The sequence below is a fragment of the Curtobacterium sp. Leaf183 genome, from assembly GCF_001424385.1.
Lineage (GTDB): Bacteria > Actinomycetota > Actinomycetes > Actinomycetales > Microbacteriaceae > Curtobacterium.
Window position 1 is genome coordinate 894687 of the sequence record NZ_LMPO01000008.1, and the last position, 55634, is coordinate 950320.

Sequence of the window (55634 nt, forward strand, 5' to 3'; positions counted from 1 at the left end):
CCACCGCTCGGCGTCACCGTGCTGACCGACGTGACCTCGCCGCTGCTGGGGCCGTCGGGCGCCGCCGCGGTCTTCGGACCGCAGAAGGGCGTGACCCCGGACCGCGTCGCCGTCCACGAGGACCGCCTGGCGCGGTGGGCCGCACGGTTCCCGGATGTCGACCCCGACCTCCCCGGTGCCGGCGCCGCGGGCGGGGCGGGGTTCGGACTGCTGGTGTGGGGCGCGACGCTCGCGGGTGGCGCATCGGCCGTCGCCGGGGTGCTCGGGCTGCCGGACGCGATCGCGGACGCCGACGTCGTGGTCACGGGCGAGGGCCGCTACGACGGACAGTCGGCGGCAGGGAAGGTGCCCTCGGTCGTGCTCGCCATGGCTGCCGATCGGCCGACGATGCTCGTCGCCGGCGAGGTCGACGCCCCGGTGGACGCCTTCGCCGCGGCGGCCTCGTTGACGGTCATCGCGACGCAGACGACGGGCGAGCCCGGGGACGCCATGACCGATCCGCTGCGGTTCGTGCGGATCGCGGGGCGACGGTTGTCGGCCCGCGTCGAACACAGCCGCTGAGCGTAGGCTCAGACGCATGGCACGTACCTGGATCCGCCGACCGCACGTGCCCGTCCTGATCGGGGCGGCGGTGCTGCTGGTGGCGGGCGTCGTCCTGCTGATCAGTCCGCTGGACGGCCTGTTCGGCGCTCTGGCGTGGGTGCTGATCGTCGCGGCGATCGCGCTCGGGGTGTTGACGCTGTTCTTCTCCCGCGCTCCGAAGAGCTAGCGCAGAGCCGCGCGGGCTCCGACTCGATCGTCAGAGGACGGGCTCGCCGAGGAAGTCAGCGTACGTGGGCTCGTCGACGTCCATGAAGTGGACGAGCCGGGCTTCGACGAGTGCGGTGATCTCGGCCGGCGAGCGCAGGCCGCGGCGGTGCCATTCGTGGGCGGGCAGGAGTGCTGTGGCGGTCATGGGACAGCCCTTCATGAGCGGTGAAGCCCCTTGCTGACCGTGTCGTTCCGCTGTGCCATGGATCCGCAGGACGCGGACGGCATCGTGGCGACGGATTCGGTGTCGACCCGGTGTGGTCTCAACGGTACGACCGACCGGAGACACCACCAAAGCGGGTGCGCGAATGGGACCGAGACACGGGCACCCCACTCCGGGGTGCCCTGATGGAGCCCCCCACACGAGGGAGCGCTCCAGGAAGATGGACGAGGGTCGGATCCGACCCCACCCGCATCCCCACGAGGAGACCATTGCGAACCGTCAACGCGTACGCGGCCCCGTCTGCCACCGAGCCGCTCGTCAAGACCACCATCACCCGTCGTGACGTCGGCCCGGACGACGTCATGATCGACATCGCCTACGCCGGCATCTGCCACTCGGACATCCACACCGTCCGCGGCGAGTGGGGCCCCATCGAGTACCCGCAGGTCGTCGGCCACGAGATCGTCGGCCACGTCACCGAGGTCGGCGCGAACGTGACCAAGCACCAGGTCGGCGACCGTGTCGGCGTCGGCTGCATGGTGAACTCCTGCGGCGAGTGCGAGCAGTGCCTCGCCGGCCAGGAGCAGTACTGCCTCAAGGGCAACATCGGCACCTACGCGAGTGTCGACGTGGACGGCTCGACCACGCAGGGCGGCTACTCCCAGGCCGTCGTCGTGGACCAGGACTTCGTCCTGCGCGTCCCCGAGTCGCTCGACATCGAGAAGGTCGCGCCGCTGCTCTGCGCCGGCATCACGACCTACTCGCCGCTGCACCACTGGAAGGCCGGCCCCGGCACGAAGGTCGCCGTGATCGGCATGGGCGGCCTGGGACACATGGCCGTCAAGATCGCCGTCGCGCTCGGCGCCGAGGTCACCGTCCTGTCGCAGACCACGTCGAAGGAAGCCGACTCGCTGCGCTACGGCGCGAAGGCCCACTACGCCACCAAGGACGCCGACACCTTCGAGCAGCTCGCCAACTCGTTCGAGCTCATCATCAACACGGTGTCGGCGAAGCTCGACATGCAGGCCTACCTCGGTCTGCTCAAGGTCGACGGCACGCTCGTCAACGTGGGCGCCCCACCCGAGCCCCTCGACGTGCCGGCGTTCGCGCTGATCCCGCGCCGCCTGAGCTGGGCCGGTTCGGCCATCGGCGGCATCGCCGAGACCCAGGAGATGCTCGACTTCTGCGCCGAGCACGACATCCTGCCGGAGACCGAGCTCATCAGCGCCGACCAGGTCAACGAGGCCTACGAGCGCGTGCTGTCCTCCGACGTGCGCTACCGCTTCGTAATCGACGCCGCGACGCTCGCGTAGCGACCGCTCCGCGTCGCTCCCGCGACGGACACGGGAGGCCCGGTGCCAGCTGGCACCGGGCCTCCCGTTCGTCCGTGGTCGTCAGGGGAAGCCGCGGAACGTGACCGCGGGAGCCACGTCCCGCCACCCCGCCGACCGGTACAGCGCGCGGCCCTGCTCCGACGCGAGCAGCAGCCCGATGTCCGCGCCCTGGGAGACGGACCACGCGGTGAGCCCGTCGACGACCCGCCGCCCGAGGCCCCGTCGTCGGAACGCCGGGTCCGTCTCGATCTTGTCGAACACCGCGTCGCGCCCCACGACGGCGACCTGTCCCCGCGCGGCGACCGCCCCGTCGAGCACCACGCGGACGTGCGCGACGTCACCCGCCGGGGACGGTTCCACGAGCAGGTCCGACGGCAGCGGGACGGACGCGAGCCGGGCCTCCATGACGGTCTCGACGCGGGCGACGCGGTCCAGCCGGGCGAACGCGGCGAGCGCCTGCGGCTCGATCCCACCCACGACGGTCAGCCAGCTGGTGAAGCGCGGCTCGACCACGCGCGCGAGCCGGACGGCCTCGGTCGGCGTGGGCTCCGCGACGACGAACTCCTCGTGCCGTGTCTCGGCGCCGACGACGACGCGCCAGCCCTCGCCGTCCCGCTGGACGGGCATGCTCCGGGACCGCGCCCACCCCGTCACCCACCGCTCCACGAAGGCCTGATGCACGCCTCTGACGCTAGCCGACCTCGTCGCCGCTCGGCAGGGCGCCGCACCAGTCGACGTCCTCGCCGGCGAGCGACGCCTCGAGCGCGCCGCTTTTCGCGTCGACCACGCTGACCAGCGAGGCGCCGCTCGACTTCGTCTCGAGGGCGACGAACTGACCGTTCGGGGACGGGCAGACGGCCGTCAGGGTCGCGTCGTCCGGGATCGAGACGGGCAGCCGGGAGGCCCTGGTGCCGTCGACGCGCACGATGCGGCTGGCGATGGTGCCGTCGGAGCGGACCGAGCCCACCGTGCGCAGGTACGTCTCGTCCGTCAGCTGGGCGATGCGACCGAGGTACGCCGCGTCGGTGCTGCCCGCCGGCGCGGTGATCGCCGTCCGCTTGCCGTCCGTCAGGTCGACTCGCTGGATGCCGGTCCCCGACTCGACCACGGCCGTGGTGCCCGTGCCGACGAAGCCGTGCAGGTAGGTCGCGGAGCCGAGCCGAACGGCGTCGACCCGTCCGCTCATGTCGACGAGGAACAGCTCGTCGTTGCCCGTCCGCACCAGAGCGCTCTCGGTGCGTGGGACGTACGCCCACTGGGTCACGGTCATCGGCACGGCACCCGTGGTCGGCTTGCCGTCGGCCGCGATCGGCTGCGGCAGGTGCGTCCCCGTCATGTCGACGACGTACAGCCCGACATCGCGGGACTGCCCGGTCGCGGTGTCGGCGTACTGGAACCCGAACGAGGCGCCGTCGTCCGACGCGTGCAGCGCCGACGCCGACCCGCGGCTGCTCGGCATCGTGAGGTGCTCGACGGGGGCGTCCCGGTCCTCGACGCCGTTCCGCAGCGGCACGATGTCGATCCGCGAGTCGCCGACCGCGCTGTCCCGCATGACCACCAGGGCGCGGCTGAGCCGGACGTACCCGGTGATGCCCTCGCCGCGGTACACCGTCGTCGCACCCGACGCGTCGAGCGACCGCCGCACGATCCGGTCGTCCCCGCCGTCGGACGCCGGGACCAGCGCGAGGACGTCGGTGCTGCCCGTGCGGATCGTGGCGCGGAGGTCCGCCGTCGCGGCCTGTCCGGGTGCCCGCGCATCGGTCACCGTCACCGTGTAGTCGCGGTCGTACTCGAGCGGCCCGGAGAACTCGACCGCGACCGTGTTGCCGCTCGACGTCACGGTGTGCGCGGCGGCCGGGCTCACCCGCACGTCGCTCGCGGTGACGCGCTGCAGGGCCTGGTTCGCCGTGATGATCACCCGCTGGGCCGGACGCGACACGATGCCGGACGCGTCGTACGACACCGCCCTGAGCCGCGGGCCCTGCTGCGACCCGACGACCGCGGCGAGCGCGGCCACGACGACGAGCACCAGGACCACGGCGACGAAGCGGCGGCGGAACCGGGTGGCGACGGGACGACGCTCAGTACTCATAGGGGTCGTCCGGCTGCGCGATGGTCGTGACCGAGGCGGCACGGATGACGATCCGGACGTCGGAGGACTGGTCCGGGTTGGCCGCCAGGGCACCGGTGACCCTGACCCACCGGTTCTCCGCCGGGACGGTGCCGTCGGTCGACACCCCGAGCCCGACGGGCTGTGCGTCGACGGCGCAGCAGCTGATGACGAACCGAGTCAGGGTGAACGAGTCCCCCTGGCCCGGCACCACGAACCCCGTCAGCTCCACCCGCTTGCCGACCAGCGAGCTGGTGTCGGTCGTCTGCCGGATGACCGCCGCCCAGTCCTTGACGCCGTAGCCCGACGTGTCAACGGACCCGCTGCCCAGGAGCGACACCGGGGTGTCCGAGCCCGTCGCGTTCGACAGCGTGGCGGAGTCGACGCTCCGCTGCTGCGCCGTGCGGGCGGAGAGCGTCGTCGGCGGCAGGACGAGCATGGCCGCGGTGACGCCGATCGTGGCCAGCGCCGCGAGGCCGCCGAGCAAGGCCCGAGCCGCGCGGGAGGCCCCTGCGGCCCGGGTCGGCGATGCGTCGTCCGGTCCGGCGTAGTCGTGGGTGTGGCCCGCCCCCCGCGCCACGACGAGCAGTCCTGCAACGGACGCCGGGACCGCGACGACGGCGAGCACCACCGTGAACAGCGAGTATCGCGGGTTGATGTACAGGTCGAGGTGCCCGGAGACGGCGAGCCAGAGCGTGCAGAGCGCGACGGCCAGCACGGACCCGAGGCCGAGCAGCGCCGGTCCGCGCCGGGTGTGCTCGGTGTCGGACGGGTGTCCCGTGTCGGACGGGTGTCCGGTGTCGGACGGGTCTCCCGTGTCGGACGGGTGTCCCGTGTCGGACGGGTGTCCGGTGTCAGACGAGGACATTCATCACCAACCCCACGGCAGCGGCGAACAGGACGCAGACGACGCTCAGCAGCACCAGGAAGCGCGTGCGGAAGGTCGTCCGGAGGAGCGCGATCATCTTCACGTCGATGATCGGCCCGATGATGAGGAACGCCGTGATCGCCCCGGGCAGGAACGTCGAGGCGAACGACAGCGCGAAGAACGCGTCGACGTTCGAGCACAGCGACACCGTCATCGCCAGGAGCATCATCGCCAGGACGGAGAGCACGGGGTTGCTGCCGATCGCGACGAGGGTGCTGCGCGGCACCGCGACCTGGATCGCCGCCGCGAGCCCCGCGCCGACGAACAGGGCGGGCATCATCGTCGCGGTCTCGCCGCCGAACTGCGCCGCGCTCTCCCGCCAACGGTTCCGCGGTGCGACGGCGCCGACGGCAGCGCGGCACCGGGCCTCGAACGCGGGGAGCAGCAGGTCGGCCGGGCGACGGTGCGCCGCCACGATCCACCCGACCAGGTTCGCCACGACGAACCCGCCGACGATGCGGACGGGCAGGATCCAGCCGGACCAGCCGAAGGCCTGGGCGGTGCTGACGATGACGAGCGGGTTGAGGATCGGCGCCGCGACCAGGAACGTGACGGCCTCGGCGGGGGTGAACCCGCGGAGCATCAGGCCGCGGGCGAGCGGGACGTTGCCGCACTCGCACACCGGGAACAGCATGCCGATCAGCGAGATCACTGCGCGTCGCGGCATCGGCCTGCTCGGCAGGACGCGCTCGAGCGCCCCCTGCGGGACCCAGACCTCGACGACGATCGACAGCACGATGCCGAGCACCACGAACGGCAGGGACTCGACGACGACGCTGATCGCCAGGGTCAGGAAGTCCTGCACCACGTCGGGGAGCCCGGCGTTCCCGACGGACGGGGTGACGAGCCGGATGCCGAGCAGCACGACGACGGCGAGCAGCACGAGCCCGGGGCCGGTCAGGGTCCGGCTGCGCTGCTGCTGCGGCGGCGTGGTGGTGGTGCGCGTCGTCACCGGGACAGGATAGGTGGCGTCAGTGTCCGGCGAGCGCGGCGACGTGCCGGTCGAGCAGGTCGATCGCCCACCCCGTGTCAGCACCGGGCGGCAGCCGGACGACCTGCATCGCGAGGCCGTCGACCAGCGCGTGGAGCCGGCAGGCCTCGTACTCCATGTCGGCGCTCGCCACCCCCACCGCGCGGAGGACCCGACCGCACAGGTCCTGCATGTCCGCGACGACCCGGTCGTGGAACGGCCGGAGCTCGGTGTCCGTCAGAGCCGCGGTGCCGAGTGCCAGGTACACGTCGAGCTCGATGCGGCGTTCTTCGTCGAGGGGCAGCAGCTCGACGAGCACCGCGTGCGCGTAGTCGACGCCGGCGAGGCCGGTGGGCAGGGCGTCCACCCGGGCGGCGGTGCCGTCGAAGACGAGCGTCAGGGCGTGCTCGCGGACGCTGGCCTGGGTCGGGAAGGTGTAGCGGACCGTGCTCGGCGCGAGCCCGGCCTCCGCCGCGACGTTCCGGACGCTCAGCGCACCGAGCCCGTCCCGCGCGAGCACCCGACAGGCCGCCTCGGACACGGTCCTGCGGCGTTCGTCGACGTCCATGCTGCGAGCCACCCGATCATTGTGGCACGACTGTGCGACATCGTGCTAGAACTGGTCTGGTCGTTGTCGCACAGTCGTGCGGGAACGCTCGTGATCGAAGGAGGAACGTCATGGCCTGGGTCGTCCTGGTCCTGTCCGGCGTGCTGGAAGCGGTGTGGGCCACCGCACTCGGCGCGTCGAACGGCTTCAAGAAGGTGGTGCCGTCGATCGTCTTCGTCGCCGGCATGGCGCTGAGCATGGTCGGCCTGGCGTTCGCGATGACCGCAATCCCGGTCGGCACCGCCTACGCGGTGTGGGTCGGGATCGGCGCCTCGCTGACGGTCCTCGTCGCCGTGGTCCGTCGACAAGAGGCGGCGTCCGTCGCCCGCATCGGCCTCGTGCTCGGGCTCGTCGCCTGTGTCATCGGCCTCAAGGTGGTGAGCTGAGGTGCCCTGGATCGTGCTGTTCGTCAGCGCCACGCTCGAGACGGTGTGGGCGACCGCCCTCGGCGCGAGCGACGGGTTCACAGAACTCGGCCCGACCCTGCTCTTCGCCGTCACGATCGCGATCAGCCTGGTGGCGTTCGCGTACGTCCTCAAGCACATCCCGATCAGCACCGCCTACGCCGTGTGGACAGGCACGGGCGCAGCGCTGACAGTGCTGTGGGGGATGGCGACCGGGGCGGAACCGGTCACGGTGCTCCGCCTGGTCTTCATCGCGGGGATCGTCGGGTGTGTGGTCGGGCTGAAGCTGCTGCCGGCGCGCCCGCCGGCGCCCCGCGCCTGACCCCCCTCCCCCAATCCCAGCCCCACCCGGTCGAATCGCGCGTAGAAGGTCGAATCGCGCGTGGGTAGGCGGTTCTTCCGACCACCCGTGCGCGATTCCGCTTCCCATGTCGCGCGGTGTGGGTGACAACCGACGCGACGGGAGGCCCGGTGCCAGCTGGCACCGGGCCTCCCGTCGCGTCACGGTCGTCGGATCAGACCGACGCTCCGGTGAACTCGTCGACGGCGGCGACGTGGTCGCTGCCGACCGCACCCGCTGCGCGGGCGGCGGCGACCCGTTCGGCGTGGCTCGGCGGGTTGCTCGGCACGTGGGCCGGACGGCCCTCCTCGTTGATCTTGCGGAGCTCGGGGACGATGTCCTCGGCCAGGATGTCGATCTGCTCGAGGACCGTCTTGAGCGGCAGACCGGCGTGGTCGACCAGGAACAGCTGGCGCTGGTAGTGCCCGACGTGGTCCTTCATCGTGGCGTACCGGTCGATGACCTCCTGCGGGGAGCCGACCGTCAGCGGGGTCTGCGCGGTGAAGTCCTCCATGGTCGGGCCGTGGCCGTAGACCGGGGCGTTGTCGAAGTACGGGCGGAATTCGTCCTTCGCGGCCTGGGAGTTCTTCCGTGCGAAGAACTGCCCGCCGAGCCCGACGATCGCCTGGTCGGCGCTGCCGTGGCCGTGGTGCTCGTACCGCTGGCGGTACAGGGACACCATCTGCTCGGTGTGCTGGATCGGCCAGAAGATGTTGTTGTGCAGGAACCCGTCGCCGTAGTAGGCGGCCTGTTCCGCGATCTCCGGCGTGCGGATGGACCCGTGCCAGACGAAGGGCGCGACACCGTCGAGCGGGCGCGGCGTCGACGTGAAGCCCTGCAGCGGGGTGCGGAAGCGGCCCTGCCAGTCGACGACCTCGTTCTCCCAGAGCTGGCGGACGAGCGCGTAGTTCTCGATCGCCAGGTTGACGCCCTGGCGGATGTCCTGCCCGAACCACGGGTAGACCGGGCCGGTGTTGCCGCGGCCCATCATGACGTCCATGCGGCCGTCGGAGATGACCTGGAGCATCGCGTACTCCTCGGCGATGCGCACCGGGTCGTTCGTCGTGATGAGCGTCGTGCTGGTCGACAGCGTGATGTGCTTCGTCCGACCGGCCAGGTACCCGAGCATCGTCGTCGGGCTCGAGGCCACGAACGGCGGGTTGTGGTGCTCACCGGTCGCGAAGACGTCGAGGCCGGCCTGGTCGGCGTGCTCGGCGATCGTCAGGATGTCACGGACGCGTCGGGTGTCGTCCGGCGTGGTGCCTGTCGTGGGGTCGGTCGTGACGTCGCTGACCGTGAAGATCCCGAACTGCATGGTGGTCGCCTCCTGCGCCTGTGTCCCGCGCGTCTGCACCGGACTGCGTTCTATGCGTTTGCATCGAACTGACGAGTACAACGTAGCGCACGTCGTGGCATTCCCGCCAGCGCGACGACCGGGTCTGACCCTCGGTTTGGTGACACCGGGGGGCAGTCTGCCGCGCCGCCGTGCGGGTACCGTCGTGAGGACGCCCTCACCAGGCGTGCCGATCAGGACCAGGACCCCACGGAGGTGTCAGCGTGACCACCATCACCTCGACCGCACGGCTCGTCGACGACGAGTGGGTGCTCCGCTGCCGTGACTACCCCGCCATCGAGCACCACGGTTCGTGGCTCGACGAGGTCGTCGTGCAGCACCGGGCCATGGTCCGCGAGTTCGTCGGCGTCGACCCCTGCATCGAGTACCAGCTCGGGGACACCGACATGACCGCTCGGATGGGTCAGGTGCGCCAGGCGGCCGCACGGGCGCGCGAGCTGCGCGACGCGGCTCGGATGGTCGACGACTCGGTCGCGGCTGAGCGGGACCGTCTCGTCCAGGAGCTGTCGGACCTGCGGGTGGCGCCGTCCGAGATCGCCGTGGTGCTCGGGGTGCCCGTGCGCTCCGTGCGGCACGACGCGGGAGCGGACGAGGAGGCGCGCATCGCGCGTCGGATCCTGCGGTCGTTGCACGCGGTCTGACGCGGCGCGGTGGCGCTGCGCTGCTCGATGGTGCTGCGGTGCTCGATGGTGCCGCCCCGCGGTCAGACCGGCGTCGGGACGCCCCGCGTGTCGGTCGTCGCGGCAGCGTGGTGCATGCCGTCGGCCAGCCACACCAGGGTGACCACCAGCAGGACACTCATCGAGGACGCCATGCGACCTGCGACGAGCAGCGCGTCGTGGTCGTGGGCCGCACCGCTCGCGAGCGCGACGACGACGGCTGCGACGCCCACCGCCGCCGTCACGCCGGTGGAGACCACCAGGACCGCCGTGACCAGTCGACGCGGACCACGGCGCCCGTCACGGTCACCGCGCTCCCCGCGGTCGACCAACGGCCCGACCGCCCGGACGATGCCGAGCCAGAACAGCGCGACCGCGCAGCCCCCGACGATGTCGCTCACCCGGTGCCACCCGTAGACGACGGTCTGGTTCGCGACGAACACGGCGTAGGCGGCGCCGACCAGGAGCACGAGCGGCCGGAACCGCCTGGGTGTGACCATGAGGACCGCGAACAACGACGCCAGCGCGATCGTGGCGTGGCCGGACGGGAACGAGTTGGGCGTCGTGGACTGGGCGATCTCCGGGCGCACGGCGATACGCTTGACGAGGGTCGACGTGCCCGCGGACGCGAGCACCACGACCCCCGCCGCCAGCCCCACGGCGAGCCGCCTCCGGGCGAGCGCCACAGCGGCGATCACGATGACGAGCAGCAGGATCACCGGGACCGAGATGACGTTCAGGGCGGTGTCCGACCCGAACAGGTCGGTCTCACGGACACCCCCGAGCGCGGAGTCCTCGACCCGCTGACCGACGGGCGTCAGCACGGCGACCGCGTAGACGAGAGGCACGATCACGAACCCCACACCGGCCAGCACCCCCCACCGCAGCCGTCGAGACACACTCGGGCCGCGGGCGTCCTCGCGCGAGGGCGGCGCACTGCGATCGGGCGTGCGGGTCACGGGGATCGTCCTCCTCGGCGTTGTCGTCGCGGGACTCGTCGTGCGCCTGGTGACGGCGCTTCGATTGGGTCGGTCGGGGCGGGACACGATACCGTTGGACGGCCGGTCGGACGCTGGGAACCAGGGTGCGCGGGGCCTCGTCGCACCGGGCGCCGGTCCGTCGCCCGCGGCTCGGACGCAGGGCTCCTCCGCCCGGACGGCACCGGCGACAGCACGGCCGGAGCGCACGACCGCATCGTCGGTGCTGGTGGCACCAGAACAGGAGACCCAAGTGGCAGTCAAGGAACCGAGCATCATCGCCTCGCCGAACCGGGCGCTCGCGCTGACCGTCGGCACCCTGCTCGCCGTCTGGGGCGTCCTGGGCTTCTTCTTCGCCGGCGAGAACGGCAACCACTTCTTCGGTGACAGCGGCGGGCTGCTCTGGGACGCGTTCCTCGTGAACCCCGCGCTGGTGCTGATCTGGACGCTGCTCGCAGCCGCCCTGTTCATCGTCGGACTCGGCAACACGATCGGCTCGCGGAACGTCAACCTGGTCGTGGGTGTCGTCCTCGTCGTCATGGCCGTGTACGGCTTCGTGTTCATGAACACCTCGGCGAACGTCTTCGCGATGAACACCGCGGACAACGTCTTCAACGCGATCGTCGGCGTCGTGCTCCTGCTCACCGCGCTCGGGGCCGACAAGCAGAACATCGCCGCACTGCGGGCCGCGCGCGCCTGACCGCACTGCACGTCCTCGATGCCCGTCTGCCGCACCGGCAGGCGGGCGTCGCTGTTCGTGGGCAGCGTCGGAGTCAGGCCCCGGCCGCCGGCCCGTCGGGCTTCGGCGCCTCGAGCTGGGTCGCGACGACCCGGGGCGCCTCGGACATGAAGCGCCGGACGTCCAGGTCCACGATGATGTCGGACGGACGGAGCGGCCGCGTCAGGAACAGCCCGTCGAGCGAGGTGAGCCGCGACAGCGCCACGTACGTCTGCCCGGCGCTGAACACCCGGTTGCCGAGGTCGATGACGGCGCGGTCGTAGGTGCTGCCCTGGGACTTGTGGATCGTCACGGCCCAGGCCAGACGCAGCGGGAACTGCTGGAACTCCCCCACGGTGTCCTTCTTGAGCTCCTTCTTGTCGGCGTCGTAGGAGTACTTGAACTTCTCCCACACCGACGGCTGGACCTCGAAGGACTCTCCGTCGACGTCGACCCACACGGTGTCGCGGATGGTCTGCACGATCCCGAGGGTGCCGTTCACCCAGCGCTGGTCGGGGTCGTTGCGGAGGAACATCACGTGGGCACCCGGCTTGAGCTCGAGTGCCTCGTCGGCGGGGAAGTTCCGGCCACCGAAGTCGCCGTTCACGTCGGCACGCGCGGTCTTGACCTTGCCCGGCAGCAGCTCGAGCGCCGCGCTGTTGATCCGCGCCACGGTGTCGTTCCGGGTCGCCAGGGTGATGGCGTCGTCCGGCGCGGGCCGGGCGCCGGCCTCGTTCAGGCGGTCGGCGATGTCCGCGGTGACCCGGCCGTGCCGCACGGCGGTGAGCATCGCGGCGAAGGCGTCGTCCCGCTGCCGGTGCACGGTCGCGAGTTCGATGATGTTGAGCTCGGCCTCGAGCCAGACCTTGGCGTCGAAGAACCAGAGCGAGCGGTAGTGGTCGGTGAAGTAGGCGCGCTCGTCGCCGTCGCCCGGCACGGGCGGCAGCTGGTACGGGTCACCGAACATGACCACCTGCACGCCACCGAAGGCCTCGAACTGCCGCCCGCGGGCCTTGCGCAGCGAACGGTCCATCGCGTCGAGCAGGTCGGCGTTGACCATCGAGACCTCGTCGATGACCAGGGTGTCCATCGTGTTGAGGAGCTTGCGGGTGTCGGGGCCCTGGCGGAGTTCGGCGTCGGCGATGAGCCCGATCGGCAGGCGGAACAGCGAGTGGATCGTCTGGCCGCCGACGTTGAGCGCCGCCACACCCGTCGGCGCACAGATCACGACCTGCTTGTCGGTGTTCCACGCCAGGTGGTTGAGGAGCGTCGACTTGCCGGTCCCCGCACGCCCCGTGATGAAGACGTGGTCACGTGTGGACTCGACGTACTCGAAGACGGCGCGCTGCTCGGCGCTCAGCTCGACGCTCACCGCGCACCCCGTTCAGCGCTGATCGGCGACACCGCGTGGTCTCGACGCAGCCGGAGCACGCCGACCACGACCGTCACGAGCACCAGCAGGACGCCGGACACGACGAGCACGGTCCCCGCCCGGGCCTGGTCCACCAGCGGGTCCGGGCCCCACGTGCGCCCCATCGCGCCGAACCAGGACGCCTGCAGCAGCCCGAGCGGCCCCTGCATCGCGATGCCGAGCGACACCATGCCCGCGGCCACCACCGCCGCGCCGGCGGTCCGGACCGCGAGGGCCACGCGCGACGCCGAGTGCGCTCCGGCCGCCACGGGCGTCAGGAGCGTCGGGAGTGCGAGGAGCCCCACCAGCAGGAAGACGAGGTCGATCACGGTGCGCCCGATCGAGTCGCTCGCCGACCACCGGACCACCTGCGTGCCGTAGAAGCCCCACCAGATCGCGGCGAGCAGCACGAGCGCCGGGAACGGCTGCACGAGGTACCGCACGGCGGCGTTGTCGACGAGGATGCCGGTCCACTCGCGGACACCGGTGCTGTCGTCGGTCCGCGGCCGGACGGCGGCGCGGATGAGCTGCACGGGAGCGGCGGCCCAGATGAGTGCGGGAACGACGACCCCGAGCAGCACGTGCGCACCGACGTTGGCGGAGACGAGGAAGCGGTCGTAGTCGTGCAACGAGCCGGAGGTCGCGACGACCAGGCACAGGACCGCAACCGCGGCCGCGACGGTGCGACGAAGCGGCCACGGGGTGCCGCGGCGCCGCAGCCGGACGACCCCGGCGGCGTAGGTCGCCACGAGCAGCACGGCGACCATGAGCCAGAACAGGTCGAGGTTCCAGTGCGTCGCCCACCCCCACGGCCCCGGCGCGGCGGGCAGGGGGTCGTCGGTGAGGATCTCGGCCGGGGACGGGTCGCTCGTCTTGCTCAACGCGATCTGGTCGACCGGGGTGGCCGTCCGACCCAGGGCCGCGGCGAACCCGGATGCGATCCCCATCACCGCGAGCTCGACGACGACGAGCGTCCAGAACGGCCGAGCGCGCCGCGGGGTCGCTGTCAGGGCGATGATCGTACGCCGACGCTGCACTGCTCCGAGGACACCGAGCGCGATGATCGCTCCGGTCTTCACGAGCACGAGTGCACCGTACGGTGTGGCCAGGTTCGAGAACGCGCCCACACGGATCTGCGCCGACGCGACCCCGGAGACGGCGACCAGCACGAAGCAGCCGAGCGCCACGCTGGAGTACCGGCCGACGACGAGTGCGAGCCGGTCCCCGGGCACGACACCGCGGACGAGGGTCAGCATCACGATCCCGCCGATCCACACGGCGGCACCGACCAGGTGCAGCCCGAGCGCGGTGACGGCGGCGTCGTGGCTGGCGGTGCCGGCGGCGTGCCCCTGCTGCGCGAGCGGCACGAGGCCGATCATCGAGACGCCGGCCGTCAGGGCGACCATGCCCCGGGACCGGACGGCGAAGCACAGGACGGTGACGGCCGCGGCGACGAGCACCGTCACGAGCCAGGCGAGACCGAGGTCGGTGCCGGTGAGGAAGACCCCCATGGACTGCCCGAACTGGTCGTCGAGGCTGATCCGCGACCCGGCGACGCTGAGGAAGGTGAAGAACGTGGTGACGGCGGACGCGACCGTCCAGACACCCGCCGATGCCGCGGCGACGTCGATGGCCCGGTTCCACTCGGGAGCGGTGCGGGAGAGCCCGATGGTGGCCAGCGCCAGCCCGCCGATGGTCGCGGCGGCGGACAGGTCGACGAGGACCCGTGCGATGGGGAGCCCGAAGCGCACGGCAGAGCCGGGATCGGCGATCAGCGCGGCGTCGGCCCCGCCGCCGATCACCAGCGCGACCAGGAGCGACACGAACGCGACGACGACCAGCACGGCTGGCCCCGCGATGCGTGCGATCCGGTTCACCCGTCAAGCCTAGGCGGTGCCCGACGGCGCACGGGACGAGGGGGGACGACCTGTGGAGGACGGCGGCGGGGACGACCTCCCGCCGCCGGGAACGACGAAGGGGACGGCCGAAGCCGTCCCCTCCGTGCGCTGCGACGGTCTTACTTGACCGCGGCCTTGAGCTTCGAGCCGGCGCTGACCTTGACCGAGTCGCTCGCGGCGATCTCGATGGCGTCACCGGTCTGGGGGTTGCGGCCCGTGCGAGCGGCACGGTGCGTCTTCTCGAAGGCGATCCAACCGGGGATCGTGACCTTCGTGCCGTCGGCGACGGAGCCCGAGACGACGCTGAAGAGGGCGTCGACGACGCCGTTGACGGTGGCCTGGCTCTGGCCGGACTCGGCGGCGACGGCAGCGACGAGCTCGGTGCGGTTCAGTGACTTGTCAGCCATTGGATGTCCTCCTCGGACTTCTTGCGTATCGGTCGGACGCACACGGCGCCCGGTGCCCTGAGCGGTTGCCCCGGGGCTTCGGACCAGCGGGCCGAGGGCCCGGCGGAACCGGAGTTGAACCTATCAGCCGGTCCGGTCCCTGACGGCCGACTCGCCCGGATTTCCGGGGTTGTCGCGGGATCAGAGTGGCTCGTGTGACCAATGTGACGAAGATGTCCCCCGAACCGAGCGGGAACCGCCAGTCGGGACGTCGGGCGGGGACGACGAACGCCCCGTCACCGATGCGGTGACGGGGCGTTCGAGGAGTGCGTGCTTACCAGGAGCTCTTCGTGATGCCCGGCAGCTCGCCACGGTGCGCCATGTCGCGGAAGCGGACACGGCTGATGCCGAACTCACCGAGGTGGCCACGGGGGCGGCCGTCGATGGCGTCGCGGTTGCGGTAGCGGATCGGCGAGGCGTCGCGGGGGAGCTTCTGCAGCCCCACGCGAGCGGCCTCACGCGACTCGTCCGTGCCGTTCGGGTCCACGAGGGCCTTCTTCAGCTCGAGACGACGGTCGGCGTAGCGCGCGATGATGACCGCACGCTGGTTGTTCTTCGCGATCTTGCTCTTCTTCGCCATGCTTAGCGCTCCTCACGGAAGTCGACGTGCTTGCGGACCACCGGGTCGTACTTCTTCAGCACGAGACGGTCCGGGTTGTTGCGACGGTTCTTCTTGGTCACGTAGGTGAACCCGGTGCCCGCCGTGGAGCGGAGCTTGATGATCGGACGAACGTCCTGACCCTTCTTGGCCATCAGATCTTCTCCCCGCGGGCAAGGACGTCCTTGACGACGGACTCGATGCCGCGTGCGTCGATGACCTTGATGCCCTTCGCGCTGAGCGTGAGCGTGACGTTACGACGAAGCGAGGGCACGTAGTACGTCTTCTTCTGCACGTTCGGGTCGAAGCGACGCTTCGTCCGGCGGTGCGAGTGCGAGATGTTGTGTCCGAAGCCGGGGGTGGCTCCGGTCACCTGGCACACTGCTGCCATGGTTTCCTCCTGATGATTACCGTGCGGCCGATCGGCCGCACCCAAGGTCACTTGCCTGGCACACACGCGCGTGGCCACGATGGTCCGGAGACCGAGGAGACGGTGCGAGGGGGTTGTGTGTGCCGCCCCGCCCGCCTGCGAGAGGCGGATCCGCGCGACCGCGGCGTTCGCGACGGTCGGAGGGCTGAACAACGGGCCCGTGCGAGCACGGACCAGCCGCCAACGATACTGGATGGCCGGGCGTGTCGCAAACCCGGCCGGGAGGCCCGGCTCGGCCCCGCCCCGCTGGCGCGGCCCCGGGAGCGCGGGCGCCTAGGCCTCGGCGCGGGCGGCCGTGCACGACGCGCACTCGCCGAAGATGTCCACGACGTGGCTGGCGTTCGTGAAACCGTGCTCGGCGGCGACCTGCTGGGCCCACCGCTCGACGGGGTCCGCCTGGATCTCGACGGTCCGACCGCAGACCCGGCAGATCAGGTGGTGGTGGTGCTTGTCGGTCGTACAGGCGCGGTAGAGCGACTCACCGTCCTGCTGGAGGGAGTCGGCATCGCCCTCGGTGGCCAGGTCGGCCAGCGCGCGGTACACCGTGGCGAGACCGATCGTCGAACCGCCGTCACGCAGGTGCGCGTGCAGCGCCTGGGCGCTGACGAAACCCTCGGTGGAGTCGAGCGCGCCGCGGACCGCTTCGCGCTGCCAGGTGTTCCGCTTGGCCTTGGGGACGGCTGACCCCTGCGCTGCGACTGGCTTCTGCACGGCGGCGGGCTTCTGCACGGCGTTCAAGCGCTGACCTCCTGGGGTGCTGACGAGTGTTCGCGGACGGCGACGCGGCCACGTCCACGACGTTCCTTGTGTGCCCCGACGATCCGGCAGACCACCCAGATGGCGAACGAGATCGTCGTGACGTACGGACTGATCGGCAGCCCGCCACCGAGGGCCAACAGGATGCCCCCGACGACCGACACCACGGCGAACACGGTCGACAGCACGGGGACGAGCACGGGGTGCACGGTCAGGCGGAGCGCGGCGGCCGCCGGGGTGACCAGCAGCGAGAGGACGAGCAGGGCGCCCACGATCTGCACCGACACGGCCGTGGCGAGTCCGAGCGCGAGCATGAAGACCAGGGCGAGCGTCCGCACGGGGACGCCGGCGGCGGCGGCGACGTCCGGGTCGACCGACGCGAACATGAGCGGGCGCCAGATGACGACCAGGATCGCGACGACGACGGCACTGATCACGATGAGCGACGTCAGCTGCGGGTTGTCCACCGAGACGATCTGCCCGGTCAGCAACCCGAACTTGTTCGCCGCCCGGCCCTTGTACAGCGCCAGGCAGAGGATGCCGAGCCCGAGTCCGAACGGCATGAGCACGGCGATGATCGAGTTGCGGTCGCGCGCCCGCGAGCCGAGCAGCCCGATCAGCAGCGCCGCGACGACAGAGCCGACCAGCGAGCCGGTCACGACGTTCACCCCGAGCAGCAGCGACGCGCTGGCGCCCGCGAACGAGAGCTCGCTGATGCCGTGCACCGCGAAGGGCATGTTCCGCGCGACGACGAACGGACCGATGAGCCCGCCGACGACCCCGAGCACGGCACCCGCCCAGATCGAGTTCTGCACGAGCGCCACGAGCTCGCCGTAGTCCTGGAACGAGAAGACGGTCGACCAGACGTCCATCAGACCCGCCCTTCGTCCGGAGCGGTACCGTGCGGGTCGACCTCGCCGTGGTGGTGCTCGTGCGCTTCGTTCGACCCGACGATGACGATGCGTCCCATCGTGCGGACGACGTCGACCGGGGTGCCGTACAGGTCCGACAGCACGTCGGCGCGCAGGATGTCGTCGGGCGACCCGATCCGGAAGCGCCCGCCCGCGATGTACAGGACCCGGTCGACGACGTCGAGGATCGGGTTCACGTCGTGCGTGACGAAGAGCACCGCAGCACCCTGCTGTCGGCGCTGGCGGTCGATGAGCTCGGTGACGCCGCGCTGGTGCCGCAGGTCGAGCGAGATGAGGGGTTCGTCGCAGAGCAGCAGGGCGGGGTCGGCGGCGATGGCCTGCCCGACGCGGGTGCGCTGCTGCTCACCGCCGGAGAGCTCGGCCACGGGGGCGTCCGCGAACGCGGTGGCTCCGACCTCGTCGATGATCCGGTCGATGCGCTCCCGCTCGGCCTTCCGCTCGGGCCGGATCCCCCAGCGGTGCCCGGTCACGCCCTGGGCGATCATGTCGCGGGCACGGAGCGGGGTACCGGAGTCCATCAGCCGCTGCTGCGGGATGTACCCGATCCGGCGGTGGCCACGACGCACCGGGCGCCCGAGGAACGACATCGAACCGCTCGTCAGCCGCTGCTGCCCGAGCACGGTCTTCAGCAGCGAGGTCTTGCCCGCGCCGTTCGGTCCGAGCACCGCGACGAACTCCCCCGGCGCGACGTCGAGGTCGAGGCCGTCCCAGAGTCGGCGCGCGCCGTACGCCAGCCCCGCGCCCCGGAGCGCGAGCACGGCGGGACCGCCGCTGCGCGGGGCAGCGGCGGTGCGCGTCTGGTCCTGGACCGCGGTCACTTCGCCAGTGCCGCCGTCACCGCGTCGATGTTCGCCTGCTGCCACGAGACGTAATCCTCCCCCTTCGGGAGCGTCTCCGTGACACCGACCACCGGGATGCCCGCCTTGTCCGCGGCCTTCTTGACCTGTTCGGTCTCGGGGCTCGAGGTCTGCTCGTTGTAGGCCAGCAGCTTGACGGTGCGGTCGCTGAACAGCTTCAGGGTGTCGTTGAGCGCGGCCGGTGGGACGTCGTCGCCCTCCTCGATCGCCTCGGAGAAGGCCTCGGGCGTGACGTTGTCGAGCCCCATCGCGTCGAACAGGTACCCGGGGACGGGCTCGGTGTAGGCCACCTTCTCGCCCTGGTCGGACTGCTTCGCGGCGGCGGTCTGCGACTCGAGGTCCTGCAGCTTGGTCGTCAGGGTCTTCGCGTTCGCCGCGAAGGTCCCCTTGTCGGCACTGTCGAGCGAGCCGAGCCGGTCGGCCACGTCGGCGACGAGCTTGACCATCGTCGGGTAACTGTAGAAGACGTGCTCGTTGAACTCGGCGTCGCCTCCCTCGTCGAGCCCGGAGAGCTTGACCACGTTGATCGTGGCCGCCTTCGTGTCCGCCGACTTCGCCAGCGTCGTCATGAAGTCGTCGTAGCCGCCGCCGTTCTCGATGAGCAGGTCGGCCTTCGACACGGCGAGCTGGGTCTGCGCGCTCGACTCGAACGAGTGCGGGTCCTGCGAGGGGTCGTCGAGGATGCTCGTCACGCTGACGTGGTCGCCGCCGATCGTCTTCACGAGCGAGCCGTACACGTTCGTCGACGCGACGACACGGACGGTGCCGTCACCGCTGGCGTCGGACGACGCGGGCGACGTGGCGCAGCCCGTCAGGGCGAGCGCGGCGGCGCCGGCGACGAGGGGCAGGGCGAGGAGGCGGCGGTTCTGCATGTCGAGAACGCTAGCCCTAGTTGATAACGATTGTCAAAACCAAGCCGACGGGAGGCAGACGGAAGGCCCGGTGCCAGCTGGCACCGGGCCTCCCGTCCGTCTGGTGGTCGCGACTAGGCCTTGGTGGCCGCGTCGATCGTGTTCTCGGCGATCGTGTCCTCCTCGCGGCCCGGGGTCCGCAGGTTCCACTTCTTGATGACGAAGCTGAAGAGGAAGTAGTAGACCACCGCGTAGCCGAGGCCGATCGGGATGAGCCAGATCGCCCCGTCCGCCTTGCCGAAGTTGAGCACGTAGTCGATCGCGCCGGCCGAGAACGAGAAGCCGTCGCGGATGCCGAGCGCGTTGACCAGCGCCAGCGACGTGCCGGTCAGGAGCGCGTGGATCACGTAGAGCGGGAACGCCACGAACATGAACGAGTACTCGAGCGGCTCGGTGATGCCGGTCACGAACGAGGTGAGCGCGGCGGAGAGCATGATGCCGCCGACGAGCTTGCGGTTGTGCGGCTTGGCGTTGCGCCAGATCGCGAGCGCACCGGCCGGCAGAGCGAACATCATGATCGGGAAGAAGCCGGCCTGGAAGATGCCCGCGGTCGGGTCCCCCGCCAGGAAGCGGGCGATGTCACCGTGGTAGGTCACGCCACCCGTGGTGAAGCTGCCGAGCTGGAACCACGGGAAGAAGTTGAGCAGCTGGTGCAGTCCGATCGGGATGAGCATGCGGTTGACGAACCCGAAGATCCCGCCGCCGACGACGGCGTTGTCCGACACGGCCTGGCCGGCGGCCGTCAGCGCGATGTCGAAGTAGCGGTAGACGAAGGACATCAGCACGGCGATGATCAGACCGGCGACCGCGGTGAGGATCGGGACCAGACGACGGCCCGAGAAGAACCCGAGGAAGTCGGGCATCTTCGTGCGGTGGAACTTCTGCCACAGCCCGGCAGCGACGAGACCCATCACGATGCCGCCGAGGACACCGAAGTTGATCGTCGCCTGGTCGCCGTTCGCGTCCTTCACGCCCGCCAGGACGATCGGTGACATGGCGGCGAACACCTGGTACATGACCATGTACCCGACGACCGCGGCGAGCGCCGTGGTGCCGTCGGACTTCTTCGCCCAGCCGATCGCGATGCCGACGGCGAACAGCAGCGGCAGCCAGGTGAAGACACCGTTGCCGGCGGCCGCGATGATCGTCGCGCCCTTCTCGAAGCCGGGGATGGCGCCGAGCATGTCCGACTGCCCGAGTCGGAGCAGGATGCCCGCTGCCGGCATGACCGCGATCGGCAGCAGCAGGCTCCGCCCGAGCCGCTGCGCGTTGGCGAAGAGCTTGCTCTGCTTCTTCGGCGTCTTCTTCTCCGGCACATCCGTGGTGGCAGCAGTGCTCATCGGAGGTCCTCTCGTCATCGGGTGGAGCTGTCGGGGTGAGTTGAGTCGTGCGTGCGGCGCAGGTAGCCTCGGCGGTGACGCCAGGTCCGGTCCTGTCCGGTCATGACCAGTCCGTAGTCTCTGTGACCACGGCATGCATGTCAACCTGAACGCGAACCTGTAACGAGGAGGAAACTTCATGGCCGACATCAAGGCATCCGACATCATCGCCGCACTCGGTGGCACCGAGAACATCGAAGAGGTCGAGGGCTGCATCACACGCCTCCGCGTCGAGGTGGAGGACGGCGACCTCGTCGACAAGGACGCCCTCAAGGCGGCGGGCGCCCAGGCCGTCGTCGGTGGCGGCACCGGCTGGCAGGTCATCGTCGGACCGATCGCCGACAACCTCGCGCAGGACATCCAGGACGAGCTGTGACCGCTGTCCTGACGCCCTTCGCCGGGCCCGTGATCGCACTCGCTGACGTGCCGGACCCGGTGTTCGCCGAGCAGCTCGTCGGCGCCGGGGTCGCGGTCGACCCCACGGGCGTCGAGGGCACGGTCACCGCGGTCGCCCCGGTCGACGGCACGATCGTCAAGCTGCACCCGCACGCGTTCGCGATGCAGGGGTCGGCGGGTACGGACGTGCTCGTCCATGTCGGCATCGACACCGTCAAGCTCAAGGGCGAGGGCTTCACGCTGCTGGCCGCCGAGGGCGCCGTCGTCAGCGCGGGCGACCCGGTCGTCCGGTTCACCCCGGCGACGATCTCGGCTGCGGGCTACTCGCCGGTGTGCCCCGTCGTCGTGCTCGGCTCGGCGCCGGACTCGGTCGCGCAGGACACCGTCGGCAGCACGGTCGCTGCCGGGGACGTCCTCTTCACCGTCTGACCGGCGGGCACCCACGTCGGTGCCGTCACGGTCCGACCCGCGCGGTCCGCTCTACGCGACCGCGCGGGTCGCGGTGACCTCCATCTGCACGCGGTAACGGTCCGAGCGGTACCAGCTCCGCGCGTGCTCGACGGGTCGGTCGCGCGAGTACGACACCCGGTCGAACTCCAGCAGGGGCGCGCCCGTCCTGGTGCCGAGCAGCGTGGCGACGTCGTCCGCGGCCGGTGTCGCCGCGACGGTCTGCTGCGCCCGGTCGATGGGCATGCCGTACTCGTCGGCGACGATCGAGTACACCGACCCGGACAGGTCGTGGTCGAGCAGCCCGGGGAACGCGTCGGCGACGAGCCAGGCGTCGTCGATCGACACCGGTGCCCCGTCGGCCATGCGCAGTCGCTTCAGGTGGAAGGCCGTGTCGGACTCCCCCAGGCGCAGTGCCGCGGCGGTGTCGGTCGGCGGGACGCGCTCTTCGCGCAGGAGGACGACGGTGGTGGGCACGTGGCCCATCGCCCGCATCTCCTCGGTGAACGACGCCAGGTGCAGTGTCGACTGCACGGGCCGGTGCGCCACGAAGGTGCCCTTGCCGCGGACGCGCTCGAGGTAGCCCTCGTTGACGAGCTGGCCGAGTGCTTCGCGCACGGTGATGCGCGAGACGCCGTACTCGGCGATGAGCTGGCGCTCGGACGGGATGGCGGCTCCGGGGGCGAGTCGGACGGTGGCCAGGTCGAGCAGGATCCGGCGGAGCTGCTGGTGTTTCGGCTCCGCGCCTTCGGTGATGCGGCTCGTCATCGGTCCCTCGTGCTCCGTTGCGGTGTCGGTGGTCTGCCCGGTGGTCCTGGGCGGACATGACCAGTCCTCTCACAGTAGCGATCCCTGGACGGGACGTCGATGTGCCGTGGAGAACCCGTGCCAGGATGTCGCCCGTGATCTCCGTGGTGATCGTCGACGACGAAGCGCTGGTCCGGTACGGCTTCGAGCTGATCCTCGGGGCGGCGCCGGACATCGAGGTGGTCGCGACGACCTCCGACGTCGACGCGATCGCCACCGTCACCGAGCACCGCCCCGACGTGGTGCTGCTCGACGTGCGCATGCCCCGCATCGACGGTCTCGACCTGCTCGGGTCAATCACCGCGATGCCGGAGCCGCCCGCGGTGGCGATGCTCACGACGTTCGACGCCGCCGAGCACCTCGGCCGCGCGATGGAACTCGGGGCCGCGGGGTTCCTGCTCAAGGACACGGACCCCGAGGGCCTGGCCCAGTACGTGAGAGTCCTGGCAGCGGGCGGCGTCGTGCTCGCCTCGGAGCTCGACCGCGCCCGGCTGTTCGCCCCCTCGGTCGTGCAGTCCGAGGTCCCGCCGATGACCGACCGCGAGCGCGCCGTCCTGCAGCTCGTCGCCGACGGTGTCAGCAACCCCGAGATCGGCGCACGACTCGGGGTCAGCACCGGCACCGTGAAGGAGGACGTGCGCGCTCTGCTCGCCGCCTTCGGCGTCGCCAGCCGTGTCCAGCTCGCGCTCCGCGCAGCGGCGGCGGGGCTGCTCCGTGCCTGAGTCGCGAGTCCGCCGCGTGCTGGGAGCGACGGACAGGAGGCTCGACACCGTCGTCGACGGCGGCTTCCGCTGGATCCGTGGTCACCAGCCGCCGTGGTGGCTGGTGGACGCGTTCTTCGTCGCCGCCGCGGTCGGCGACGCCGTGCTCGACATCTCGGGTGCCACGGACTTCGAGACCGCGATGTCGCTCCTGGCCGCGGCGGCCCTGGTCCTTCGCCGCCGCCTGCCCGTGACGGCGTTCGCGCTGACCGTGCCGGGGCTGTTCGTCGGCTCGGCCGTGGTGGCGTCCGTGGTCGCGCTGTTCACGATCGGGCAGCGCACCGACCGGCGCTGGGTGATGCTGCTGGCCGCGGTGGTCGAGTTCGTCGGCTTCGGCGGGTTCGTCGGCCCGCCGCAGAACCTCGAGGACGTCATCGTCTCGATCATCTACGCGCTGATCTTCGCCCTCGGTCCGCTGTCGATCGGCCTGCTCGCCCAGACCCGGCTGCGGTTGACCGAACGGCTCGCCGAACGCGACTCCGCCCGCGCCGAGGAACGCCGGCAGGCCGCCGAGGTCGCGCTGTCCCGCGAACGGGCGTTGCTCGCGCGGGAGATGCACGACGTCGTCTCGCACCAGGTGACGCTGATCGCCGTGCAGGCGGGTGGCATGCAGATGGCCGGTCGTGACGAGGCCGAGCGCGGGTTCGCCCGCACGATCCGCCAGCTCTGCGTGGTCACCCTGCAGGAGCTGCGCGAGATGGTCCAGGTGCTCCGTGCCGCAGGAGGCACCGACCGTGAGATCGCGCCGCAGCCCGTCCTGGCCGACCTGGACCGGCTGGTCACGGCCGCCGGACTCGACACCACGACCGCGGTCGACCTGCCGGCGACCCTGGCGCAGCCGGTCCAGCGCGCCGTGTACCGCTTCGTGCAGGAGGCGCTGACGAACGTCCGGAAGCACGCACCCGGGGCAGCGGTGCACGTGTCCGGCGAGGTCGTCGGTGTTGTGGTCACCGTCCGCGTCGTCAACGGCCCCGCCGCGTCGGACCGCCTCGAGCTGCCCGGGTCCGGCCTCGGGCTCATCGGGCTCGGTGAACGGGCGTCACTGCTCGGCGGACGACTCGAGAGCGGTCCCACGCCGGACGGCGGGTTCGCCCTGTCCCTGCGGCTGCCCGTGGAGCACCTGCCGCCGACGTCCTGACCGGCACCAGCGGCTGCGCTGCCGACTCGGTCCGATGGCCGATCGGCCATCGTGGTTCAACCCGACGGTCGATGCCCGCGGGTCTCGGATCCACTTCGATGGCACTGTGCCCATCCGTCCCGCCCTCGCCCGGCTCCGTCGCCACCCCGTCGCCCTCGTCGTGGCCGGGGCGATCGTCGTCCTGGTGGTCGGGGCTCGGCTGACGCACGCCGAACCGGACTTCCCGCACCACCCGCCCGTCGCCTGCCTGGCACTCGTCGCGACGATCATCGCCGCCGCGGTCGCCGAGCGGACGATCGGCTCGATCAGGGCGGCACTGGTCGGCGTGGTCGTCCCGGCGATCGCGATGCTCGTCACGGAGCTGGCGGTCAGCGTCGGCGACGCACTGGGTGAGGCGCACGCCGAAGTGGTCCACGGACAGCCGATGCTGGCGCCGTCGGTGATCGCCGTCACGCTCTTCGCCGCGGCGTCGGCCGGCATGCCCGCCCAGCGCCGGTGGCGGGTCCGCACGGTGCTGTGGACGGTGACGCTCACCCTCCTGCTCTTCGCGGGCCACGGCTCGGACGTGACCCGCGCGCTCGCCGCCCTGCTCGGGACCGCGGCCGGCGCGCTCGTCGTGCACCGGGCCTCCCGTCCCGCGCAGCGCGACCACCTGACGGCCCGGACGGTCGTCGTGGCGACCCTCGTCGCGCTGGGCGGCGGCACGCTGGTGACGCTCGTCGTGCCGGACCCGGACGGGGTGCTCTCGCCGTTCTCGGACGCGATGAGCGACCGCGCCACCGTGCTCGTCGGAGTCCTGCTGCTCGTCGCCGCCTGGCTCGTGCACCACGGCCGTCGTGCCGGGATCGTCGTGGCGGCCGGGGTGCTCGTCGTCCTGACCGCCGTGCTCGCCGACGTGTTCCTCATCGAGCCGATGACGGACTCGGCGGTGCAGTGGCAGGGGCTCGGCCTGGACGAGGTCGAGTGGCAGGTGACCCTGCTCGGCGCCTGGGTCGTCCCCGCGTCGGTGCTGCTGGCGATCCTGGTGCTGCGCGGCCGTCTGGTCCGAGCGCCCTTCCGGGCAGCGTCCGGGCCGTCCGGACTCGTCGCGATGCTGCGCGGGGGCGACGCCGGGTCACTCGGGCACATGGGGACGTGGCGCGGGAACGCGGTCTGGTCGCACCCCGACGGACTCGGGGCCGTGGCGTACCGCGTGCGCGGCGACGTCGCCCTGACGGTCTCCGACCCGGTGTGCACCGCCGACGACCGTGCCGCCGTCATCAGTGCGTTCGCGCTGCACTGCGAGGAGAACGGCTGGGTCCCGGCGTTCACGAGCGTGCACGAGCCGGTGCGGGCGATCCTGGCGCCCGAGGGGTGGACCGCGCTGCCCGTCGGCGTCGAGGCCGTCCTCGACGTCACGACCTTCGACCTGCGGGGCAAGCGCCGCCAGGACCTGCGCACCGCCTCGAACCGCGCCGACCGCGAGGGCGTCCGCGACGAGTGGACCCGGTTCGCGCAGCTCGACGCCCGGCAGCGCGCCGAGGTCGAGGCGATCTGCACCCGCTGGGCCGCCGACCGCCGTCTGCCCGAGATGGGCTTCACCCTCGGCGGCTTCCGCGAGCTCGACGACCCCGACGTGCGACTCGCCCTGGCGGTCGACGCCTCGGACCGGGTCACCGCCGTGACGAGCTGGTTGCCGGTGTACGCGCACGGCGCCCTGACCGGCTACACGCTCGACGTGATGCGGCGCGGCGAGGACGGGATGCCCGGGGTCGTCGAGTTCCTGATCGCCCGGACCGCCCTGCGGTCGCGCGAGGCCGGGCTGACCACGCTGAGCCTGTCCGGCACGCCGCTCGCCGCCCACGACCCCGCGTCGACGGCCGTCCTCGACCGCGGCTCGCGACTGCTGGCCCGCCTGCTGGAGCCGGCGTACGGGTTCCGCTCGCTCCAGCGCTTCAAGGAGAAGTTCGGCGCACAGCACGAGCCGCTCTGGTTGGTCGTCCCGACGCCGTTGCACGTGCCACGGGTCGCCCGGGCCCTGGCCGGTGCCTACCTGCCGGGGCTGCGACCCCGGCACCTGTGGGAGCTGCGGCGTGCGCACCGTGCGGCCGCCGGGGCACGAGGCTGATGCTCGACCCGTTCCACTGGGTGATGGGGACCCGGCTGCAGGTCCCCACGAAGCTCGTGCCCGCGGACGTGCTGTTCGGCGTCACCGCGGTCGTCGTGCTGCTGCCGGCGCTCCGCACGGGGCTGCGGTCGAGCGCGGCCTGGCGACGCACGGGCGTCCGCGCCGCGGTCGCTGTCGGCGGTGCCCTGCTCGGACTGCTGGCGTGCTGGGTCGTCGGTGACCTGTTCAACGCGTTCGACGTCCACCTGACCGACGTCACACGGATGTGGGTGGCCATGGCCTTCGCCGGGCTCGCACTGGCCGTGGCGGGGCTCGTCCAGGGCGGCCGCGGACGCCGCGTGCTCGCCGGCGTGCTGGTGCCCCTGGCGTTGCTCGTCCCCGCGCTCGGCGTCAACGTCGACTACGCCGCCTACCCGACGCTCAACGCGCTCGTGCAGACCAACCCGTTCCCGGCCCTCGACCTGGGTTCCGAGTCCGGCGTGGACGCCGTCGCCGACCGACCCGCGTCCGAGCACTGGACCCCGCCCGCGACGATGCCGACGGCGGGCCACGTGGGCACCGTGCGGATCCCGGGGACGCGGTCGGGCTTCCCCGCGCGCCCGGCCGTCGTGTACCTGCCGCCGGCCGCCCTCACCGATGACCCGCCCGTGCTGCCGGTCGTCGTCTCGCTCTCCGGGCAGCCCGGTTCCCCCAGCGACATGTTCACGGCGGGCGGCATCGCCGGGGTGCTCGACGCGTACGCGGCCGCCCACCACGGGCTCGCGCCGATCGTGGTGTCCGCCGACCAGCTCGCCGTCCCCGGGCACAACACGATGTGCGTCGACTCGTCGATCGGCAAAGCGGCTACTTACATCACACAGGACGTCCCCGCGTGGGTCACCGCACACCTGCGCGTGCCGACGGACCGCCGCGGCTGGGGGCTCGTCGGGTTCTCGCAGGGCGCGACGTGCGCGACGCAGTTCCTGTCGGGGTACCCGGACCGCTTCGGCGCCGCCCTCGCCGTGTCGAGCGAGCTGCACCCGGTCGACCGCTCCCCGCAGAACAGCGCCGACGAGGCCTTCGGCGGGTCCCTCGCCCGCTGGCGCGCCGCCGCCCCGTCAGCGCTGATGGCCGCGAACGGCCCCTACCCGGACACCCGGCTGTGGCTGACCGCTGGGTCGACGGACCACGAGTTCACCGAGTCGGCGAAGCGGATCGGCGCGGCCGCACGGCGTGCGGGCATCCACACCGCCGTCGCGTCGGCGCCCGGGAGCGGACACGACTGGAACACCGTGCAGTGGTCGCTCGCGAACGAGCTGCCCCACGAGGCCGACGCGCTGCTCGGCGCGCCCGGGGTGGTGCAACCGTGAACGACGCACCGGGGGTGCTGGTCGTCCGCATGGCGGTGCTCGGGGCGGCGGTGCTGGTGCTGGTGGGCGTGCTGTCGTTCAGCCCGGGCGGAATGTGCGTCGTCGCCGCGGTGGTGCTCGGGCTGGCGACGGTCGCGGCCGGGGTGCTCGGCGCGCTGGCGGCTGGGCGGCGCTGAGCCCTCAGGCGTTCGCGACGAGCCAGGCGTGCTGCTGATCGGTGAGCACGCGGTCCGCCCAGACCTGTCGCTCGACGTCGTCGGGGGTGGGTGCGGCGGTCGTGCCCTGCCAGACGAGCGCGAGTCCGGCGTTCGCCAGGACCCGTGCCGACGCCGGGTTGTTCGTCAGCACCCGGCCGGTCACGGGCACACCAGGGGCGGTGTCGTGCGCTGCCGTCATCGCCGCCCGCGCGACGGCCGTGGCGTGACCGTGGCCCCACGCGGACGGTGCGAGGCGGTACCCGAGGTTCCAGACGCCGCCGGCGGTCATGTCGACGCCACCGACCCCGAGCACGACCCCGCTCTGCAGGTCGCGGATCGTCCACGACCCGAGCCCGTGCCGGACGCGGCCGCCGATCTTGCGCTGCACCAGGTCGACCGTCTGCGCACGGCTGGCGTGCCGACCGCTCGGCAGGTGGGTCCAGGTGCGGGCGTCGGCGTAGACGACGTGCAGGGCGTCGATGTCGGTGGGGGTGACGGGCGTCAGCAGGAGGCGATCCGTTCGGATCTCCTGTGGGGTGGTCAGGAGCTGGTGGACCATGCCCCGATCATCGCCCCCGCCACCGACATCCGCGTGAACACCACGCCAACGACCGGCAGGTTCGCGTGTCAGTCGAGCAGGAGCGCCGGCTCCTCGATGACCGAGGCCACGTCGTGCACGAAGCGGGAGGCGACGTCGCCGTCCACCACGCGGTGGTCGAACGAGGCGCCGATCGTCGTGACCATCCGCGAGCGGACCTCGCCCTCGACGACCCACGGCTTCGGCTTGATGGTGCCCATCGCGACGATGGCGACCTGGCCCGGGTTGAGGATGGGCGTCCCGGTGTCCATGCCGAACACGCCGATGTTCGTCACGGTGATCGTGCCGTCGGCCATCTCGGCGGGGCTGGTCTTGCCGTCGCGGGCGGTGAGGGTCATCGCCTCGAGCGCCTTGGCCAGCTCGAAGAGCGACATGTCCTGGGCGTCCTTGATGTTCGGCACGATGAGCCCACGCGGGGTCGCCGCGGCGATGCCGAGGTTCACGAAGTGGTGGACGATGATCTCGCGGTCGGTCCACGACGAGTTCACCGAGCGGTTGCGGCGGACGGCCCAGATGACGGCCTTCGCCATGATGAGCAGCGGCGACACCTTGACCCCCGCGAACGTCGGCGAGGACTTGAGCCGCTTGACGAACTCCATCGTGCGCGTGGCGTCGACGTCCACGAACAGCGACACGTGCGGCGCGGTGAACGCCGACGTGGTCATCGCCGTCGCGATCGCCTTGCGGACGCCCTTGACCGGGATGGTCTCCTGGCGGACGTCGCCCCACTCGGGCGTCTCGAGGTTGCGGAACACCGTGGCCTGTGTCGCGTGCCGGATGACGTCGTCGCGCGTGACCTCGCCGGCGAGCCCGGTCGGCACGACGATCGCGATGTCGACGTCGAGGTCCTTCGCCAGCTTGCGGATCGGCGGCTTCGCCATCACCGGCGGCGCCGTCGGGCGCGCGGGGCGCTGGCCCTGCGCCGCGACGGCCTCGGCGGTGGTCGCCTCGCCGTCGTCGGTCAGGACCAGGTCGGCCTCCCGACTGGAGGCCCGGCTCGCCTGCGCGGCGGCGGCGGCGGCCCGGCGGGCGCCCGGCTTGCGGCGCGAGGGTGCGCTGGTCGCGGAGCCGTAGCCGACCAGGACGGCGCCGGAGGACTCGTCCGTGCCGACGACGGACGCACCGTCAGCTGCGGGGAGCGAGGCCGGCATGCGGGACTCGGTCGGCGCGGGAGTGGCAGCCGGCGACGGTGCGGCGGAACGGGTGGGCGTCGCCGCCGCCGGGGCGGGAACGGTCACGCGAGCGGGGGCCGCGACGGGCGGAGCGGAAGCAACCGGGGCGGGAGCGACCGCGGCGGAGGCGACCGGGGCGGAGGCGACCGGGGCACTGGGCGCGACCACGGGCGAGACCGGGGCAGCGTCGGCGACGGAGGCCGGGCCTCCCGGGTGGTCGGTCGTGGACGCGACGGACGCGCCGGACTCGACCCGGATGATCGGACGACCGACCTCGACCGTGTCGCCCTCGGCGACGAGCAGTCCCGTGACCGTGCCCGCGAACGGGGACGGCAGTTCCACCAGGGACTTGGCGGTCTCGATCTCGACCAGGACCTGGTCGACGGTGACCTCGTCCCCGATCGCGACGCGCCACTGGACGATCTCGGCCTCGTTGAGGCCCTCGCCCACGTCGGGCAGGGGGAATTCGGCGACAGCCACGTCGGCTCCTTCGGCGGTCGGTCGTGCGGTGGAGAGGTGGTCCGGCTGGACCGGGTCAGTAGGCGAGGGCGCGGTCCACGGCCTCGAGGACGCGGTCGGCGTCCGGCAGGTGGTGGTGCTCGAGCTTCGACTGCGGGAACGGGATGTCGAACCCGGAGACCCGCAGCGGCGGCGCCTGCATCGTGTAGAACGCCCGCTCGGCGACGGTCGCAGCGATCTCGCTGCCGACGCTGACGAACTCGGAGGCCTCCTGCGCGACGACCAGACGTCCGGTCTTGCGCACCGACGCGAGCAGGGGTTCCCAGTCGATCGGCGAGATCGAGCGGAGGTCGACGACCTCGCAGCTGGTGCCCTCGGCCTCGGCGATGTCGGCCGCCTGCATCAGGGTCGCGACCATCGCGCCGTGCCCGACCAGCGTGACCTCGGTGCCGGTCCTGGCGACGCGGGTGGTGTGCATCGGCACGTGCCCGTCGACCAGGTCGACCTGGCCCTTGGGCCAGTACCGCGACTTCGGCTCCATGAAGACGACCGGGTCCTTCGACGCGATCGCCTCTTGGATCATCCAGTAGGCGTCGTTGGGCGTGCTCGGGCTGACGACGCGGAGCCCGGCGGTGTGTGCGAAGTACGCCTCGGGGGACTCCTGGTGGTGCTCGATCGCCCCGATGTGCCCGCCGTACGGGATGCGGATGACGACGGGCAGCGACATGTGCTGCGGGAGTCGGTTCGCCATCTTGGCCAGCTGCGAGGTGATCTGGTTGAAGGCCGGCCAGACGAACCCGTCGAACTGGATCTCGACGACGGGGCGGTACCCGCGCAGGGCCAGACCGATGGCGGTGCCGACGATGCCCGACTCGGCGAGCGGGGTGTCGCGCACGCGGTCGGGACCGAAGCGGTCCTGCAGGCCCTCGGTGATGCGGAACACACCGCCGAGCCGTCCGATGTCCTCGCCCATCAGCAGGACCTTGTCGTCGCTCGCCATCGCCGCCGCGAGTCCCGCGTTCAGCGCCTTGGCCATCGGGATGGTCGGGGTGGGGTCCTCGGGGGCCTCGCCCGCGCCGGGGTGCGACCGGAGCGTGTAGTCGAACAGCTGCTCGGTGGTGCTCATGCGTGGGTCCCTGCGTCCTGGGCGGCCTCGTACTCGTGCAGGCGGGTGCGTTGCTCGTCGATGCGCGGGTGCGGCTCGCGGTACACGTTGTCGAACATCGCGTCCATCGGCGGGGTCTGCAGCGCGGAGGTCTTCGCGCGGATGTCGGCGGCGATCTGCTCGCCCTCGGCCTCGAACTCGGCGAACTGCGCGTCGGTGGCACCGCGGCTGCGCAGGAAGGCCTCGGACCGGGTGATCGGGTCGCGGGCCACCCAACCGGCCAGCTCGTCGTCCCCGCGGTACCGGGTCGGGTCGTCCGAGCTGGTGTGGGCGCCGATGCGGTAGGTCTCGGCCTCGATGAACGCCGGGCCCTGGCCGCTGCGGGCGTGCTCGGTCGCGACGGTGCTGACCGCGTACGAGGCAAGCACGTCGTTGCCGTCCACCTTGACGCTCGGGATGCCGAAGCCGCGCGGACGGTCGACGAGCGGCGTCGGCGACTGCACCGACACCGGGACCGAGATCGCCCAGTGGTTGTTCTGCAGGAAGAACACGACGGGGGCCCGGTGCGACGCGGCGAACACGTAGGCCTCGTTCACGTCGCCCTGGCTGGTCGCGCCGTCGCCGAAGTAGACGATCGAGCACTCGTCGACGTCGGGGTCACCCGTGCCGACCTTGCCGTCGAGCGCCTGGCCCATGGCGTAGCCCGTCGCGTGCAGCGTCTGTGCGCCGATGACGAGCGTGTAGACGTGCGTGTTGCCACGGGCGTCCGGGTCCCAGTTGCCGTGGGCCTGGCCGCGGAACAGCGAGATGATCTCCATCGGCTGGACACCCCGCTGCAGGACGACGGCGTGCTCGCGGTAGGACGGGAAGAGGTGGTCCTGGGGGCGCAGGGCGAAGGCCGAACCGACCTGAGCGGCTTCCTGCCCGTGGCTCGGCGCCCAGAGTCCGAGCTGCCCCGTGCGCTGCAGGTTGCCGGCCGCGTGGTCGAAGCGTCGTGTGAGCACCATCTGGCGGTGCATCGCGAGCAGCGTCTCGTCGGGGAGGGACCGTGCGACGGCGGCGAACTCGGCGTTGTCGTCGGTCTCCACGAACCGGCCCTCGATGTCGAGGAGCTGGATGGTGGTCGTCGCGGGCGCCGCGGCGTGGAAGGACATGCGGGTCAGCGTAGCGGCCGGTCGAGGCCGGGCGTTGTGAGTCCCCCGACAAGCGAGCGCGCGGTTTCGAGGAGCTTGTCGACAGCCTCGTGCTCGCCGATGGAGACCCGGATGCCCTCGTTCCCGAAGGCCCGGACGATGATGCCGGCACGTTCGAACTGCTCAGCCGCGTGCCCCGTGTGGTCGCCCGTCGGCAGCCACACGAAGTTGCCCTGGGCATCGGGGACGTCCCAGCCCTGGGCCCGCAGCGCGGTCACGACCAGGTCGCGTCGGTCGGTCAGGTGCGTGACCCGATCGAGCAGCTCGGTCTCGCGCTCGAGGCTGGCCAGCGCGGCCGCCTGTCCCTGCGCCGTGACGCTGAGGGGGATGGCACACGCGCGGACGGCGTCGAGGACGTATGCCGGACCGAGCGCGTACCCGACGCGGAGCCCGGCCAGGCCGTACGCCTTGGAGAAGGTGCGGAGGACGACGAGGTTCGGGTACCGCTCCAGCAGCGGGACCCCGCGCACGGCGTCCGGGTCGGTCACGAACTCGGCGTAGGCCTCGTCGATCACCACGAGGACGTCCCGCGGCACCCGCGCCATGAAGGCGTCGAACTCGGCTGCGGTCACCGCGGTGCCGGTGGGGTTGTTGGGCGTGCACACGATCACCATGCGGGTGCGCTCGGTGACGGCCGCCGCCATGGCGTCGAGGTCGTGTCGGCCGTCGGCGCGGTTCGGCACCTGCACGCTGGTGGCGCCGGCAACCGTGACCACGCCGGGGTAGGCCTCGAACGACCGCCAGGCGTACACGACCTCGTCGCCGGGGCCGGACGTCGCCTTCGCCAGCTCGTGCAGGATCGCCACGCTGCCCGGCGCGACGTGGACCTCGTCGACGGTGACGCCGAAGCGGTTCGCCAGGACGGCACGCACGGCGAGCGCCGTCGCGTCCGGGTAGCGGTTGTAGGCGGTCTGCGCCTGCACCGCCTCGACCACGCCGGGGAGCGGCGGGAAGGGGTTCTCGTTGCTCGAGAGCTTGAAGGCGTCCGCCGCGGCCTGGCGTCCCTGCTTGTACGCGGGGAGGATCGCGATCTCGGGCCGGATGTGCACGGGCTGCTCTGTCACCCGTCCAGACTACCGAGCACGTCACCGGGCATCATGGACACATGCGATTCCTCGTCCGCCTCGTCATCAACGCCGTCGCGCTCTGGCTCACCACGCTCATCGTCAGCGGCGTCACCGTCACCGCGTTCGGCAACGGCGGCACCGTCGAGACCGTCCTGACGTTCCTGCTCGTGGCGTTCGTCTTCGGGCTCGTCAACGCCGTGATCGGCACCGTGATCCGGGTCGTGGCGTTCCCGGTGTACATCCTGACGCTCGGGCTGATCTCGTTCGTCGTGAACGCGATCCTGCTGCTCATCGTCGCCGGCATCTCGAGCGCGATCGGCTTCGGCCTGCAGGTCGAGTCGTTCGGCTGGGGCATCGTCGGCGCCTTCGTGCTGGCCGTCTTCGCGTGGCTGATCGGCCTGGTCGTGCGGCCCGTGCTGAACCGCCCGCGCGCCTGAGCGCTGCCGGTACGCCATGATGTGGGCATGACCACGGACGCCGACGCCCCGTCGACCTTCCGCGTCTCGTTCGTGTGCAGCGGCAACATCTGCCGTTCCCCGATGGCCGGGATCGTCTTCCAGCGCCTCGTCGACGACGCCGGGATGACCGACCGGTTCCAGGTGCAGTCCGCGGGGACGGGCGACTGGCACGTCGGCGAACCGGCGGACGAGCGGACGATCGCTGCCCTGGCGGCGCGCGGATACGATGGGTCCAGGCATCGCGCCCGTCAGTTCGACCCGGACCGGTTCCCGGACCTCGACCTGGTGGTCGCACTCGACCGCTCCCACGAACGCATCCTGCGCTCGTGGGCACCCACGATGGACGACGCCGCGAAGGTGACGCTCCTGCTGCGGTACGACGACGCCTGGCCGGAACAGGCCGACGTGCCGGACCCGTACTACGCGGACCGACACGAGTTCGACCGGGTGCTGTCCACGGTCGAGCGGGCCTGCCGCGCACTCTTCCACCAGATCGAACCGGCCGTCCGCCAGGGAGCACCATGACCCCCCTTCCCCCGCAGCCGATCAGCCCGCTCGACGGGCGGTACTACCCGGTCGTGCACACGGTGGGCGAGCACCTCTCCGAGGCCGGGCTCAACCGTGCGCGCATCACCGTCGAGGTGGAGTGGCTGGTCTTCCTGACCGACCACGCGATGTTCACCACGTCGCCGCTCAGCGTCGACGACAAGGCGGCCCTGCGTGCGGTCGTCACGGACTTCGGCCAGGCGCAGATCGCCGAGCTGGCGCAGATCGAGGCGACGACCCGGCACGACGTCAAAGCCGTCGAGTACTTCGTCCGTCGGCGGCTGTCGGAACTCGGCCTCGACGCCATCGCCGAGCTCACGCACTTCGCCTGCACCAGCGAGGACATCAACAACCTGTCCTACGCGATCACGATCAAGGACGCCACCGAGCTCGTCTGGCTGCCGGCCTTCCGAGCCGTCGTCGCCCGACTGCGCGAGGTCGCCGCCGAGCTCCGCGCCGTCCCGATGCTGTCCCACACGCACGGGCAGCCCGCGACCCCGACCACGCTCGGCAAGGAGCTCGCGGTGGTCGTCTACCGACTCGAGCGCGTGCTGGCGCAGATCGAGGGCAGCGAGTACCTCGGCAAGTTCTCCGGCGCCACCGGCACGTTCTCGGCGCACCTCGCCGCCGACCCCGAGGCCGACTGGCCCACGCTGTCCCGGACCTTCGTCGAGGGCCTCGGCCTGCGATGGAACCCGCTCACCACGCAGATCGAGTCGCACGACTGGCAGGCCGAGCTCTACGACCGGATCCGGCACGCCAACCGCATCCTGCACAACCTGGCGACCGACATGTGGACCTACATCTCGATGGGGTACTTCACGCAGATACCGATCGCCGGCGCGACGGGGTCGTCGACGATGCCGCACAAGATCAACCCGATCCGGTTCGAGAACGCCGAGGCGAACCTCGAGATCTCGTCCGCGCTGTTCTCCACGCTGTCCGAGACCCTCGTGACGAGCCGCCTGCAGCGCGACCTGACGGACTCCACCACGCAGCGCAACGTCGGCGTCGCGATGGGCCACTCGCTGCTCGCGCTCGACAACCTGCGCCGTGGGCTGAGCGAGGTCGCCGTGAACGAGCAGCGCCTCGCCGAGGACCTCGACGGCAACTGGGAGGTGCTCGGCGAGGCGATCCAGACGGTCATCCGCGCCGAGGTCACCGCGGGCCAGTCCGACATCGAGGACCCCTACGCGATGCTCAAGGAGCTCACGCGCGGCAAGCGGATCGGGCAGCAGGACCTGATCGCCTTCGTCAACGGCCTGGACATCTCGGACGGCGCCAAGGCCCGCCTGACCGCCCTGACGCCGGCGACGTACACGGGGCTGGCGGACGAGCTGGTGGACCACCTGGACGTCTGAGCCGCTGGACGTCTGAGCCGCTGGACGTCTGAGCGGCGGGGCGTCTGAGCACCGCCGAGACACCGCCGCACGCGCGAGACGCCGCCGAATTGGGCGGCGTCTCGCCATTCCGGCGGCGTCTCGCCAGTCCGGCGGTGTCTCGTCGTCCCGGTGACGACGCGACGGACAGGAGGCCCGGTGCGGCCCCGCCGCGCACCGTACCGGCTCAGGTGGTGACGTCGAGGGCCGTGGCGACCAGGGCCTCCAGGACGGTGCGGACCACGGGCCGGACCATCCGGTCCGGCCGCACGAGTGCCTCGATGCGCCGTCCGGCGCGCACGTCGGCCAGCTCCGCCAGGTGGAACCGCCCCGGCGCCCGCGTGCCCGAGGTGTAGCGCGGGACCAGCGCGATGCCGTGCCCCGCCGCCACCAGGTTCTCGATCACGGGCAGGTGGATCGTGCGGAACGCGACCTGCGGCGGCGCGTCCGTCGCGGCGGCCATCGCCGTCAGGACCCGGTCGATGGGGTAGCCCTCCGGCACGCCGATCCACGTCTCGTCGACGACCTCGTCGATCCGGACGCGCCCGCGTGCCGCCAGCCGGTGGCCCTGGGGCAGGGCGACGTCGAGCGGTTCCCGCAGCAGGGCGACCGTCTCGAGTGCGGACCGGTCCGGAGCCGGCGCGCCGTCGGGACGGTGCCCGACCACGACGTCGTGGTCGGACGCGAGCGGGGCGAACTCGTCCTCGCTGACGTCGACGTCGGACAGCACGAGCTCGATGCCGGGGTGCTCACGCATCCGGGTCAGCAGGCCGGGCAGCAGCAGCTCGGCAGCGGACGGGAAGATCGCCAGGTCGACCGCGCCGGTCGTGCCGCCGAGGTGCTCCTGCCAGGCCGCGTCGACGGTCGCGACGGCGGTGGCGACCCCGGCGGCCAGTCCGGCGAGGACCCGGCCGTCGTCGGTCAGTCGCACGCCGCGACCGACGCGTTCGACCAGTGGGACGCCGACCTGGCGCTGCAGTGTGCGGAGCTGCTGCGACACCGCGCTCGGCGTCCGGTGGGTCGCCGCGGCGACGGCGGACACCGACCCGCGTTCCTGCAGCTCGCGGAGCACCGGCAGCAGCGCGACGTCGAACCCGACCATGCAGGGACCCTACAACGACGCTGTCCGAACGTGCGCTGGTCCTTCCGCGTCGGCTGCGGGACGATCGTCGGGTGCTGCTCCGTGACCGTCTCCTCGCGCTCGTCGTCGCCGTCGTCTGGGGCCTGAACTTCCCCGCGACGGCGCTCGCGCTCGAGCACTTCCCGCCGTTCCTGCTGGCCGCCGTGCGCTTCACGCTGCTGGCGGTGCCGACGCTGCTGTTCGTCCCGCGGCCGCGGATCCCGTTCGGGCGCCTGGTGCTGGTCGGCCTGGGGCTGGGCGTGCTGCAGTTCGCGTTCCTCTACCTGAGCATGGCGTCCGGCATGCCCTCGGGGCTGGCGTCGCTCGTGCTGCAGGCGTCGGCGCCGTTCACGGTCGTGCTCGCCGCGGTGTTCCTGCGTGAGCGGCTGACCGGGCGCCAGGTCCTCGGCGTCACGGCCGCCGTCCTGGCCCTCGCCGCCATCGCGGTGCACCGTTCCCAGACCGCGGCGCTGCTGCCGGTCGTGCTGGCGCTGTGCGGTGCGCTCGGCTGGGCGATCGGCAACGTCGCGACCCGGCGGGTGGGACCGGTGAACCCGCTGCACCTGACGCTGTGGTGGTCGGTGGTGCCGCCGATCCCGATGGCCGTGCTGTCGTTCGTGGTCGAGGGTCCGACGCGCATGGGGCAGGCGCTCGGGACGGCGTTCACGCTCCGGGCGCTGCCGGCCGACCTCGGCCTGCTGTACATCGTGCTGGTGGCGTCGCTCGTCGGGTACGGCATCTGGTCGCGGCTGCTCGGCACCTACCCGTCGAGCACCGTCGCGCCGTTCTCGATGCTCGTGCCCGTCGTGGGCGTGCTGGCGTCGTGGGTGGCGTTCGGCGAGGTGCCCGACCTGGTCGAGGTGCTGGCCGGCGTGGTCGTCGTGGCCGGCGTGCTCTGGGCGTCGCGGTCGGGACGACCGGCGCCCACCGCGGCGATCCCCGAGACCGGCCCGGTGCCGGCGCTCAGCCCCGGTGCTGGCGGCGCTCCGCGATGATGTGCGCCAGTGCACCGCGCAGCAGGGGGTACCGGAACTCGTAGCCGGCCTGCATCAGGCGCGTCGGGACCACCCACCGGCTCTTGAGCACGAGCTCGGTCTCGGTCCGGATCGCGAACGACCCGAGCTCGAGCATCCACCGCCACGTCGGCAGCCCGAAGCGCCGTCCGACCGCGTCACGGATCGTCGCCATCACGGTGCGGTTGTCCGACGGGTTGGGGCTCGACAGGTTCACGGCGCCGTCGAGGTCCTCGTGGTCGCGGATGAAGCGGATCGCACCGACCACGTCGGCGATGTGGATCCAGCTGAACTTCTGCCGCCCGTGGGTGTGTCGGTCGTGGTGGTAGGTGCCCGCAGCCAGGCGCGACCGGGTCGGGAACCACGGGCCGTCGTACTGCGGGCCGCCGAGCCCCGCCTGCGCGAGCCGGAGCAGCGGCACGAGCGCGCTGCCGTCGCCGAACACGATCGCCATCCGGAGCGCGACGCGACGGGTGCCGGGCAGGTCCGCCGCGAAGAGGGCGTCCTCCCACGCGCGGGCGACCCCGACCGAGAAGCCCTCGCCGAGCTCCCCCGTCGCCTCGTCCTGCGGGCGGTCGGCGGCGTGCCGGTAGATCGTCGCGGTCGATGCGTTCAGCCACAGTGGCGGCGGGTGCTCCGACGTGCGGATCGCCTCGCCCAGCTCGAGCGTGGTGTCGACCCGGGAGCGGATGATCTCCGCCCGGTTGCGGCGGCCGTAGCGGCAGTTCACGCTCTTGCCCGCCATGTTCACGACGATCGCGGCGCCGTCCACCAGTTCGCGGACGCGGAGCGTGTTGCCCCACACCGCGTCGCCCGTGCGGCCGATCGTGACGACCTCGTAGCCCTCGTCGCGGAACGCGTCCTGCAGGGAGCGGCCGACGAAGCCGCTGGCCCCCGCGATCACCGCGCGTCCCCTGGTCGTCCCGACGCTGTCGTCGCTCATGTGTTCCCCCGTCCTGTGTCCGGTGCGATCTCGTACCGGAACGCCCCCTCGTACCGGTACAGCGTGCCGACCACCGGCGCCGAGAGCACCAGGGACACGCGCTGCCGGTCGGCTTCGTCATCGAATCGTTCTGTGAGCGTCACACGTGGACTGACGACGGCCGGCAGGCTCCACTCGCGTCCCAGCCCGTGGAACGACACACGCGTGGAGGCCAGGCGCAGGGCGCCGGCGTCCGGGCCGTCTGTGTCGACCGTGACCGCGAGCCGGGCGCTGACGCGCCCGTGGCGACCGAGGTGGTCGACCAGCCCCGCCGGCTCCGCCGTGATGGCGTCGACCATCGTGCGGTCCCCGGTGCGGAAGTGGAAGGTGCGGTGCGCGCGGACGGCGGGGTGAGCCTCCCGTCCCGCCGTGGGCCGGCCGTCGCGTCCGCCGGCGCGACCGCGTCGGACGGTGACCGGGCGGTTCTCGACCGTGAACGGCACGTCCTGCTCCCAGACCGGGAACATCACGGCGTCACGGGCGAACAGCGCCAGCACGGGCCAGAGCCACCGGCGTGGTGTGCCGACGACGGTGAAGGCACCGGCACCCCGGCCGACGTGCCCGGGTGGGACCGGGCCGAAGTACGTGCGGAGCCGCGGATGCAGCCGAGCGAGCACCTCGGCACCGATGCTCAGCTCGTAGGGCGACCGGGTCACGCTTGCGATCCTGGCACGTCGTCGGTCGCGGTCCCTACGATTGCAGGCATGGGACACGACCACGCACACGGGCACGCGGGCGCGAACGAGCGCGCGCTGCTCGTCGCGTTCTGCATCTCGGCGACGATCCTGCTCGCCGAGGTCGTCGGCGCGGTCGTCACCGGGTCGCTCGCGCTGCTGGTCGACGCCGGGCACATGGTCGTCGACACCGGCGGGATCGGCATCGGGCTCGTGGCCACACGGCTCGCCCGGCGCTCGCCCACCTCGCAGCGCACGTGGGGGTTCCAGCGGGCCGAGGTGCTCGGTGCGACGGCCCAGGCGGCGATCCTGCTCGCGGTCGGGGTGTTCGTCATCGTGTCCGCGATCCAGCGCCTGTTCGTGCCCGCCGAGATCCACGCCGGTCCACTGCTGGTGTTCGGGATCATCGGGCTCGTCGGCAACCTGCTCGCCTTCGCCGTGCTGATGCGGGCCTCGGGCGAGAACTTCACGTCGCGGGCCGCGCGGCTCGAGGTCCTCAACGACGCGCTCGGGTCCGTCGCGGTCATCGTCGCGGCCGTCGTGCTGTCGTTGACCGGGTGGGAACGTGCGGACTCGATCGCGGCCATCGTCATCGGCGGGCTCATCCTGCCCCGGGCCGTCCGGCTGCTGCGCGAGACGGCGAACGTGCTGCTCGAGTCGACGCCGCCGGGGCTCGACCTCGAGGACGTGCGCGGCCACATCCTCGAGCTCGACCACGTCATCGCCGTGCACGACCTGCACGCCACGCTCGTGGCAACCGGCGTGCCGAACCTGACCGCGCACGTGGTGGTGGACGACCACTGCTTCACGACCTCGCACGCGCCGGCCATCCTCGACGAGCTGCAGCAGTGCGTGGCCGAGCACTTCGACGTGCCGGTCGAGCACTCCACGTTCCAGCTCGAGCCCGCGTCGCACCAGCGGCACGAGCACGACGTGCACGCGTAGGGCGGCGGGCGCTCTCCCTGGTGTGGGCCACACGTGCGACACCTCCGATGTCGTACGACACCGTCACCGTCGCGCCACCGGCCCCCCGCCACCCGAACGACACCACCGATGACGTACGACATCGTCACCGTCGCGCCACCGGCCCCCCGCCACCCGAACGACACCACCGCTGTCGTACGACACCGTCACTGTCGCGCCACCGGCACCCCGCCACCCGAACGACACCACCGCTGTCGTACGACACCGTCACTGCCGCGCCACCGGCACCCCGCCACCCGAACGACACCACCGCTGTCGTACGACATCGGCACTGCCCCCGCACGCGACGCGTCCACACACACACACGCGACAACGCACCTCCGCGCACACCCAGCCCGGCACAGCCGGGGTCAGCAGTCGTCGGTGCGGGTGGGGTAGGCGGTGATGACGCGGTCGGTGGTGCGCGAGACGATGACCTTCACGAACGCGTCGGGCGTCGGCGTGGACCCGTCGTCGAACCGCATGGCCGCGGCGTAGCAGACCTTGCCGTCGCCGGCATCGCGCGGGAAGCCCGAACGCGGCGTCGTGAGCGCGGACTGCACCGCCGTGAGCATCGCGTCGTCCCAGTCACGATCGCCCTGCCCGCCCAGGACGTCCTGCCAGTCGCCGGTGTGCCGCACCCGGATGTGCTCGTACCCCTGGCTGGAGTTGCCGCACTGCATGACCACCTCGCCGAGGGCCGTCGTGTCGTAGCGCGCGACGTCCGCCCGGCTGCTGGCGTCGCACCGGTCGAGGACGTCGCTGCCGGGCAGGTCCGGCCCCCGCCGGTCGAGCACGACCACGCCGTCCGCCGTGGCCTCGGCCGTGGGCACCGACGATGCCGACGGTCCGGCGAGCACCGGGTCGTCCGCACCCTGCTGCGCGGTGAGCGCGAACCCGCCGGCCACCAGCCCGGCCGCCACGAGCGCGGCGAGTCCGGTCAGGACGGAACGGTTGCGTCGCGACGGCATGCGGCCAGTATGCCGGAGCCGGTCCGGGCCTCCCGTCCGGTCTGGAGGCCCGGTGACGTCAGACGCGCGGCCGACCGGGAGGCCCTGGTCGCCTCAGGCGCGCGCGGCCAGCCGGACCCCGGCGACGACGGCCAGGACGGAGACGAGGACCACGTACCCGATGAGGACGGGGAGCGTCGGCAGCACCAGCAGCGCCGCTCCGACGGCGACGACCGGCACGGTCAGCCCGGCGTACGCGATGAGGAAGACGGTGGCGAGGACCCCGCCGCGCTGCTCGGGCTCGGCGAGGGCACCGGCGCTGCCGATGCTGGCGCGGAAGAGCAGGCCGACGCCCGCCCCGGCGACGACCCCGCCCCCGATGAAGCCCGCGACCTGCAGTACGACCGCCGAGACCGCGAGGACCGCCAGACCGACGACGAGCAGGACCATGCCGAGACGGATCTGCGTGCGCTGCGCCAGCCGGGCGAAGACGACCTGCGACAGCGCACTCGCGGCGAAGACCCCGAAGGTCGTCGCGCCGGCCGCCAGACGGTCGGTGACGTGGAAGGTGGTGCCGAGGAACGTCGGGGCGACCGAGGTGAACAGCCCCTGCACCGCCAGCGCGGCGAACGCGCCGGTCCCCGCGGCCCAGAACGCGGCGCCCTTGCCCGCCGGCGCCTGGATGCGCTGCGGGCGGTAGGGCACGCGCTGCTCGGGGCGGCCGACCGTCTCGGGTGCGACGAGGACGACGACGAAGGCCACGACGAGCGCGACGACGAAGACCGCGTACGGCACCAGGAGCGGCTGTCCGACGAACTCGGCCAGGGCTCCCCCGACCAGGGCGCCGAGCGACAGACCCCCCAGGTTCACCACGCCGGCCGCGACGCTTGCGCCCTTCGCCGACCCCTCGTCGCCGGTTGCACGGACCCGGAGCTCGCCGAGGTGCGCCGTCGCCGTGGCGGTCAGCGTCCCGATGCCCAGCCCGGTGACGAGCCGCGCGACGATGAGGCCGCTGACGTCGTTCCACACCAGGAACAGCACGGCGGCGACGAGTTCGAGGGCGATGGACACGAGGATGAGCGGCTTGCGGCCGTGCACGTCGCTGAGGTGCCCGGCGAGCCAGAGCGACCCGACGACCCCGACCCCGTACGCCGCGAAGACGATCGTCGTGGTGAACGTGGGGAACCCGTCACGCGCCTGGTAGATCACGTAGAGCGGGGCGGGCACCGTCGCGAACGCCATCACCGCGAGGAATGCGAAGGCGACCGCCCAGAACCCGACGTCGTGGCGTCGGCGGGTGTGCGCCCGGCGTCCCCGAGGGGCTTCGACGACGGGAGCGCCGATGGACGCGTCATGGGTCTGTGTGGTCGAGGACATGCCTCGATGATCGTCCTCGTCGAGCATCGAGTCCAACGGATGCGCTTGATGATCGTCATCGAGCTGATCGATGATGAACCCATGGAGACACGGCTGCTCGAACAGTTCGTCACGGTTGCGGCCGAGGGCAGCGTCACCCGCGCCGCGGAACGGCTGTGGGCAGCGCAGTCCACGGTGTCAGCGGGGATCGCGAGTCTGGAGCGCTCGTTCGACGTGCGGCTGTTCCACCGGACGGGGCGAGCGCTGGTCCTGACGGCCGCTGGTGCGGACCTGCTGCCGCACGCACGCGCAGTGCTCGCGTCACTCGACAGGATGCGGGACCTGGCGACCTCGGACGACGCCGACCTGCGGGGGCGGGTCCGGCTCGGGATCTTCACGAGCATGGACGTCGTCGACCTGACCGGGGTGCTCCGGACCTTCCGGGAGCGGCACCCGCTCGTGACCGTCGAGCTGATGACCTCGCCGTCCGGCACGACGGGCCTGGTGCAGGACCTGGTGGCGGGGCGGCTCGACCTGGCGTACTCCGGCCTGCCGGTCGTGCCGGCGGGCATCGTCGTGGAGCCGTTGCGGGAGATGCCGTTCCGGGTCTTCCTGGCGCCCGACCACCGCCTCGCCGGGCGCGCCGCGGTGTCCCTCCGGGAACTCGCCGACGAGTCGTTCATCGACACGGCGCACGGCTTCGGCAACCGGATGATCCTCGACCAGGCGTGCGAGCGCCTCGGCGTCCGGCGACGGATCGTCGCGGAGATGAACGACATGCCCGCCGTCGTGCGGTTCGCGGCCGCGGGGCTCGGCGTCGGGGTCGTCCCGGACGCGGGTGTCGCACACGACGGGGTCGTCCTCGCGCTGTCGGACGAGGTGGAGCCGCTCCGCGTGGGGCTCGCGATGCGGGGGGACGTCGAGCCGACCCGGGCGGTCCGGGCGCTGGCGCGGGACATCGTGGCCGCGCGGCGCTGAGCCGTGCGGGCGCTGCCGCTGCCGCTGCCGCCGGCGCAGGAGCGGGCGCTGCCGCCGGCGCAGGAGCGGGCGCTGCCGCGGGCGCTGCCGCTGGCGCTGGCGCTGGCGCTGAGCGGATCGCTCAGGCGTCGAGCAGGGGTGCGACCCGGTCGACCGACCGCCGCGCGGCAGCCGACGACGACACGAACCCGACGGCGACGATCGCGGCACCGATCCCGACGACGATCCACCACATCGCGTGCGTCGCCACGGCGAAGTCCGCGCCGACGCTCGCCACGGCGCTCGCGCCCGTGACGGTACCCGCGAGCGCGACCCCGAGCGACACCCCGGTCTGACGGCTCGTCGACGCGACGGCCGCAGCGGAGCCGGCCTGCGCGCGGGGCATGCCCGACACTGCGGTGTTCGTGATCGGCGCGTTGACCATGCCGAACCCGAAGCCGAACAGGACGAAGGCCGCCACCAGCACGAGCATCGGCGTGTGCGCGTCGATCGTGGTGAGCACGAGTCCGCCACCGAGGATCCCGATGCCCGCCAACACGAGCGGCACGCGCGTGCCGACGGACGCGACGAGCCGACCGGACAGCGGCGACACGAGCATCGTCGCCAGGGCGGCCGGCAGCGTCCAGAGCCCCGCCTGGAACGGGGTCATGCCACGGACCTCTTGCAGGTACAGGGCGTTGAGGAACAGGAACGCCCCGTTCGCGCCGAAGGCCACCACCGCGGTCACGACCGAAGACGAGAACGGGATGCTCCGGAAGAACCGGACGTCGATCAGCGGTTCGTCGCGCCGGCGTTCGACGACCACGAGCAGCACGAGCGCCACGGCCGCGAGGACGAACAGCCCGAGGGTGCCGACCGACGCCCATCCGAGCCGGGGCCCCTCGATCAGCCCGCCGACGAGGGTGGCGAGGAACACGATGACGATGCCCTGGCCGAGCGGGTCGAGACGGCGCGGCTTCGATGCCCGGGACTCCGGCACGAACAGGAACGTCAGGACGATCGCCGCGATGCCGATCGGGACGTTGATCCAGAAGATGGCGCGCCACCCGACGCTGTCCGTGAGCGCGCCACCGACGAGCGGGCCGACCCCCATCGAGACGCCGACGACGGCGCCCCACACGCCGACCGCCTTGGCGCGTTCCTTCGCGTCGTCGAACGTCGCCGTGATGATCGACATCGCCACGGGGTTCATCATCGAGCCGCCGACCGCCTGCACCATCCGGAAGACCACGAGCCACCCGACGCTCGGCGCGATCGAGCACAGCAGCGACCCGATGGAGAACAGGGTCAGGCCGATCTGGAACGTCCGGCGTCGCCCGATCCGGTCCGCGGTCGAACCGGAGAGCATGAGCAGGCTGGCGAGGACGAGCGTGTAGGCGTCGATCGTCCACTGCAGCCCGGAGATGGTGCTGTGGAGCTCTCGCCCGATCGACGGCAGGGCGACGTTCACCACCGTGGCATCCATCGAGACGATGAACAGGCTCATGCAGCAGACCGCGAGGATCAGGTACCGGTGGCGGTACCGCGACGGGAGCTCGCGGGTGTCCGGGAGGGGGCTGCGGACCTCAGTGGAAGCCGTCGGAGTCTCCTTCGCCCGGGGTCTTGTGGCCGCCGAGCATGTCGTTGTCGTCCTGGTCGCTGGTGGACGCGAGCTGGAGCATGGCGAGCACGACCACCACGACGATGAACGCGACGCCGAGGAAGACCAGCGCGAGCGTGACCTCGCGCGTCGAGAACAGCACGACGAGCCCGACGAAGACCGCGACGATCGCGGAGATCCCGAGGAGCTCGACCGGGCGCAGGCGGTCACGACGGCTGGGGGTGGTCATGCGTGTGGTGCTCCGTCCGGGGACGCCGCCGGAGCGACCGTCCCCCACTTGTGCGAGAGGCCGGCGATCACGTGGAAGACCGCCGCGATGGCGAGGTAGGCGCCGAGCAGGCCCACGAGGACGACCGAGGCGTCGAGCGTGCCGGGGACCTTCTCGATGCCGCCGAGCTGCTGCGAGTAGTCCGGCGGTGTCACCAGGAACGCGATCGCCAGCAGCAGCGTGAGCCCGCCGATGGTCATCCAGTCGCGGGCGAACGGCGACCGCCCGCGGGCGCGGATGCCCTGCGTCAGTTCGAGTGCCCCGGTCAGGACCGCGAACACGACGAGCACAGCGATGAACGCCGTCAACCCGAACCCGTTGCTGGCGACGGCGACGATCCCGGCGACCACGGTGATGACCGCCTGCGCCAGGGCCGTCCGCCGCGAGCGCGGGTCGTCGCGGAGCCTGGTCGCGGAGCCGATGCCGAGGACCGCGCCCTCGACGAGGGCGAACACCCCGAACAGCAGCAGGCCGTAGCCCGCGGCGTGGTTCGAGGAGAAGGTGATGACGAGCGCGATGGCTGCGGCCGGGACGGCCCGGAGGACGGGGATCGGCCAGTACCGCGCGCGCTGGTGTGCGTCGGCGACGGAGTCGGACACGAGACCTCTTTCGGCATGCGGATCGTGGGTTCGATCCTACCGCCGCCGGTCATGTGCCCCTTCCGTGCGCGGGCCTCGTGGGCGGTCCCGGGGCTGAGGATGCTCCGACCTGGGCCGAACGGCGGCCATCCCGACCCGGGGACGCGCAGGACGGCCGCGCGGCCCGGGTCGGGAGCGCGGAGCTGGTCCGCGGCGCCGAGGTCGGGAGTCGCCGTCAGTCGACCGGGCTGTCGCCGGTGGACGCGCTCGCTCGGCGCCAGAGCACCCACCACGTGGTCAGACCGGCGGCGGCGAGTGCCGCCCCCACCGCGCCCAGGACGGCCAGTCCGTCGGCACCCGTGTACGCGAGCGCCCCGTCCCGGTGTCCTGCGCCGCTGGCTGGCCTGGCTGTCGGAGCGCTGCCACTGCCGGCGACGGGAGTCGGCGTGGTGCTCGCGCCGGGCGTCGGCGACGGACCGGGCTGGTCCGGCCCGTCCGGGTCGACGACCACGATGCCCACACCGGGCGAGGGGTCGCCGCCGTCGGGGTCGGTCGGGGAGGCTGCGGTCGCCACGTTCACCACGTCCGAGCCGTCGCCGCGGTAGTCGGGGTCGAGCACCGTGCGGAACCGGAAGGCGGCCGAACCGTCGGGTTCGAGGTCTCCGCCCGCGCGACAGGTGACGTGCTGCCCGTCGGCGCTGCAGTCGTCGTCGCTGCCGACGAAGGTGAGCGGGGCGGGCAGGTCGTCGACCACCGTGACGTCGTGGGCGAGGGCAGGACCGTGGTTCTGCGCGGTGACGGTGTACTCGAGCTCGTCGCCAGGGTGCACCTCGGTGGCGGGCGACACCGACTTGGCAGTACCGAGTTGCGCGACCGCGGTGACCGGCGCGGAGGCCACGGACACGTTGTCCGTCTCGTCGACGTCGGCCAGGTCCGGCGCGGTCGCGATGGTCGCCCGGCTCTCCAACCGACCGCTGGCACCGGGGTCGACCGTGCCCTCGACGACGACCTGTGCGGTGGCACCCCGCGCCAGCGACAGGTCCGTCGCGACGTCGCCGCTGCCCGAGGCGTCGCCACAGGTGTCCGGGGTGGCGCACTTCCAGCGCACGTCACGCAGTGCTTCCGGGACCTTGACGGCGAACGGGCTGGGGTCCGATGCGTTGGGGCCGTGGTTCGACGCCGTGACGGTGTACGTCAGGTGTTCGCCCGCCGATGCCGCCGGCAGGGTGTGCTCGACCCGCAGGTCAGCCGGCTTGCGGACCCGCAGGTGGTCGATCTCGTGCACGTCGACGGACGACCCGGTGGCCCCGGCGAACCCGAGTCGGAGCGTGGGCGGCAGCGCCGCCTGACCGTCGCCGTGCAGGGGCACGGCGTCGAGGACGGTCCGCAGGGCACCCCCCTCGGCGATGCGCACGGTCACCGCCAGCTCCCCGTCGTCCCCGGGCAGCAGGGTGACGCGGACCTTCCTGGTCGTGGTGCCCGACGTGCCGACACCGCCCGGGGCGAGGACGCCCGTGACGTACCGGTACCCCGACAGGCCGTCACCCGAGCCACGGACCACGACCGAGTCCGGCCGGGCGCCCGGACCGCTGCCGTTGATCGGCAGCGAGAAGTTGCCGTACCGGTCGAGCGCGACGGCGGCGAACCCGCCGGGGACGCCCGGGACGTCACAGGTCCCCGCGCCCTGGGTGGCCTGGCGGACACAGCTGTACCCGAGCCCTGCACCGCGTGCGCCGACGCCGGGCGCGGCCGCTCCGTCCGCCAGGTAGAGCAGCAGCCCGTCGGCCCGCAACCCAGCGCCGTCGGAGTACATCGCGTAGTCGAACTCGATCTCGAGTCCGTCGGTCGACGGGAACGTGTCGGTCGTGGCCCACGAGCCGGCCTGGCTGGGCAGGTCGTCGGTGAGCCGGAGTCGTCCGTCGAGGATGCGGGCGTCCCCGCTCAGCACCCCGCCCTGCGCGGTCGAGAAGTCCTGCTCCCATGGGAAGGCGAGGTCGGCGGCGGACGCGGGCGGTGGCGGTGCGAGGGCGGTCGGGAGCGCGGCGAGCGCCAGGCCGCCGAGCGCCACGAGGGCCCCGACGCCCCGGCGCACCGCTCGGGAGGATCCGACGGGTGGACGAGCAGCAGTGAGTGGTCTGTTCATGCACCGATCGTCGCGATCCGGGCATCCCGGCCGCCGGGGCCGGACCCGATCTGTGGACGACCGAACGCCGAGGTCGAACGGTGGAGGAAGGAGACCTACGCCACCCAGACCGTCGTCGCCCCGGGCAGCTCGCCGTCGCCGAGCGGACCCGACGCCAGCAGCACCGTCCCGGACGGCATCGGCACCGGCGCGTCGCCGAAGTTCGTGTACGAGCGCCACCCATCGTGCCGGGCGAACCCGACGACCGCCGCCGGGGTGTCCAGCCACGTCAGCGACTCCCCCTGCTGCAGCCGTCGTCGTGCGGCGAGCACCTGCCGGTACATCGACAGCGTGGAGTCGGGGTCGCCCTCGAGCGCCTCGACCGACGACGCCCCGAAGTCGACCGGCTGCGGCAGGAACGGTGCCACGTCCCCGAAGCCGAAGGACGGCCCCGACGACGTCCAGGGGATCGGCACCCGGCAGCCGTCCCGGCCCTTGACGGTGTGGCCGGACCGCAGCCACTTCGGGTCCTGCAGCTGGTCGCGCGGGATCGCCGCCGCCTCGTGCAGCCCGAGTTCCTCGCCCTGGTACACGTAGGTCGAGCCGGGCAGCGCGAGGAGCAGCATCGACGCGGCGCGCGCGCGACGCAGCCCCAGCGCACGGTCGAGCGGCGGCGTGGTGCCGTCGGTCATCAGCCACGCGTCCGTGTCCGTGCCGAGCGGCAGCCCGTAGCGCGTGGCGTGCCGGACGACGTCGTGGTTCGACAGCACCCAGGTGCTCGATGCGCCGGAGTGCGCGGACATCGCGAGGTTCTGTTCGACGAGGTCCCGGAAGACCCCGGGGTCGAACGCGGCCTCGAGCAGGTCGAAGTTGAACGCCTGCCCGAGCTCGGTCGGCCGCGCGTACAGCACACGGCGCGGTGCAGGTGTCCACGCTTCGGCGATCGCGGCCCGGGGCGGGTCGTACTCGTCGAGCACGGTGCGCCACGTGGCGAAGATCTCGTGCACCTCGTCACGGTCGTACAGCGGGTCGGAACCGTCCAGCGGCAGCTGGTGTCCGTTCGACGCCCGGTAGGGCACCGACAGGTCCTTTGCCAGGCCGTGCGCGACGTCCACTCGGAACCCGTCGACCCCGCGGTCCGACCAGAACCGCAGGGTGTCCTCGAAGTCGCTCCGCACCGAGGGGTTCGACCAGTCCAGGTCGGGCTGCTCGGGTGCGAACAGGTGCAGGTACCACTCCCCGTCGGGCACCCGTGTCCAGGCCGACCCCCCGAAGTTCGACACCCAGTCGCTCGGCGGGAGCGAGCCGTCCGGCCCCGATCCCTGGCGGAAGACGTAGCGCGCCCGCTCCGGCGAACCGGGCGCAGCGGCGAGCGCGGCACGGAACCAGGCGTGCTGGTCCGAGGTGTGGTTCGGGACGACGTCGACGATGATCCGGACGTCGTGGGCGTGTGCGGTCCGGACCAGCTGGTCGAAGTCGTCGAGGGTACCGAGCCGCGGGTCGACGTCGCGGTAGTCGGCCACGTCGTAGCCGCCGTCGGCGAGCGGCGAGGGGAAGAACGGCGAGAGCCAGATCGCGTCGACGCCGAGCGACGCCAGGTACGGCACGCCGCTGGTGATGCCCTCGACGTCACCGAGCCCGTCGGCGTTCGAGTCGGCGAAGCTGCGCGGGTAGACCTGGTAGACGACGGCCTGCCGCCACCAGTTCGGGTCGGGGGTGTCGGGGGTGCTGGAGGGCGTGCGGAGAGTCACCCCGCCGAGCGTACCCACGCTCGACACGCCGCTCACGGACCGCGCGGGAATGCCGATCACTGCGAACGCATTGGTTGTTGCTGTAACCATTCCGTTGGACAACGGACCATCGCAACGAAAGGGTCACCATGACGAACGTCGTCGTGCTCGTCGGCAGCCTCCGCGCCGGCTCCATCAACCGCCAGCTCGCCGAAGCGGCGATCGACCACGCCCCCGAGGGCATCGACCTGTCCGTGTACGACGGCATCGTCGACCTGCCCTTCTACAACGAGGACATCGACGGCGACACCCCGCCCGAGGCAGCGGTCGCGTTCCGCCAGGCGATCGCCGACGCCGACGGCATCCTCCTGATCACGCCGGAGTACAACGGCACGATCCCGGCCGTGCTGAAGAACGCGCTCGACTGGGCCTCGCGTCCGTTCGGTGCCTCGCCGATCTCCGGCAAGCCGCTCGCCGTGATCGGTTCGGCATTCGGCCAGTACGGCGGCGTCTGGGCGCACGACGACGCCCGCAAGGCGGCCGGGATCGCCGGTGCCGCGGTGCTCGAGGACGTCAAGGTCGCGATCCCGCAGTCGGTCGTCCGCTTCGCCGAGACGCACCCGCGCGAGGACGCCGAGGTCACCGAGCAGCTGCAGCAGACGCTCGACGCGATCGCCACGGCCGCGGCCGAGCGGGTCGCCGCGTAGCGCATCCGCGCACCTGCCCGACGGTCGCGACGCGACCCCAGCACGGACGGGAGGCCCGTGGCGAGACCGCCACGGGCCTCCCGTCCGTCTGTCTGGACGTCTGCTCGCAACCCGGACGTTCGCTAGGCAGCCTGGCTACCAGGCGGGTTACGCTACCGAGCATGTCCACCACGACGGAGATCACCGAGGCGTCCGGGTACTGGTTCCCCGACGACGACGCGACCCAGCGCGGTGTCGCCGTCCTCAACGCGCTCCGTCGATACCGAGCCGCCGAGACCGCCATGCGGCGACGCACCCGTGACTCGATGGGCATGGGCGAGACCGACCTGCTGGCCGTCCGGTTCCTGCTGCAGGCCCAGCGCACCGGCACCATGGTGAGCCCCAAGGACCTGGCGAAGTACCTGAAGATCAGCTCCGCGTCGACGACGATCCTCATCGACCGCCTCGTCAAGAGCAACCACGTCCGCCGGCACCCCCACCCGACCGACCGTCGTGCCCTCGTCATCACCCCGACCATCGAGACCGACGACGAGGTCCGCGCCACCCTCGGCGTGATGCACCGTCGGATGATGTCCATCGCCGAGGGACTCTCCGCCGACGACGCCCGAACGGTCGCGTTCTTCCTCGAGCACATGCGCGACGCCGTCGACCAGGTGGACCCCGCGACGACGCACTGACCGGGTCGGACCGGCGCCCGGGGGACGAACCCTCACCGTGCACTGTGAAGGCCTCCTGCCGCACCGCGTAGACCGGAAGGGTCACCGACGCGAAAGGAGTCATCATGCACGCATCGGACAAGATGGCCAAGAACCTCCAGGCGGTCCTCGTGGACCTCATCGACCTGCACGTCCAGGGGAAGCAGGCGCACTGGAACATCCTCGGCACGAACTTCCGCGACCTGCACCTGCAGCTCGACGAGATCGTCGACGCTGCTCGTGAGTTCGCCGACGACACTGCGGAGCGCATGCGCGCCCTGTACGCCGTGCCGGACGGGCGTTCCTCCACGGTCGCCGCGCAGAGCCACCTCGACCAGTTCCCGGACGGCGAGATCACGACGCACGACGCGATCGACCAGATCACGCTGCGCCTGTACCAGGCGACCGGCACCATGCGCGACGTGCACGACGAGGTCGACGACGAGGACCCGACGACCGCGGACCTGCTCCACGGCTTCATCGAGCGCCTCGAGCAGCTCGCCTGGATGGTCAGCGCCGAGAACCGCGCACCGAGCACGCCGCTGGCTGCCGCGGTGACGCCGTCGACGGCCGAGGCCTCGACGCACGCCTGACGGCGACGTCGACACCATGACGGACTACCGCTACCTCATCGTCGGCGGCGGGATGGTCGCCGACGCGGCCGCCCGAGGCATCCGCGAGATCGACGAGTCCGGAACGATCGGCATCCTCAGCGAGGAGACCGACCGCCCGTACGCCCGCCCGGCGCTGTCCAAGAAGCTCTGGACCGACCCGGACTTCAGCTGGGACGAGAAGGTCGACCTGCACACCGAGGAGACCGGTGCCGAGTTCCTGCTCGGGACCGTCGTGACGGCGATCGACCGTGACGCCAAGACCGTCCGGACGTCCGACGGCACCACCCACGGCTACGAGCGGTTGCTCATCGCCACGGGCGGGCACCCGCGCGGGCTCCCCGACCTGCAGCCGTCCGACCGCGTGCTGAGCTACCGCAGCGCTGACGACTACCGCCGGCTCCGCGCGCTCGCCGATGCGGGTGCCCACGTGGTCGTGGTCGGCGGCGGGTACATCGGCACCGAGATCGCGTCCGGCGTCGTCCAGAACGGCGCGCGCGTGACGTTCGTCGACCCGGACGAGGTCGTCGGCGGGAACATGTTCCCGCCGGGCCTGGCCGCCGCGTTCCAACAGCGGTTCGTCGACCACGGTGTGGAACTGCGCACCGGCCGTCGTGTGACGACGGGGACCGACACGGGCTCCGGTGTGACGCTGACACTCGACGACGGCTCGGTCATCGAGGCCGACGCGGTCGTCGCCGGACTCGGCATCGAGCCCGCGACCGAGCTCGCCTCGGCTGCCGGACTGCGCGTCGACGACGGCATCGTGGTGTCCTCGACGCTGGTGACCGACGACCCGTCGGTGTTCGCGGCGGGTGACGTCGCGGAGTACCCGGACCGGATCCTCGGCACGCGCCGCGTCGAGCACGTCGACAACGCCCAGCAGCAGGGGCGACAGGCCGGCCGCAACCTCGCGGACGCCGACGAGACCTACGACCACACGCCGATGTACTACTCGGACGTGTTCGACATGGGCTACGAGGCCGTCGGCCAGGTGTCGAGTCACTTGCGGACCGTCGAGGACTGGCAGGACCCGACCGTCACCGGCGTCGTCTACTACCTGGACGACGACGACACGGTCCGGGGCGTGCTGCTCTGGAACGTGTGGGACAAGACCGACGAGGCCCGCAAGGTGCTCGCCGACGCGAACTCCCTGACGGCCGACATGCTGCCGGGCCGCATCACGGCCTGAGCGCAGACCACGCGCCGTGGGCGCAACCGACGGGAGGCCCGTCACCGGTCCCGGGACCGGTGACGGGCCTCCCGTTCGTCGTCAGTGACCCGGGTCGCGCGGTTCTGCCGGCTTGCTGTCCGTGCGGTCCAGCTCGGGCGCCACGGCCTCGACGATCTCGTGGCGGACGGACTCCGGCACGGGGTCGTCGGCGTCGTCGGCCATCGCGAGCGCGTGCGCGGACTTGCCGGCCTCGAGCACCTCGTCGTCGCCCTTCGCCATGCCGAGCAGCTCCTTGAACCGCGCGCGCACGACCAGCCAGGCGTCCCCCGGGCTGAGCCGCGACAGGTCGGTCGCGGTCGAGTCGTCGCGGACGCGCTGCATCGACGACACTCCGCGGTCCGGGATCTCGTCGCGGACGTGCGCGACCGCCAGGTGCGCGACGGCATCGGCCTGGGCGTGCATCACCGAGTGCGCGCCGCCCACCACCTCGCGCAGGACCGCGTACGGGAACACCCGGGCCAACCGCCGCACCCAGTCGCGCGGGACCATCGCGTCGCGCTCCCCACGGACGATGAGGACCCGCGCCTGGACGTGCGGGGCGCGCTGCTCGATGGGGAAGGCGACCATCTTCGGCAGCACCTTCCGGAACCAGTGCCAGCCGCACAGTGCGTACGCGGTGACGGCGTGCCACCGGACCGCTGCCGGTTCGTGCACCGCCGACCGGACGAAGCGGACGGCGGACTCGCTGATCGTGCGGGCCGTCGAGTCGACGACCGGGCTGATCAGGACGACGTGGGTGTACTCGGGGTGCCGGGCAGCGACCTCGGTGACGACCTGGGTCCCCATCGAGTGGCCGACCAGCACGGGGTTGGTCAGACCGAGCTCGGCGATGACCGTCTCGACGGCGTCGGCGTAGCGCTCGATCGACACGGCGCCCCGGAACTTCGGCACCCCGGCGAACCCGGGCAGGTCGAGGGCGCGGACGGGGCCGAACTCCTCGAGGTTCGGCGCGAGCCGCTCGTAGTAGGTCGACGCGATGCCCAGGCCCGCCACGAGCAGGAAGGAGCGCTCGCCGACCTCGCCGATCGAGGACACCCGCACGTACGTGTGGTCGACCGGGACCCGGTCGACCTTCACCACGACGTCGGCGGTCTCCGCGTCCAGCGCGTCGGCGTGACGCGGGGCCTGCTCGTTCACGGGCGTCTCCTCGGGGTCGGCGGTCGCCCAGACTACCGCCCGTGTCCCCCGTCCAGGCGTTGCCCGGCGGGTCAGCCCCCGAAGGTGTTCGCAGGGAACCCGTGCACACGGGTCGGCACCGCGAAGACGGCACCGGAGTGCGGGTGCTGCTCGAGCTGATCCTCGGTCGCGTTCTCGCGGGCGGTCGCGACGAACAGCGTGCCCATGTCGGCACCTCCGAAGGCGACCGACGTGACGTTCGGCGCCGGGACCTCGACGGTCTCCAGGTGCGCGCCGGAGGCGTCGTACCGCTCGACCCGGCCGCCGCCGTAGATCGCACCCCAGAAGCAGCCCTCGTCGTCTCGGACCAGGCCGTCGTGTGCGGCGCCGGCGACGAAGGGCTCGAGTTCGCCGAGCTCGCCGTCCGGGCCGTACGACCCACGGTAGATCGTCGACGTGCTGGTGTCCGTGACGTACATCACGTCGCCGTCGGGTGACCACTCGATGCCGTTCGTGGTCCCGAAGCCGCCGCGCAGCAGCCGGGTCGTGCCGTCCGCCTCCACCGCGTACAGCGCACCGTCGGGCTCCCCCGTGGTCAGGTCCATGCTGCCGACCAGGAACCGGCCGAAGGGGTCACACTTGCCCTCGTTGAACCGGATGCCGGCGTGCGCGTGCTCGACGCGGGCGATCGTCCTGGGCTCCCCGCCGTCCGGGTCGGTGACGACCACGCTGTCACCGAGGGCGAGCACGAGACCGCCCCCCCCCC

The 55634-nt window shown here is 71.9% G+C and carries 61 protein-coding genes (1 of these 61 only partly in view); 24 read left to right on the forward strand and 37 right to left on the reverse strand.

Annotated features, from left to right (window positions below):
• Both ASG04_RS10550 and ASG04_RS10555 read left to right on the forward strand, forming a co-directional pair.
• On the forward strand, window positions 1-561 hold the 3' portion of the coding sequence (locus ASG04_RS10550; protein WP_056123505.1) for a glycerate kinase. It extends 531 nt beyond the left edge of the window; the window shows 561 of its 1092 coding nt (coding positions 532-1092); the start codon falls outside the window, past its left edge; it ends in the stop codon at window positions 559-561.
• Between the two features lie 16 nt (window positions 562-577).
• Window positions 578-769, forward strand: a complete 192-nt coding sequence (locus ASG04_RS10555) for a hypothetical protein (protein WP_056123509.1) — start codon at window positions 578-580, stop codon at window positions 767-769.
• Window positions 770-799: 30 nt separating this feature from the next.
• Here ASG04_RS10555 and ASG04_RS17460 read toward each other — a convergent pair whose 3' ends face one another.
• Window positions 800-955 carry a hypothetical protein gene (locus ASG04_RS17460; protein ID WP_156463619.1) on the reverse strand — a complete coding sequence of 52 codons (156 nt, stop codon included), beginning with the start codon at window positions 953-955 and terminating at the stop codon, window positions 800-802.
• A 287-nt stretch (window positions 956-1242) separates the two neighbouring features.
• Between ASG04_RS17460 and ASG04_RS10560 the strand changes: the two genes are divergently transcribed.
• Window positions 1243-2286, forward strand: a complete 1044-nt coding sequence (locus ASG04_RS10560) for an NAD(P)-dependent alcohol dehydrogenase (RefSeq protein ID WP_056123512.1) — start codon at window positions 1243-1245, stop codon at window positions 2284-2286.
• Window positions 2287-2367: 81 nt separating this feature from the next.
• Here ASG04_RS10560 and ASG04_RS10565 read toward each other — a convergent pair whose 3' ends face one another.
• From ASG04_RS10565 to ASG04_RS10585, 5 genes are read right to left on the reverse strand one after another with little or no spacing between them, the layout of a single operon-like run.
• Complete coding sequence (locus ASG04_RS10565) at window positions 2368-2988, reverse strand: GNAT family N-acetyltransferase (protein ID WP_156463620.1); 621 nt, start codon at window positions 2986-2988, stop codon at window positions 2368-2370.
• A 10-nt stretch (window positions 2989-2998) separates the two neighbouring features.
• Window positions 2999-4399 carry a hypothetical protein gene (locus tag ASG04_RS10570; RefSeq protein WP_056123516.1) on the reverse strand — a complete coding sequence of 467 codons (1401 nt, stop codon included), beginning with the start codon at window positions 4397-4399 and terminating at the stop codon, window positions 2999-3001.
• Entirely contained in the window at window positions 4389-5285 is an 897-nt protein-coding gene (locus ASG04_RS10575; protein ID WP_056123519.1) for a TIGR03943 family putative permease subunit, read from the reverse strand. Before ASG04_RS10575 ends, ASG04_RS10570 begins: the two co-directional genes overlap by 11 nt.
• The gene (locus tag ASG04_RS10580) at window positions 5272-6297 is read right to left on the reverse strand and encodes a permease (RefSeq protein ID WP_056123522.1); all 1026 of its coding nucleotides are present in this window, start codon (window positions 6295-6297) and stop codon (window positions 5272-5274) included. The genes ASG04_RS10575 and ASG04_RS10580 overlap by 14 nt, the downstream gene beginning before the upstream one ends.
• Before the next feature lie 19 nt (window positions 6298-6316).
• Window positions 6317-6895, reverse strand: coding sequence for a TetR/AcrR family transcriptional regulator (locus ASG04_RS10585; protein WP_056123525.1), 579 nt, complete (start codon window positions 6893-6895; stop codon window positions 6317-6319).
• Window positions 6896-6993: 98 nt separating this feature from the next.
• Between ASG04_RS10585 and ASG04_RS10590 the strand changes: the two genes are divergently transcribed.
• Together ASG04_RS10590 and ASG04_RS10595 are read left to right on the forward strand one after the other, a co-directional pair.
• Window positions 6994-7308 carry a DMT family transporter gene (locus ASG04_RS10590; protein ID WP_056123527.1) on the forward strand — a complete coding sequence of 105 codons (315 nt, stop codon included), beginning with the start codon at window positions 6994-6996 and terminating at the stop codon, window positions 7306-7308.
• 1 nt (window position 7309) lies between these two features.
• Window positions 7310-7648, forward strand: a complete 339-nt coding sequence (locus ASG04_RS10595; RefSeq protein WP_056123530.1) for a DMT family transporter — start codon at window positions 7310-7312, stop codon at window positions 7646-7648.
• Between the two features lie 193 nt (window positions 7649-7841).
• Here ASG04_RS10595 and ASG04_RS10600 read toward each other — a convergent pair whose 3' ends face one another.
• Window positions 7842-8981, reverse strand: coding sequence for a CE1758 family FMN-dependent luciferase-like monooxygenase (locus ASG04_RS10600; RefSeq protein WP_056124028.1), 1140 nt, complete (start codon window positions 8979-8981; stop codon window positions 7842-7844).
• A 242-nt stretch (window positions 8982-9223) separates the two neighbouring features.
• On the opposite strand from ASG04_RS10600, the gene ASG04_RS10605 reads away from it, so the two are divergent.
• Window positions 9224-9661 (forward strand): hypothetical protein, encoded by a 438-nt coding sequence (locus ASG04_RS10605; RefSeq protein ID WP_056123533.1) that lies wholly within the window; start codon window positions 9224-9226, stop codon window positions 9659-9661.
• A gap of 62 nt (window positions 9662-9723) precedes the next feature.
• On the opposite strand, the gene ASG04_RS17145 is transcribed toward ASG04_RS10605, so the two are convergent.
• A complete protein-coding gene (locus ASG04_RS17145) occupies window positions 9724-10638 on the reverse strand; it encodes a phosphatase PAP2 family protein (protein WP_235515510.1) in 915 nt (304 codons plus the stop codon).
• Window positions 10639-10909: 271 nt separating this feature from the next.
• Between ASG04_RS17145 and ASG04_RS17600 the strand changes: the two genes are divergently transcribed.
• Entirely contained in the window at window positions 10910-11356 is a 447-nt protein-coding gene (locus ASG04_RS17600) for a DUF4383 domain-containing protein (RefSeq protein ID WP_056123541.1), read from the forward strand.
• A gap of 73 nt (window positions 11357-11429) precedes the next feature.
• Here the strand turns inward: ASG04_RS17600 and ASG04_RS10620 are convergent, their stop codons facing one another.
• The 11 genes from ASG04_RS10620 to ASG04_RS10670 form a co-directional block, all read right to left on the reverse strand.
• Entirely contained in the window at window positions 11430-12746 is a 1317-nt protein-coding gene (locus tag ASG04_RS10620; RefSeq protein ID WP_056123544.1) for an ATP-dependent DNA helicase, read from the reverse strand.
• Complete coding sequence (locus ASG04_RS10625) at window positions 12743-14662, reverse strand: cytochrome c oxidase assembly protein (protein WP_056123547.1); 1920 nt, start codon at window positions 14660-14662, stop codon at window positions 12743-12745. Before ASG04_RS10625 ends, ASG04_RS10620 begins: the two co-directional genes overlap by 4 nt.
• Window positions 14663-14802: 140 nt before the next feature.
• Complete coding sequence (locus ASG04_RS10630) at window positions 14803-15090, reverse strand: HU family DNA-binding protein (RefSeq protein ID WP_056123550.1); 288 nt, start codon at window positions 15088-15090, stop codon at window positions 14803-14805.
• Window positions 15091-15403: 313 nt separating this feature from the next.
• Window positions 15404-15709, reverse strand: a complete 306-nt coding sequence (rpsN, locus tag ASG04_RS10635) for a 30S ribosomal protein S14 (RefSeq protein ID WP_056123554.1) — start codon at window positions 15707-15709, stop codon at window positions 15404-15406.
• 2 nt (window positions 15710-15711) lie between these two features.
• On the reverse strand, window positions 15712-15882 hold the full coding sequence (rpmG, locus tag ASG04_RS10640) for a 50S ribosomal protein L33 (protein ID WP_056123557.1): 171 nt from the start codon (window positions 15880-15882) through the stop codon (window positions 15712-15714).
• Window positions 15882-16118, reverse strand: coding sequence for a 50S ribosomal protein L28 (rpmB, locus tag ASG04_RS10645; RefSeq protein ID WP_056123559.1), 237 nt, complete (start codon window positions 16116-16118; stop codon window positions 15882-15884). Before rpmB ends, rpmG begins: the two co-directional genes overlap by 1 nt.
• A 312-nt stretch (window positions 16119-16430) precedes the next feature.
• Window positions 16431-16868: a Fur family transcriptional regulator gene (locus ASG04_RS10650; RefSeq protein ID WP_056124032.1), complete on the reverse strand. Its 438-nt coding sequence runs from the start codon at window positions 16866-16868 to the stop codon at window positions 16431-16433.
• A 23-nt stretch (window positions 16869-16891) separates the two neighbouring features.
• Window positions 16892-17785: a metal ABC transporter permease gene (locus ASG04_RS10655; protein ID WP_056123561.1), complete on the reverse strand. Its 894-nt coding sequence runs from the start codon at window positions 17783-17785 to the stop codon at window positions 16892-16894.
• Window positions 17785-18663 (reverse strand): metal ABC transporter ATP-binding protein, encoded by an 879-nt coding sequence (locus ASG04_RS10660; RefSeq protein WP_056123564.1) that lies wholly within the window; start codon window positions 18661-18663, stop codon window positions 17785-17787. The genes ASG04_RS10655 and ASG04_RS10660 overlap by 1 nt, the downstream gene beginning before the upstream one ends.
• Window positions 18660-19574: a metal ABC transporter solute-binding protein, Zn/Mn family gene (locus ASG04_RS10665; RefSeq protein ID WP_056123567.1), complete on the reverse strand. Its 915-nt coding sequence runs from the start codon at window positions 19572-19574 to the stop codon at window positions 18660-18662. The genes ASG04_RS10660 and ASG04_RS10665 overlap by 4 nt, the downstream gene beginning before the upstream one ends.
• Window positions 19575-19687: 113 nt before the next feature.
• Window positions 19688-20953, reverse strand: a complete 1266-nt coding sequence (locus ASG04_RS10670; protein ID WP_056123570.1) for a PTS transporter subunit EIIC — start codon at window positions 20951-20953, stop codon at window positions 19688-19690.
• Between the two features lie 178 nt (window positions 20954-21131).
• Here ASG04_RS10670 and ASG04_RS10675 point away from each other — a divergent pair, with 178 nt between their 5' ends.
• Entirely contained in the window at window positions 21132-21368 is a 237-nt protein-coding gene (locus ASG04_RS10675) for a PTS transporter subunit EIIB (RefSeq protein ID WP_056123573.1), read from the forward strand.
• The gene (locus ASG04_RS10680) at window positions 21365-21817 is read left to right on the forward strand and encodes a PTS glucose transporter subunit IIA (RefSeq protein WP_056123576.1); all 453 of its coding nucleotides are present in this window, start codon (window positions 21365-21367) and stop codon (window positions 21815-21817) included. The genes ASG04_RS10675 and ASG04_RS10680 overlap by 4 nt, the downstream gene beginning before the upstream one ends.
• Window positions 21818-21868: 51 nt before the next feature.
• Here ASG04_RS10680 and ASG04_RS10685 read toward each other — a convergent pair whose 3' ends face one another.
• Window positions 21869-22603, reverse strand: a complete 735-nt coding sequence (locus ASG04_RS10685; protein WP_056123579.1) for a GntR family transcriptional regulator — start codon at window positions 22601-22603, stop codon at window positions 21869-21871.
• Window positions 22604-22737: 134 nt separating this feature from the next.
• Here ASG04_RS10685 and ASG04_RS10690 point away from each other — a divergent pair, with 134 nt between their 5' ends.
• The 5 genes from ASG04_RS10690 (at window position 22738) to ASG04_RS10710 (ending at window position 28173) form a co-directional block, all read left to right on the forward strand.
• On the forward strand, window positions 22738-23364 hold the full coding sequence (locus ASG04_RS10690; RefSeq protein WP_200938456.1) for a response regulator: 627 nt from the start codon (window positions 22738-22740) through the stop codon (window positions 23362-23364).
• Complete coding sequence (locus ASG04_RS10695) at window positions 23357-24541, forward strand: sensor histidine kinase (RefSeq protein ID WP_200938458.1); 1185 nt, start codon at window positions 23357-23359, stop codon at window positions 24539-24541. The genes ASG04_RS10690 and ASG04_RS10695 overlap by 8 nt, the downstream gene beginning before the upstream one ends.
• A 106-nt stretch (window positions 24542-24647) precedes the next feature.
• Window positions 24648-26648 (forward strand): bifunctional lysylphosphatidylglycerol flippase/synthetase MprF, encoded by a 2001-nt coding sequence (locus ASG04_RS10700; RefSeq protein ID WP_056123589.1) that lies wholly within the window; start codon window positions 24648-24650, stop codon window positions 26646-26648.
• Window positions 26648-27997 carry an alpha/beta hydrolase gene (locus tag ASG04_RS10705; protein WP_056123592.1) on the forward strand — a complete coding sequence of 450 codons (1350 nt, stop codon included), beginning with the start codon at window positions 26648-26650 and terminating at the stop codon, window positions 27995-27997. The genes ASG04_RS10700 and ASG04_RS10705 overlap by 1 nt, the downstream gene beginning before the upstream one ends.
• Window positions 27994-28173, forward strand: a complete 180-nt coding sequence (locus tag ASG04_RS10710; RefSeq protein WP_056123597.1) for a hypothetical protein — start codon at window positions 27994-27996, stop codon at window positions 28171-28173. The genes ASG04_RS10705 and ASG04_RS10710 overlap by 4 nt, the downstream gene beginning before the upstream one ends.
• A 4-nt stretch (window positions 28174-28177) precedes the next feature.
• Here the strand turns inward: ASG04_RS10710 and ASG04_RS10715 are convergent, their stop codons facing one another.
• The 5 genes from ASG04_RS10715 to ASG04_RS10735 all read right to left on the reverse strand — a co-directional run bounded on the left by ASG04_RS10715 (window position 28178) and on the right by ASG04_RS10735 (window position 33785).
• A complete protein-coding gene (locus ASG04_RS10715) occupies window positions 28178-28753 on the reverse strand; it encodes a GNAT family N-acetyltransferase (RefSeq protein WP_056123599.1) in 576 nt (191 codons plus the stop codon).
• 68 nt (window positions 28754-28821) lie between these two features.
• Window positions 28822-30444 carry a dihydrolipoamide acetyltransferase family protein gene (locus tag ASG04_RS10720; RefSeq protein WP_056123605.1) on the reverse strand — a complete coding sequence of 541 codons (1623 nt, stop codon included), beginning with the start codon at window positions 30442-30444 and terminating at the stop codon, window positions 28822-28824.
• A gap of 55 nt (window positions 30445-30499) precedes the next feature.
• Window positions 30500-31459, reverse strand: coding sequence for an alpha-ketoacid dehydrogenase subunit beta (locus ASG04_RS10725; RefSeq protein WP_056124035.1), 960 nt, complete (start codon window positions 31457-31459; stop codon window positions 30500-30502).
• Window positions 31460-31545: 86 nt separating this feature from the next.
• Window positions 31546-32682, reverse strand: a complete 1137-nt coding sequence (locus ASG04_RS10730; RefSeq protein WP_056123608.1) for a thiamine pyrophosphate-dependent dehydrogenase E1 component subunit alpha — start codon at window positions 32680-32682, stop codon at window positions 31546-31548.
• A gap of 5 nt (window positions 32683-32687) precedes the next feature.
• Window positions 32688-33785, reverse strand: coding sequence for a histidinol-phosphate transaminase (locus ASG04_RS10735; protein ID WP_056123612.1), 1098 nt, complete (start codon window positions 33783-33785; stop codon window positions 32688-32690).
• A gap of 41 nt (window positions 33786-33826) precedes the next feature.
• Here ASG04_RS10735 and ASG04_RS10740 point away from each other — a divergent pair, with 41 nt between their 5' ends.
• Genes ASG04_RS10740 through purB form a run of 3 tightly spaced genes read left to right on the forward strand, consistent with a single transcriptional unit; the run spans window position 33827 to window position 36153 of the window.
• Entirely contained in the window at window positions 33827-34225 is a 399-nt protein-coding gene (locus tag ASG04_RS10740; protein ID WP_056123614.1) for a phage holin family protein, read from the forward strand.
• A 27-nt stretch (window positions 34226-34252) separates the two neighbouring features.
• Window positions 34253-34771, forward strand: coding sequence for a low molecular weight protein-tyrosine-phosphatase (locus ASG04_RS10745; RefSeq protein WP_111107615.1), 519 nt, complete (start codon window positions 34253-34255; stop codon window positions 34769-34771).
• Window positions 34768-36153, forward strand: coding sequence for an adenylosuccinate lyase (gene purB, locus ASG04_RS10750; RefSeq protein ID WP_056123620.1), 1386 nt, complete (start codon window positions 34768-34770; stop codon window positions 36151-36153). Before ASG04_RS10745 ends, purB begins: the two co-directional genes overlap by 4 nt.
• A 205-nt stretch (window positions 36154-36358) precedes the next feature.
• Here the strand turns inward: purB and ASG04_RS10755 are convergent, their stop codons facing one another.
• Complete coding sequence (locus tag ASG04_RS10755) at window positions 36359-37273, reverse strand: LysR family transcriptional regulator (RefSeq protein WP_056123623.1); 915 nt, start codon at window positions 37271-37273, stop codon at window positions 36359-36361.
• Window positions 37274-37344: 71 nt separating this feature from the next.
• Here ASG04_RS10755 and ASG04_RS10760 point away from each other — a divergent pair, with 71 nt between their 5' ends.
• Window positions 37345-38286, forward strand: a complete 942-nt coding sequence (locus ASG04_RS10760; RefSeq protein WP_056123626.1) for an EamA family transporter — start codon at window positions 37345-37347, stop codon at window positions 38284-38286.
• On the opposite strand, the gene ASG04_RS10765 is transcribed toward ASG04_RS10760, so the two are convergent.
• Both ASG04_RS10765 and ASG04_RS10770 read right to left on the reverse strand, forming a co-directional pair.
• Window positions 38255-39247, reverse strand: a complete 993-nt coding sequence (locus tag ASG04_RS10765; protein ID WP_056123629.1) for an epimerase — start codon at window positions 39245-39247, stop codon at window positions 38255-38257. The genes ASG04_RS10760 and ASG04_RS10765 overlap by 32 nt on opposite strands.
• The gene (locus ASG04_RS10770) at window positions 39244-39942 is read right to left on the reverse strand and encodes a DUF4166 domain-containing protein (RefSeq protein ID WP_056123632.1); all 699 of its coding nucleotides are present in this window, start codon (window positions 39940-39942) and stop codon (window positions 39244-39246) included. The genes ASG04_RS10765 and ASG04_RS10770 overlap by 4 nt, the downstream gene beginning before the upstream one ends.
• Before the next feature lie 48 nt (window positions 39943-39990).
• Between ASG04_RS10770 and ASG04_RS10775 the strand changes: the two genes are divergently transcribed.
• Entirely contained in the window at window positions 39991-40905 is a 915-nt protein-coding gene (locus ASG04_RS10775; protein WP_056123635.1) for a cation diffusion facilitator family transporter, read from the forward strand.
• A gap of 389 nt (window positions 40906-41294) precedes the next feature.
• Here ASG04_RS10775 and ASG04_RS10780 read toward each other — a convergent pair whose 3' ends face one another.
• Complete coding sequence (locus ASG04_RS10780) at window positions 41295-41894, reverse strand: hypothetical protein (RefSeq protein ID WP_056123638.1); 600 nt, start codon at window positions 41892-41894, stop codon at window positions 41295-41297.
• 93 nt (window positions 41895-41987) lie between these two features.
• On the reverse strand, window positions 41988-43250 hold the full coding sequence (locus tag ASG04_RS10785; protein ID WP_056124038.1) for an MFS transporter: 1263 nt from the start codon (window positions 43248-43250) through the stop codon (window positions 41988-41990).
• A 48-nt stretch (window positions 43251-43298) separates the two neighbouring features.
• Between ASG04_RS10785 and ASG04_RS10790 the strand changes: the two genes are divergently transcribed.
• The gene (locus ASG04_RS10790; RefSeq protein WP_056123641.1) at window positions 43299-44207 is read left to right on the forward strand and encodes a LysR family transcriptional regulator; all 909 of its coding nucleotides are present in this window, start codon (window positions 43299-43301) and stop codon (window positions 44205-44207) included.
• Between the two features lie 121 nt (window positions 44208-44328).
• Here ASG04_RS10790 and ASG04_RS10795 read toward each other — a convergent pair whose 3' ends face one another.
• The 5 genes from ASG04_RS10795 to ASG04_RS10815 all read right to left on the reverse strand — a co-directional run bounded on the left by ASG04_RS10795 (window position 44329) and on the right by ASG04_RS10815 (window position 50616).
• Window positions 44329-45714, reverse strand: a complete 1386-nt coding sequence (locus ASG04_RS10795; protein WP_268750898.1) for an MFS transporter — start codon at window positions 45712-45714, stop codon at window positions 44329-44331.
• 58 nt (window positions 45715-45772) lie between these two features.
• Window positions 45773-46036, reverse strand: a complete 264-nt coding sequence (locus ASG04_RS10800; protein WP_056123648.1) for a hypothetical protein — start codon at window positions 46034-46036, stop codon at window positions 45773-45775.
• A complete protein-coding gene (locus ASG04_RS10805) occupies window positions 46033-46674 on the reverse strand; it encodes a DUF308 domain-containing protein (protein WP_056123652.1) in 642 nt (213 codons plus the stop codon). Before ASG04_RS10805 ends, ASG04_RS10800 begins: the two co-directional genes overlap by 4 nt.
• A gap of 214 nt (window positions 46675-46888) precedes the next feature.
• Window positions 46889-48796, reverse strand: a complete 1908-nt coding sequence (locus ASG04_RS10810) for a DUF11 domain-containing protein (protein WP_156463625.1) — start codon at window positions 48794-48796, stop codon at window positions 46889-46891.
• Window positions 48797-48891: 95 nt separating this feature from the next.
• Window positions 48892-50616, reverse strand: a complete 1725-nt coding sequence (locus ASG04_RS10815) for a glycoside hydrolase family 13 protein (RefSeq protein WP_156463626.1) — start codon at window positions 50614-50616, stop codon at window positions 48892-48894.
• 38 nt (window positions 50617-50654) lie between these two features.
• Between ASG04_RS10815 and ASG04_RS10820 the strand changes: the two genes are divergently transcribed.
• The 4 genes from ASG04_RS10820 to ASG04_RS10835 all read left to right on the forward strand — a co-directional run bounded on the left by ASG04_RS10820 (window position 50655) and on the right by ASG04_RS10835 (window position 53710).
• Window positions 50655-51212 (forward strand): NADPH-dependent FMN reductase, encoded by a 558-nt coding sequence (locus tag ASG04_RS10820; RefSeq protein WP_056123657.1) that lies wholly within the window; start codon window positions 50655-50657, stop codon window positions 51210-51212.
• 161 nt (window positions 51213-51373) lie between these two features.
• The gene (locus tag ASG04_RS10825) at window positions 51374-51889 is read left to right on the forward strand and encodes a MarR family winged helix-turn-helix transcriptional regulator (RefSeq protein WP_056123661.1); all 516 of its coding nucleotides are present in this window, start codon (window positions 51374-51376) and stop codon (window positions 51887-51889) included.
• Window positions 51890-51993: 104 nt separating this feature from the next.
• On the forward strand, window positions 51994-52500 hold the full coding sequence (locus tag ASG04_RS10830; RefSeq protein ID WP_056123664.1) for a Dps family protein: 507 nt from the start codon (window positions 51994-51996) through the stop codon (window positions 52498-52500).
• A 16-nt stretch (window positions 52501-52516) separates the two neighbouring features.
• A complete protein-coding gene (locus ASG04_RS10835; protein WP_056123666.1) occupies window positions 52517-53710 on the forward strand; it encodes an NAD(P)/FAD-dependent oxidoreductase in 1194 nt (397 codons plus the stop codon).
• Window positions 53711-53791: 81 nt separating this feature from the next.
• Here the strand turns inward: ASG04_RS10835 and ASG04_RS10840 are convergent, their stop codons facing one another.
• The gene (locus ASG04_RS10840) at window positions 53792-54889 is read right to left on the reverse strand and encodes an alpha/beta fold hydrolase (protein WP_056123670.1); all 1098 of its coding nucleotides are present in this window, start codon (window positions 54887-54889) and stop codon (window positions 53792-53794) included.
• A gap of 71 nt (window positions 54890-54960) precedes the next feature.
• A partial coding sequence (locus ASG04_RS10845; RefSeq protein WP_235515511.1) for an SMP-30/gluconolactonase/LRE family protein occupies window positions 54961-55634 on the reverse strand: 674 nt, incomplete at its 5' end.

Bases quoted from the DNA above. Each gene is read 5' to 3' on its own strand.
- rpsN (WP_056123554.1), bottom strand. From the start codon at position 15,709: ATGGCGAAGAAGAGCAAGATCGCGAAGAACAACCAGCGTGCGGTCATC.
- ASG04_RS10825 (WP_056123661.1), top strand. From the start codon at position 51,374: ATGTCCACCACGACGGAGATCACCGAGGCGTCCGGGTACTGGTTCCCC.
- ASG04_RS10725 (WP_056124035.1), bottom strand. From the start codon at position 31,459: ATGGCCAAGGCGCTGAACGCGGGACTCGCGGCGGCGATGGCGAGCGAC.
- ASG04_RS10820 (WP_056123657.1), top strand. From the start codon at position 50,655: ATGACGAACGTCGTCGTGCTCGTCGGCAGCCTCCGCGCCGGCTCCATC.
- ASG04_RS10590 (WP_056123527.1), top strand. From the start codon at position 6,994: ATGGCCTGGGTCGTCCTGGTCCTGTCCGGCGTGCTGGAAGCGGTGTGG.
- ASG04_RS10670 (WP_056123570.1), bottom strand. From the start codon at position 20,953: ATGAGCACTGCTGCCACCACGGATGTGCCGGAGAAGAAGACGCCGAAG.
- ASG04_RS10780 (WP_056123638.1), bottom strand. From the start codon at position 41,894: ATGCCGTCGCGACGCAACCGTTCCGTCCTGACCGGACTCGCCGCGCTC.
- ASG04_RS10630 (WP_056123550.1), bottom strand. From the start codon at position 15,090: ATGGCTGACAAGTCACTGAACCGCACCGAGCTCGTCGCTGCCGTCGCC.
- ASG04_RS10740 (WP_056123614.1), top strand. From the start codon at position 33,827: ATGCGATTCCTCGTCCGCCTCGTCATCAACGCCGTCGCGCTCTGGCTC.
- ASG04_RS10570 (WP_056123516.1), bottom strand. From the start codon at position 4,399: ATGAGTACTGAGCGTCGTCCCGTCGCCACCCGGTTCCGCCGCCGCTTC.
- ASG04_RS10555 (WP_056123509.1), top strand. From the start codon at position 578: ATGGCACGTACCTGGATCCGCCGACCGCACGTGCCCGTCCTGATCGGG.
- ASG04_RS10830 (WP_056123664.1), top strand. From the start codon at position 51,994: ATGCACGCATCGGACAAGATGGCCAAGAACCTCCAGGCGGTCCTCGTG.
- ASG04_RS10755 (WP_056123623.1), bottom strand. From the start codon at position 37,273: ATGGTCGGGTTCGACGTCGCGCTGCTGCCGGTGCTCCGCGAGCTGCAG.
- ASG04_RS10765 (WP_056123629.1), bottom strand. From the start codon at position 39,247: ATGAGCGACGACAGCGTCGGGACGACCAGGGGACGCGCGGTGATCGCG.
- ASG04_RS10800 (WP_056123648.1), bottom strand. From the start codon at position 46,036: ATGACCACCCCCAGCCGTCGTGACCGCCTGCGCCCGGTCGAGCTCCTC.
- ASG04_RS10655 (WP_056123561.1), bottom strand. From the start codon at position 17,785: ATGGACGTCTGGTCGACCGTCTTCTCGTTCCAGGACTACGGCGAGCTC.
- ASG04_RS10775 (WP_056123635.1), top strand. From the start codon at position 39,991: ATGGGACACGACCACGCACACGGGCACGCGGGCGCGAACGAGCGCGCG.
- ASG04_RS10730 (WP_056123608.1), bottom strand. From the start codon at position 32,682: ATGTCCTTCCACGCCGCGGCGCCCGCGACGACCACCATCCAGCTCCTC.
- rpmG (WP_056123557.1), bottom strand. From the start codon at position 15,882: ATGGCCAAGAAGGGTCAGGACGTTCGTCCGATCATCAAGCTCCGCTCC.
- ASG04_RS10790 (WP_056123641.1), top strand. From the start codon at position 43,299: ATGATCGTCATCGAGCTGATCGATGATGAACCCATGGAGACACGGCTG.
- ASG04_RS17460 (WP_156463619.1), bottom strand. From the start codon at position 955: ATGACCGCCACAGCACTCCTGCCCGCCCACGAATGGCACCGCCGCGGC.
- ASG04_RS10745 (WP_111107615.1), top strand. From the start codon at position 34,253: ATGACCACGGACGCCGACGCCCCGTCGACCTTCCGCGTCTCGTTCGTG.
- ASG04_RS10665 (WP_056123567.1), bottom strand. From the start codon at position 19,574: ATGCAGAACCGCCGCCTCCTCGCCCTGCCCCTCGTCGCCGGCGCCGCC.
- ASG04_RS10835 (WP_056123666.1), top strand. From the start codon at position 52,517: ATGACGGACTACCGCTACCTCATCGTCGGCGGCGGGATGGTCGCCGAC.
- ASG04_RS10685 (WP_056123579.1), bottom strand. From the start codon at position 22,603: ATGACGAGCCGCATCACCGAAGGCGCGGAGCCGAAACACCAGCAGCTC.
- rpmB (WP_056123559.1), bottom strand. From the start codon at position 16,118: ATGGCAGCAGTGTGCCAGGTGACCGGAGCCACCCCCGGCTTCGGACAC.
- ASG04_RS10575 (WP_056123519.1), bottom strand. From the start codon at position 5,285: ATGTCCTCGTCTGACACCGGACACCCGTCCGACACGGGACACCCGTCC.
- ASG04_RS10785 (WP_056124038.1), bottom strand. From the start codon at position 43,250: ATGTCCTCGACCACACAGACCCATGACGCGTCCATCGGCGCTCCCGTC.
- purB (WP_056123620.1), top strand. From the start codon at position 34,768: ATGACCCCCCTTCCCCCGCAGCCGATCAGCCCGCTCGACGGGCGGTAC.
- ASG04_RS10715 (WP_056123599.1), bottom strand. From the start codon at position 28,753: ATGGTCCACCAGCTCCTGACCACCCCACAGGAGATCCGAACGGATCGC.
- ASG04_RS10675 (WP_056123573.1), top strand. From the start codon at position 21,132: ATGGCCGACATCAAGGCATCCGACATCATCGCCGCACTCGGTGGCACC.
- ASG04_RS10815 (WP_156463626.1), bottom strand. From the start codon at position 50,616: ATGGTTACAGCAACAACCAATGCGTTCGCAGTGATCGGCATTCCCGCG.
- ASG04_RS10810 (WP_156463625.1), bottom strand. From the start codon at position 48,796: ATGAACAGACCACTCACTGCTGCTCGTCCACCCGTCGGATCCTCCCGA.
- ASG04_RS10600 (WP_056124028.1), bottom strand. From the start codon at position 8,981: ATGCAGTTCGGGATCTTCACGGTCAGCGACGTCACGACCGACCCCACG.
- ASG04_RS10705 (WP_056123592.1), top strand. From the start codon at position 26,648: ATGCTCGACCCGTTCCACTGGGTGATGGGGACCCGGCTGCAGGTCCCC.